Annotated in this window: 46 protein-coding genes, 5 tRNA genes and 3 pseudogenes; 22 read left to right on the plus strand and 32 right to left on the minus strand. The window is 70.0% G+C overall.

All coding sequences use genetic code 11. The features are described from left to right. Positions 1–103: 103 nt before the first annotated feature. From ACFWTE_RS16560 to ACFWTE_RS16585, 6 genes are all read right to left on the minus strand, one after another. Positions 104–1,174: an LLM class flavin-dependent oxidoreductase gene (locus ACFWTE_RS16560; protein ID WP_378780304.1), complete on the minus strand. Its 1,071-nt coding sequence runs from the start codon at positions 1,172–1,174 to the stop codon at positions 104–106. A 143-nt stretch (positions 1,175–1,317) separates the two neighbouring features. Beyond that, on the minus strand, positions 1,318–2,436 hold the full coding sequence (locus ACFWTE_RS16565) for an ABC transporter substrate-binding protein (RefSeq protein ID WP_378780305.1): 1,119 nt from the start codon (positions 2,434–2,436) through the stop codon (positions 1,318–1,320). Positions 2,437–2,459: 23 nt separating this feature from the next. Continuing rightward, a complete protein-coding gene (locus ACFWTE_RS16570; protein ID WP_378780306.1) occupies positions 2,460–3,293 on the minus strand; it encodes an ABC transporter permease in 834 nt (277 codons plus the stop codon). 26 nt (positions 3,294–3,319) lie between these two features. Beyond that, positions 3,320–4,123, minus strand: coding sequence for an ABC transporter ATP-binding protein (locus ACFWTE_RS16575; protein WP_378780307.1), 804 nt, complete (start codon positions 4,121–4,123; stop codon positions 3,320–3,322). Further along, the gene (locus ACFWTE_RS16580) at positions 4,120–4,266 is read right to left on the minus strand and encodes a hypothetical protein (protein WP_378780308.1); all 147 of its coding nucleotides are present in this window, start codon (positions 4,264–4,266) and stop codon (positions 4,120–4,122) included. Before ACFWTE_RS16580 ends, ACFWTE_RS16575 begins: the two co-directional genes overlap by 4 nt. Before the next feature lie 430 nt (positions 4,267–4,696). Further along, complete coding sequence (locus ACFWTE_RS16585) at positions 4,697–5,140, minus strand: hypothetical protein (protein WP_378780309.1); 444 nt, start codon at positions 5,138–5,140, stop codon at positions 4,697–4,699. A 636-nt stretch (positions 5,141–5,776) separates the two neighbouring features. Between ACFWTE_RS16585 and ACFWTE_RS16590 the strand changes: the two genes are divergently transcribed. Both ACFWTE_RS16590 and ACFWTE_RS16595 read left to right on the plus strand, forming a co-directional pair. Further along, positions 5,777–6,559 (plus strand): ABC transporter ATP-binding protein, encoded by a 783-nt coding sequence (locus ACFWTE_RS16590; RefSeq protein WP_378780311.1) that lies wholly within the window; start codon positions 5,777–5,779, stop codon positions 6,557–6,559. Continuing rightward, entirely contained in the window at positions 6,556–9,171 is a 2,616-nt protein-coding gene (locus ACFWTE_RS16595; RefSeq protein ID WP_378780312.1) for an FtsX-like permease family protein, read from the plus strand. Before ACFWTE_RS16590 ends, ACFWTE_RS16595 begins: the two co-directional genes overlap by 4 nt. A gap of 136 nt (positions 9,172–9,307) precedes the next feature. Here the strand turns inward: ACFWTE_RS16595 and ACFWTE_RS16600 are convergent, their stop codons facing one another. Beyond that, positions 9,308–10,168 (minus strand): alpha/beta fold hydrolase, encoded by an 861-nt coding sequence (locus tag ACFWTE_RS16600; RefSeq protein ID WP_378780313.1) that lies wholly within the window; start codon positions 10,166–10,168, stop codon positions 9,308–9,310. 221 nt (positions 10,169–10,389) lie between these two features. On the opposite strand from ACFWTE_RS16600, the gene ACFWTE_RS16605 reads away from it, so the two are divergent. Further along, positions 10,390–11,955 carry a serine hydrolase domain-containing protein gene (locus ACFWTE_RS16605; protein ID WP_378780314.1) on the plus strand — a complete coding sequence of 522 codons (1,566 nt, stop codon included), beginning with the start codon at positions 10,390–10,392 and terminating at the stop codon, positions 11,953–11,955. A gap of 106 nt (positions 11,956–12,061) precedes the next feature. Here the strand turns inward: ACFWTE_RS16605 and ACFWTE_RS16610 are convergent, their stop codons facing one another. Continuing rightward, positions 12,062–12,664 (minus strand): DNA-binding response regulator, encoded by a 603-nt coding sequence (locus ACFWTE_RS16610; protein ID WP_378780315.1) that lies wholly within the window; start codon positions 12,662–12,664, stop codon positions 12,062–12,064. Between the two features lie 660 nt (positions 12,665–13,324). On the opposite strand from ACFWTE_RS16610, the gene ACFWTE_RS16615 reads away from it, so the two are divergent. From ACFWTE_RS16615 to ACFWTE_RS16645, 7 genes are all read left to right on the plus strand, one after another. Beyond that, positions 13,325–15,223 carry a S9 family peptidase gene (locus ACFWTE_RS16615; protein WP_378780316.1) on the plus strand — a complete coding sequence of 633 codons (1,899 nt, stop codon included), beginning with the start codon at positions 13,325–13,327 and terminating at the stop codon, positions 15,221–15,223. Continuing rightward, entirely contained in the window at positions 15,216–15,929 is a 714-nt protein-coding gene (locus ACFWTE_RS16620) for a DUF3159 domain-containing protein (RefSeq protein WP_378780317.1), read from the plus strand. The genes ACFWTE_RS16615 and ACFWTE_RS16620 overlap by 8 nt, the downstream gene beginning before the upstream one ends. Positions 15,930–16,190: 261 nt before the next feature. After that, positions 16,191–17,420 (plus strand): peptide synthetase, encoded by a 1,230-nt coding sequence (locus ACFWTE_RS16625; RefSeq protein ID WP_378780318.1) that lies wholly within the window; start codon positions 16,191–16,193, stop codon positions 17,418–17,420. A gap of 163 nt (positions 17,421–17,583) precedes the next feature. Further along, the gene (locus ACFWTE_RS16630; RefSeq protein ID WP_378780319.1) at positions 17,584–18,501 is read left to right on the plus strand and encodes an ABC transporter ATP-binding protein; all 918 of its coding nucleotides are present in this window, start codon (positions 17,584–17,586) and stop codon (positions 18,499–18,501) included. A gap of 62 nt (positions 18,502–18,563) precedes the next feature. Further along, entirely contained in the window at positions 18,564–19,265 is a 702-nt protein-coding gene (locus tag ACFWTE_RS16635) for an ABC transporter permease (protein ID WP_378780320.1), read from the plus strand. 2 nt (positions 19,266–19,267) lie between these two features. Next, on the plus strand, positions 19,268–20,611 hold the full coding sequence (locus ACFWTE_RS16640; RefSeq protein ID WP_378780322.1) for a sensor histidine kinase: 1,344 nt from the start codon (positions 19,268–19,270) through the stop codon (positions 20,609–20,611). Further along, the gene (locus ACFWTE_RS16645; RefSeq protein ID WP_378780323.1) at positions 20,604–21,245 is read left to right on the plus strand and encodes a response regulator; all 642 of its coding nucleotides are present in this window, start codon (positions 20,604–20,606) and stop codon (positions 21,243–21,245) included. Before ACFWTE_RS16640 ends, ACFWTE_RS16645 begins: the two co-directional genes overlap by 8 nt. 127 nt (positions 21,246–21,372) lie before the next feature. Here ACFWTE_RS16645 and ACFWTE_RS16650 read toward each other — a convergent pair whose 3' ends face one another. Beyond that, entirely contained in the window at positions 21,373–21,930 is a 558-nt protein-coding gene (locus ACFWTE_RS16650; protein WP_378780324.1) for a nuclear transport factor 2 family protein, read from the minus strand. Between the two features lie 41 nt (positions 21,931–21,971). After that, positions 21,972–22,307, minus strand: a complete 336-nt coding sequence (locus ACFWTE_RS16655) for a hypothetical protein (RefSeq protein ID WP_378780326.1) — start codon at positions 22,305–22,307, stop codon at positions 21,972–21,974. A 176-nt stretch (positions 22,308–22,483) separates the two neighbouring features. On the opposite strand from ACFWTE_RS16655, the gene ACFWTE_RS16660 reads away from it, so the two are divergent. Beyond that, positions 22,484–23,281, plus strand: coding sequence for a helix-turn-helix transcriptional regulator (locus ACFWTE_RS16660; protein ID WP_378780327.1), 798 nt, complete (start codon positions 22,484–22,486; stop codon positions 23,279–23,281). A 179-nt stretch (positions 23,282–23,460) separates the two neighbouring features. Here ACFWTE_RS16660 and ACFWTE_RS16665 read toward each other — a convergent pair. From ACFWTE_RS16665 to ACFWTE_RS16690, 6 genes are all read right to left on the minus strand, one after another. After that, a tRNA-Lys gene (locus ACFWTE_RS16665) sits at positions 23,461–23,532 on the minus strand. 266 nt (positions 23,533–23,798) lie between these two features. Next, entirely contained in the window at positions 23,799–24,449 is a 651-nt protein-coding gene (locus ACFWTE_RS16670) for a hypothetical protein (RefSeq protein WP_378780328.1), read from the minus strand. A 9-nt stretch (positions 24,450–24,458) separates the two neighbouring features. Next, on the minus strand, positions 24,459–27,086 hold the full coding sequence (locus ACFWTE_RS16675) for a hypothetical protein (RefSeq protein ID WP_378780330.1): 2,628 nt from the start codon (positions 27,084–27,086) through the stop codon (positions 24,459–24,461). Beyond that, the gene (locus ACFWTE_RS16680) at positions 27,083–27,454 is read right to left on the minus strand and encodes a DUF6507 family protein (protein ID WP_378780331.1); all 372 of its coding nucleotides are present in this window, start codon (positions 27,452–27,454) and stop codon (positions 27,083–27,085) included. Before ACFWTE_RS16680 ends, ACFWTE_RS16675 begins: the two co-directional genes overlap by 4 nt. Beyond that, a complete protein-coding gene (locus ACFWTE_RS16685; RefSeq protein WP_378780332.1) occupies positions 27,451–27,774 on the minus strand; it encodes a cell envelope biogenesis protein TolA in 324 nt (107 codons plus the stop codon). Before ACFWTE_RS16685 ends, ACFWTE_RS16680 begins: the two co-directional genes overlap by 4 nt. Before the next feature lie 366 nt (positions 27,775–28,140). Further along, positions 28,141–29,556, minus strand: a complete 1,416-nt coding sequence (locus ACFWTE_RS16690; protein WP_378780333.1) for a DUF6177 family protein — start codon at positions 29,554–29,556, stop codon at positions 28,141–28,143. A 499-nt stretch (positions 29,557–30,055) separates the two neighbouring features. Here ACFWTE_RS16690 and ACFWTE_RS16695 point away from each other — a divergent pair. Next, positions 30,056–30,145, plus strand: a pseudogene (locus ACFWTE_RS16695) (hypothetical protein); the annotation flags it as partial. An 8-nt stretch (positions 30,146–30,153) separates the two neighbouring features. On the opposite strand, the gene ACFWTE_RS16700 reads toward ACFWTE_RS16695, so the two are convergent. The 5 genes from ACFWTE_RS16700 to ACFWTE_RS16720 all read right to left on the minus strand — a co-directional run bounded on the left by ACFWTE_RS16700 (position 30,154) and on the right by ACFWTE_RS16720 (position 34,365). After that, positions 30,154–30,576, minus strand: coding sequence for a hypothetical protein (locus ACFWTE_RS16700; protein ID WP_378780355.1), 423 nt, complete (start codon positions 30,574–30,576; stop codon positions 30,154–30,156). Between the two features lie 137 nt (positions 30,577–30,713). Further along, positions 30,714–31,322 carry a phosphotransferase gene (locus ACFWTE_RS16705; RefSeq protein ID WP_378780334.1) on the minus strand — a complete coding sequence of 203 codons (609 nt, stop codon included), beginning with the start codon at positions 31,320–31,322 and terminating at the stop codon, positions 30,714–30,716. A gap of 250 nt (positions 31,323–31,572) precedes the next feature. Further along, positions 31,573–32,868: a histidine--tRNA ligase gene (hisS, locus tag ACFWTE_RS16710; protein ID WP_378780335.1), complete on the minus strand. Its 1,296-nt coding sequence runs from the start codon at positions 32,866–32,868 to the stop codon at positions 31,573–31,575. Between the two features lie 49 nt (positions 32,869–32,917). Further along, positions 32,918–34,153: a hypothetical protein gene (locus ACFWTE_RS16715; RefSeq protein WP_378780336.1), complete on the minus strand. Its 1,236-nt coding sequence runs from the start codon at positions 34,151–34,153 to the stop codon at positions 32,918–32,920. A gap of 41 nt (positions 34,154–34,194) precedes the next feature. Next, a complete protein-coding gene (locus ACFWTE_RS16720) occupies positions 34,195–34,365 on the minus strand; it encodes a hypothetical protein (RefSeq protein ID WP_378780337.1) in 171 nt (56 codons plus the stop codon). A gap of 293 nt (positions 34,366–34,658) precedes the next feature. Between ACFWTE_RS16720 and ACFWTE_RS16725 the strand changes: the two genes are divergently transcribed. After that, entirely contained in the window at positions 34,659–35,306 is a 648-nt protein-coding gene (locus ACFWTE_RS16725) for an HAD family hydrolase (RefSeq protein ID WP_378780338.1), read from the plus strand. Here ACFWTE_RS16725 and ACFWTE_RS16730 read toward each other — a convergent pair. Then, a complete protein-coding gene (locus ACFWTE_RS16730; protein WP_378780339.1) occupies positions 35,290–36,522 on the minus strand; it encodes a helix-turn-helix domain-containing protein in 1,233 nt (410 codons plus the stop codon). The genes ACFWTE_RS16725 and ACFWTE_RS16730 overlap by 17 nt on opposite strands. Before the next feature lie 302 nt (positions 36,523–36,824). Between ACFWTE_RS16730 and ACFWTE_RS16735 the strand changes: the two genes are divergently transcribed. After that, the gene (locus tag ACFWTE_RS16735; RefSeq protein WP_378780340.1) at positions 36,825–37,142 is read left to right on the plus strand and encodes a hypothetical protein; all 318 of its coding nucleotides are present in this window, start codon (positions 36,825–36,827) and stop codon (positions 37,140–37,142) included. A gap of 205 nt (positions 37,143–37,347) precedes the next feature. Continuing rightward, positions 37,348–37,554: pseudogene (locus tag ACFWTE_RS16740) on the plus strand (tyrosine-type recombinase/integrase); the annotation flags it as partial. A gap of 182 nt (positions 37,555–37,736) precedes the next feature. On the opposite strand, the gene ACFWTE_RS16745 reads toward ACFWTE_RS16740, so the two are convergent. Beyond that, positions 37,737–37,812: transfer RNA gene (locus tag ACFWTE_RS16745), tRNA-Lys, on the minus strand. Between the two features lie 411 nt (positions 37,813–38,223). On the opposite strand from ACFWTE_RS16745, the gene ACFWTE_RS16750 reads away from it, so the two are divergent. From ACFWTE_RS16750 to ACFWTE_RS16760, 3 genes are all read left to right on the plus strand, one after another. After that, the gene (locus tag ACFWTE_RS16750) at positions 38,224–38,838 is read left to right on the plus strand and encodes a TetR/AcrR family transcriptional regulator (RefSeq protein ID WP_378780341.1); all 615 of its coding nucleotides are present in this window, start codon (positions 38,224–38,226) and stop codon (positions 38,836–38,838) included. A gap of 55 nt (positions 38,839–38,893) precedes the next feature. After that, on the plus strand, positions 38,894–40,489 hold the full coding sequence (locus ACFWTE_RS16755; RefSeq protein WP_378780342.1) for an MDR family MFS transporter: 1,596 nt from the start codon (positions 38,894–38,896) through the stop codon (positions 40,487–40,489). A 537-nt stretch (positions 40,490–41,026) separates the two neighbouring features. Further along, positions 41,027–41,287 carry a PspC domain-containing protein gene (locus ACFWTE_RS16760; RefSeq protein WP_378780343.1) on the plus strand — a complete coding sequence of 87 codons (261 nt, stop codon included), beginning with the start codon at positions 41,027–41,029 and terminating at the stop codon, positions 41,285–41,287. Between the two features lie 112 nt (positions 41,288–41,399). Here the strand turns inward: ACFWTE_RS16760 and ACFWTE_RS16765 are convergent, their stop codons facing one another. Together ACFWTE_RS16765 and ACFWTE_RS16770 are read right to left on the minus strand one after the other, a co-directional pair. Then, positions 41,400–42,725: an MFS transporter gene (locus tag ACFWTE_RS16765; protein ID WP_378780345.1), complete on the minus strand. Its 1,326-nt coding sequence runs from the start codon at positions 42,723–42,725 to the stop codon at positions 41,400–41,402. 330 nt (positions 42,726–43,055) lie between these two features. Further along, positions 43,056–43,406, minus strand: coding sequence for a metallopeptidase family protein (locus ACFWTE_RS16770; RefSeq protein ID WP_378780346.1), 351 nt, complete (start codon positions 43,404–43,406; stop codon positions 43,056–43,058). A gap of 96 nt (positions 43,407–43,502) precedes the next feature. On the opposite strand from ACFWTE_RS16770, the gene ACFWTE_RS16775 reads away from it, so the two are divergent. The 4 genes from ACFWTE_RS16775 (at position 43,503) to ACFWTE_RS16790 (ending at position 45,489) form a co-directional block, all read left to right on the plus strand. Continuing rightward, a complete protein-coding gene (locus ACFWTE_RS16775) occupies positions 43,503–45,047 on the plus strand; it encodes a metallophosphoesterase (RefSeq protein WP_378780353.1) in 1,545 nt (514 codons plus the stop codon). 107 nt (positions 45,048–45,154) lie between these two features. Then, positions 45,155–45,227, plus strand: a tRNA-Glu gene (locus ACFWTE_RS16780). 88 nt (positions 45,228–45,315) lie between these two features. Next, positions 45,316–45,390: transfer RNA gene (locus ACFWTE_RS16785), tRNA-Asp, on the plus strand. A gap of 25 nt (positions 45,391–45,415) precedes the next feature. Further along, positions 45,416–45,489: transfer RNA gene (locus ACFWTE_RS16790), tRNA-Phe, on the plus strand. A 76-nt stretch (positions 45,490–45,565) separates the two neighbouring features. Here ACFWTE_RS16790 and ACFWTE_RS16795 read toward each other — a convergent pair. The 7 genes and pseudogenes from ACFWTE_RS16795 to ACFWTE_RS16825 all read right to left on the minus strand — a co-directional run. Continuing rightward, complete coding sequence (locus ACFWTE_RS16795; RefSeq protein ID WP_378780348.1) at positions 45,566–46,813, minus strand: tyrosine-type recombinase/integrase; 1,248 nt, start codon at positions 46,811–46,813, stop codon at positions 45,566–45,568. Then, positions 46,810–46,986, minus strand: coding sequence for a helix-turn-helix domain-containing protein (locus ACFWTE_RS16800; RefSeq protein ID WP_378780354.1), 177 nt, complete (start codon positions 46,984–46,986; stop codon positions 46,810–46,812). The genes ACFWTE_RS16795 and ACFWTE_RS16800 overlap by 4 nt, the downstream gene beginning before the upstream one ends. Before the next feature lie 2 nt (positions 46,987–46,988). After that, a complete protein-coding gene (locus tag ACFWTE_RS16805; RefSeq protein WP_378780349.1) occupies positions 46,989–48,677 on the minus strand; it encodes a replication initiator in 1,689 nt (562 codons plus the stop codon). Beyond that, on the minus strand, positions 48,677–48,907 hold the full coding sequence (locus ACFWTE_RS16810; protein WP_378780350.1) for a hypothetical protein: 231 nt from the start codon (positions 48,905–48,907) through the stop codon (positions 48,677–48,679). Before ACFWTE_RS16810 ends, ACFWTE_RS16805 begins: the two co-directional genes overlap by 1 nt. After that, positions 48,907–50,337 carry a cell division protein FtsK gene (locus ACFWTE_RS16815; RefSeq protein ID WP_378780351.1) on the minus strand — a complete coding sequence of 477 codons (1,431 nt, stop codon included), beginning with the start codon at positions 50,335–50,337 and terminating at the stop codon, positions 48,907–48,909. The genes ACFWTE_RS16810 and ACFWTE_RS16815 overlap by 1 nt, the downstream gene beginning before the upstream one ends. Next, entirely contained in the window at positions 50,334–50,585 is a 252-nt protein-coding gene (locus tag ACFWTE_RS16820) for a hypothetical protein (protein WP_378780352.1), read from the minus strand. The genes ACFWTE_RS16815 and ACFWTE_RS16820 overlap by 4 nt, the downstream gene beginning before the upstream one ends. A 98-nt stretch (positions 50,586–50,683) precedes the next feature. After that, positions 50,684–50,944 (minus strand): annotated as a pseudogene (locus tag ACFWTE_RS16825) (plasmid replication, integration and excision activator); the annotation flags it as partial.

The following is a 50,944-nucleotide window of genomic DNA, read 5'->3' on the forward strand; positions in this document are numbered from 1 at the left end:
GCCGGGAGGCGGACGCGGTCGGACCCGCGAAGACACGTAGTGGTGACTACCCGGTCACCGAGCGTCCCAACCGCGGGGTCGGTGCCCGTGGGGCAAGGACACCCTAGGCCTGGCGGAGCCGGGGCATGACCTGCTCGCCGAACGCCGCCAGATCGGCGTGGTAGTCCGGGAAGATCAGCATGAGGCCGTCCAACTCGGCGTACTCGACCATCTCGCGGATCCGGCCGGTCACCGTCTCCGGCGATCCGGTGACGAACGGCGTCTGGAACGCCTCGTCCTCGGGGCGCTCGGAGGTCAGGGACAGGGCCTTGTCCAGGGGCAGGCCCCAGGAGAGCTTCATGTTGACGATGGCGTCCACGTCCGCGCCGCGGCCGTACCTCAGCCGCCGCTCCTCGGCGGCGGCGTCGGTCTCGTCCATGATGACGGTGAGCATCGAGTAGGTCCGGATGCTCCGGCCCTGCTTCTCCGCCCTCGCCTTCACGCCCAGGCTGGCCTCGCGCAGGCCGGGCAGGTCCTGAGCGGTCAGGAACGAGCCGTCGCAGTGCCGCGCCTGGAAGTCGAGCCCCGTCTCGGAGCGCCCGGCGCTGATGAGGGTGGGCGCCGGGTCGGGGTGCGGCCGGGACCGGCAGTCGTCGAGCTGGAAGAACTCGCCGTCATGGGTGACCGAGTCCTCCGCCCACAGGCGTCTGAGGACGCTGGTCCACTCCTCCGTGTACCGGTACCGGTCGGCGTGACCCAGGTCCTCCCGCCACAGGCCCATCTGCGCGAACTCGTCGGCGTAGGAACCCACGACGATGTTCATCCCGGCCCGGCCCCCGCTGACCTGCTGGAGGGTGGTGAACATCTTCGCGGCGAGGGCCGGGTGGAACAGGTTGGTGTGGACGGTCGCCCACACCTTGACGCGCTCGGTCGCCTCGGCGAGCCCCGACATCATCGTCATGGACTCCAGGGTGCGCCCCCAGTGGTCGGTCGCACCGTCGTACCCGCGCCACTTGCCCATGGACATGACGAAGTCGAGTCCGTGGGCCTCGGCGAGGATCGCGGCCTTCTTGTTGTAGTCGTACGTGGCCTGCGGATGCGGTGCCGTCTCCGACACGATCCAGCCACCGTTGCCGATGGGCAGGAAGATCCCGTACTCGGTGTCGGCGGTCGGGGCGCCGCCTGGTGCTGCCATGCTGTGGGCTCCTCGGTCTTCTGGCGGCGCGTCGTCGCGCCGCCGCTCTCTGGTTGTGCGTGTGCCGCCCGCGCGGTCGGCGCCGCCCGTCCGGGGAGGGGGCGCCGACCGCCGGTGCGTGCGGCGGGTCCTGCTGGCGGGCCCTACTCGGCCGGCCAGGACACCTCGGTGGCGACGTGCACGGCCTCGAGGTAGCGCGGGTCGAACAGGGGCTCCAGGTTGGGGAGCGAGTCCAGCTGGCCGTTGTCCACCAGCGTCTCCCCCTCGGCCTCGGTGAGGTTGAGGTCGATGTACCCGGGAGACGCGTCGTCGGGGGTGGACGAGGTCACGAGCTCCTGCTCGGCGTTCCACACGCGCAGGTTGTGGTCGGTGTCGTACCCGGACTCGGCCAGCTCCGCGGCGTACCCGACACACTCCTCACCGTTCTCCTGGCAGTACGCGAACGCCTGGGCGATCGCCCGCAGGTAGTCCTCGACCACCGTCGGGTTCTCCTCGGCCCATTCGGGGTGCGTGGCCATCACGCCGAACGAGCCGACGACCCCGTAGTCCTCGGGCAGCCACTCGTTGTACTCCTCCTCCATGTCGGCGAGCAGGAACGGTTCGTTGGACCGGAACCCGGTCAGGGACTGCACCTGGTCGCGGGGCAGGACGCTGGGGTCGTAACCGACCTCCACGATCTCGATGGAGTCGAGGTCGACGCCGTCGGCGACGAGCATCGCCTCCACCGGCGCGGGCATCATGCCCTTGTGGCCGAGGGTGGTGCCCTCCAGGTCGCCGAGCTCCTCGATGTCGGTGCCCGTCAGCAGGGTGGCGATGGGGACGTGCCCGTACGTGGAGATGCCGATGACGTCGTGGCCGGCGTCGTTGGCCTGGAGGACCTCGGCCTCGTTGCCGAGGGAGGTGAAGTGCGCCGTCCCGGCCGAGACCAGCTGGGAGTTGCCGATCGTGTCGCCGGTGCCCGGCTGGATCTCGACGTCGAGGCAGACGGCGTCGAAGAAGCCGAGCTCGTCGGCGGCGATGGCCTCCAGGATGCTCACGGAGGCCTGGTACTGGTAGCCGGTGATGTAGGTGACGGTCCCGACGGCACGGTTGGTCTCGCACCGCTCCTCGTCGATCACGGTGGTCACCCCGGTCGGCTCCTCGGTTGCCTCCTCGCCCGCGCACGCGGTGGCGAGGAGGACGGCCGAGGTGAGGGTCGCGGCAGCCAGGGGGCGTAGGCGTCGGATCCGGGGGAGGGGGAGGGAGGTGGAGGGGAGTGCCACGGGGGCTCCTTCGGGTGTGTGGGTCACTGTTGTGACTCGTGCCAGAACAGCAGTCTTCGTTCGAGGACGGTGATGAGTGCGAGCATCAGCACGCCCATGGCGGCCAGACAAGCGATGGCCGCGTAGACGTACTCCAACCGGGCGGTCGCGGCCGAGGTGCGGATCATCGTGCCGAGGCCAGTGGAGGACCCGGCCGCGACGAACTCCGCGACCACGGCGCCCACGATGGACAGGGGGAACACCACTCGCAGTGCGGCGAGGGCGTAGGGGAGGCTGCTGGGGACGCGCAGCCGGAGCAGTACCTCCAGGCGGGAGGCGTGCAGGGTCGAGAACACGTGCAGGACGGGCACGGGCACCGACCGCAGACCGGTCGTCATGTTGATGAGCACCGGGAAGAAGGTGATGATCGCCGTCACGATCACCTTGGGCGCCATACCGAACCCGAACGCGACCACCAGGGCGGGCGCGAGAGCGACGACGGGGGTCACGTTGAGCACCACGGCCAGCGGCATGATCGCGCGCCGCACCACCGGTACCTCTGACATCACCAGGGCGAGGACGAACGCCGTCCCCGCACCGAAGCCCACGCCGAGGAGGGCGATCTGGAGCGTGGCCCAGGCGTTGCTGAGGAACAGGGCGGGGTCGCCCACCAGGACCGCGCCCACCTCCGAGAGCGGGGGGAGCAGGTAGGGCTGGTCCTCGGCGACCGCTGCCCAGGCGAAGCCGCAGAGCAGCACGGCCACGGTGGCGGGCAGCCACAGCCCGACGCCGAGCAGGCTGCGGCGGGCCCGTGCGGCGGGGCGGCCCGGGCCCCCCTTGCGGTTGGGACGGGGACGGGCAGGGGTTTCTGTGGCCATGGCCGTTCCTCCTCTCAGGGCGGTGCTCACAGGGGGATGACGTCGTCGGGGGCGGCTCCGGACTCCCAGGCGGTCTGGAGGGACGCGCGCACCCTGTCCTCCAGGACGTGCATGTGCGGTCCGGTCACCACCTCCCGGTCGCGTGGACGCGGCAGGTCCACGTGCAGCACCTCGTGCACGCGGCCGGGTCGGGCGGACATCACCACGACCGTGTCGGAGAGGGTGACCGCCTCGCGCACCGAGTGGGTGACGAACAGGACCGTCGTGGACATGCGCTCCCACAGGCCGAGGAGCTGGAGCTGGAGTGCCTCGCGGGTGAACTCGTCCAGGGCGGAGAAGGGCTCGTCCATCAGCAGCAGGTCGGGTCGGATGCCGAAGGCGCGGGCGATGGCGACGCGCTGCCTCATCCCGCCGGAGAGCTCGTGGGGGTACTTGCGGGCGGAGTCGTCCAGGCCCACCATGCGCAGCAGGTGGTCGGGGTCCTCGCTGCCCCGGCCGGCCCGCCGGTTGACGCGGGAGGGCAGGGACACGTTGCGCCGCACGTTCTGCCAGGGGAGCAGCGCCGGGGTCTGGGGCACGAGTCCGACGGCCTTGGCGGCCGCCATCTTCTGCGGGGTGGAGCCGAACACGGAGACGGTGCCGGTGTCGTGCTCCTCCAGCCCGGCGACCACCCGCAGCAGGGTGGACTTGCCGCAGCCGCTGGGGCCGATGAGGCTGACGAAGCGGCCCCGGGGGAGCACCAGGTCGACGTTCTGGAGCGCGGGTCGGAGCGGGTCGGCGCCCTCGTAGGTCTTGCTGAGGCCGCGCACCTCGATACGGTCGTCGGTCACGCCGCGTCCACGTGCCGGAACGGCCGCTCCCCGGAGGGGGACGGCCAAGGGGCGCGGTGGCCGTTCCCGGGCAGGCCCGGGAACGCTGTGGGCGTGCGCGGAACGGTGCTGTGCGCGGACCGGTCGGTCGGAGGCGGTGCCATACCTACTCCTTGTGGTGCGTGATCGGATGATCGCACACAGTGGCTTCGCGGTGAACGGTTCTTCCCGGAGAGGGAAGGGGTACACCGATCGGAGGAACTCGGAACGGGGAGCGGGGAGGCGGACACGACGGTGCCGCACGCGGGGAGAAGCGGGCCGGAGTGTCCCGGGGTACGGGAGGTCCCGTGCGTCGGAGGTACGCCGACGTCGGGAGGGCAAGTTGTGCGTGCGTGCGGCGCTCGACGGCGCAAGGGCACGACGGCAGGGAAGACATCCATGAAACACCCTCCAGGGATGGCGGCCGTCGGACATGGCGAAGCCTGGTCCGAAGACGTTCGTTGGAGAGCGGGTGGGAGCACGGAATGCGGCGGCCCGCGGGGGTTGACGCGTGGAACGTTAGGGTTGGTCGATTAACACGTTATGAAGTCTTCATCACGTACTGATATCGAGTGTGCGGATCCTGTGACGATCGTCGACCAGGGCGACGGTGATCCGGTAGGAGGCGAAGGCAGCGGGTAGCCAGGCACCCCGTCCGAACAGCCGGGCGAGTGGTTCGCCGAGCACCAGGAGGACGTGCGCGTCCGGAAAATGATGGTCGCGCAGCCAGACGAGCTTGAAGGCGTCGGCGATGACCTTGTTGCGCTGGGTCGACTTCACCGGCCCCTGGTGGGGGGAGAACTGCACCAGAAGGGTCGGCCGACCCTCGTTGGCACAGTCGACGCCGATCCTCGTCCCGTCGGCCAGGGTGAACTCGCGGGGCGCGAGTGCGATGCCCAGGTGCGCCGACAGCGCCTCGACCAGGGTGGTGTCACCCTGGCGGGCTGGTCGGGCCGTGGTCACCGTCACCGACGACGGGCTTCTCGCTGAATACGCCATGGTAAGAAGACTTTAGTGCACAGAAGCCCCATAGTCATCGCGGCGGCAACCCTGCGGGCAGGCAAGCCGTGTTTCTCTCCGGTTCCCACCTGCGATTTCAGGGAAGGGGCTCGTGTCGCTTGTCACAGGCGCCGCCCTCTTTCCGGCAGGGCATCGCAGCCCCCTCGTGGCGGGGATTTCGGACGCTTCGCAGGTCGGACGGCATAGGTCGAAAGCCGGGGCTCCCGGTGTGCTCGCAGGTGAAGGCAAGGGCTCCTTCTATTGCGACTTCCCATGGTTCCCGGAAAAGGCCAGTTCAGGGCGCGTTTCGACCTGACCGGTGCAATATCGGACCGCCGGTTGTTATCGAATCGGAGATAACGAATTCATTGCGCGGGTGCTCCGCGGGTGCTCCGCGGGTGCTCCGCAGGTGCTCGCGTCTCCTACCGCCGGAGTGCGAGCAGATCCCGGGGCCGTCGGACCCTTCCCCTCCACCCGCGCCCACGGCTCGTGCCCCACCCGATCTGGGCCCACGGCGTGCCCGGGAACCTGAACCCGGCGGGGTCGTACTTCCTCTACCCGAAGCCTCCCACCAGTACCAGTGACGTGCGAGGACGTCCCTGATTGGCTTTTCCCGAGGCAGAGGGGAGCAACAGCATGGGCGAACGGGAACGGGAACGGGCGGCCGCGGCGCGGGACGAGGTTGCGGAGGCGGACCAGGCGGCGGTACGGGCGGTGGGGCTGACCAGGAGCTACGGCCGGGCCGCCCCGGTCCGCGCCCTGCGCGGCGTCGACGCGGAGTTCGCCCGCGGCGGCTTCACCGCCGTCATGGGGCCCTCGGGCTCGGGCAAGAGCACCCTCCTGCACTGCCTGGCCGGGCTGGAACGCCCCGACGGGGGGCGGGTGTTCCTGGGAGGACGGGAGCTGGGAGGGCTGTCCGAGCGGGAACTGACCCGGCTGCGGGCACGGGCGCTCGGGTTCGTGTTCCAGGAGTTCCACCTGCTCCCGTCACTGGACGTCCAGGAGAACATCACCCTGGGCCGCCGTCTGGCGGGACTGCCGCCGGACCCCGCGTGGCTGGACGATCTGACCGCCTCCCTGGGGCTGGCCGGGCGCCTCCGTCACCGACCCGGCGAACTGTCCGGCGGGCAGCGGCAACGGGTCGCGGTGGCCCGCGCGCTGGCTCACCGCCCGGACGTGGTGTTCGCGGACGAGCCGACCGGGAACCTCGACTCCCGTTCCGGGGCCGGGGTCCTCGGTGCGCTCCGCGACGCCGCCGCCGAGCACGGCCGCACCGTCGTCATGGTCACCCACGACCCCGTGGCCGCGGCCTTCGCCGACCGGGTGCTCCTGCTGCGCGACGGCCGTGTCGCCGGGGAGTTGGCCGACCCCACGCCGGACACGGTGCTGGCGCGGATCGTCCGCCTGGAGTCCTCGTGAAGCGGGGCCGACCGCGCGGCGGGGGCCGGGGGCCCGCGACGGTCCTTGCCGGGGCCGGTGGCCGTGCGTGGGTCCGCGTCGCCACGGCCGCCGTGCTGATCCTGCGCACGGCCGTCCCCCGGGCGCGCCCACTCGTCCTGTCGGCACTCTCTCTCGCGCTCGGCGCGGGCCTGGTCGTGGCAGCCCTCTCCCTCCAGGAGGCCGCCGAGCGCACCTCGGGAGGGGCGTCCTGGCTGCTGACGAGGGCTCCCGTCGTCGTGGTGGCCGAGGACACGGGGTCTGCGCTCCCCGCGACACCGTCGGGGGAACCCGCGAGGCTCCCCCCGGACGCGGTGGCGGCGCTGTCCGGGGTGCCCGGTGTCCACAGGGTGGGGACGGAGGCCCCCTTCCCCGCCCACGTCGTCACGGGGGAGCGCACACTCGGCGGTCGGACCGACCGGTCGTGGGGCCATTCGTGGACGCTCGCCGAGGCGGAGTCCCTGGCCCTCGTGGAGGGACGCGCCCCGCGTGCTCCGGGCGAGGCGGCTCTGGACGCGCGGACCGCGCGTGAGGCGGGCGTGCGTGCGGGCGGTCGGACCCGGGTCCTCACCTCGGAGGGGATCTCCCCGGTACTGGTCACCGGGGTCGTCGCGGTCTCCGACGGTCCGCCCCGGGACCGTGCCGTGTTCCTCGCCCCGGCGGAGGCCGCCGGGCACGGCGGCGACCCGGTGCTCGCGCTGGTCCGGACGGAGGAGGACGCCGACCCCGAGCACGTCGCCGAGGCGATCCGGGCGCAGGTCCCCGGGGTCCGCGCACTCACAGGGCACGACCGCGCCGGAGCGCTCGCGCCGGACCACACAGACCGCGAGCTGTCCTCGGGAATGGGACGCTACCTCGGTGTCGTGGCAGGTGTGGCACTGGCGGTGGCGGGGGTGATGGCGGCGAGCCTGTTCTCCCTCGCCGTGCACACACGGGCCCGCGAGTTCGCGCTGCTGCGGCTGGTCGGGGCAGGCCCCGGTCTGGTGCGCCGCCTCGTGGTCGGAGAGGCGCTCCTGGTGGGCGGTGTCGCCGCCGCCCTGTCCTGGCTGTTCGGAACGGTGCTGGTGTTCGCTCTGGCACGGCTCTTCGCCGAGCGGGGGATGCTGCCGCACGGGTTCGCGCCCACCGTGGACTGGTCCGCCCTGGCCACGGGCGCGGCCCTGGCGTTCGCCGTCCCCCTCGCGGCCTGTCTGCGGCCCGCGCTCGCGGCGGGGCGGATCGCACCCGCGGAGGCACTGCGCTCCGCCGAGGCCGGTGCGGACACCTCCCTCCGGCCCCGTACGCGGCCGGTCCTGGGCGGGGTGGCCCTGGGCGGTGCCGGAGGACTGTTCCTCGCCGCGTGGTCCGGGTCGGGGACCGAGGCCGGTGCCGCGGCGGCCCTCTCCGCGTCCGCTGTCCTCGTCCTCGCCCTGGCCCTGCTGTCTCCCCTCCTCGTTTACGGGACGCTCCTGCTCCTTCGCCCCCTCACGCGAGAACACGCGCTCGCCTCCGTGGCCTCCTCCGACGCGTGGACCGACCCGCGCGGTGCCGCGGGCGTGCTGACGCCCCTGCTGGTCACGACCGCGGTCGCGTGCCTGCTGCTCTTCCAGGGGCCGACCACCACCGAGGCCCGTCTGCACGCCTACGGCGAACGGCTCGCGGCGGACCTGGTCGTGTCGGGCCCGCCCGGTGTCGGCCTGCCCCGCACCGCCAGGGAGGCCGCCGCGCGCGTGCCCGGGGTGGCGGCCGTCGGAGGGTTCCGGCAGACGGTCACCTCCGCCCCGGGCGGCCCCGGTATGACCACCCACCTGGTCGACCCGGAGGCTGTGGGCCGCGTCCACCGGCTCGCGGTGCAGGAGGGGGACTGGTCCGTACTGGGGGCGGACGGCGTCGCGCTGCGGGCCGACCTCGCCCGTGACAACGGGTGGGCGGCCGGCGACACCGCCGCCCTCGTGGGCCCCGACGGGACCGGGTTCGACGCCCGCGTGGCGGTCGTGTACCGGGCGGGCCTGGACTTCCCGGGGGTCCTGCTGCCCCGGGAGACCCTCGCCCCGAGGATGCTGGACGCCATGGACAGCGGCCTGTACGTGGTGCTCGACCACGGGGCCGACCCCGGGGCGACCGCGTCCCTGCTGGAGGAGGCGGTCGACGCCGGACCGGAGACCAGCGTGGTCGACCGCGCCTCCCACCTCGACCAGCAGGCGGAGCTGAGCGAGGGAGACGACTGGATCCTCTGGCTGACCCTGGTGCCGGTGGCGGCCCTCGCCGGGATCAGCGCGGTCGTCTCCCTCGTGGTCTCCGTCTCCGCGCGGTCCCGCCGGTTCGCCCTGCTGCGCCTGGTCGGGGCCACCCGGAACCAGGTCGTCGGGATGGTCGTGGCCCAGACCCTCGCGGCCGTGGCGGTGGCCGTGACCGTCGGGAGCGCCGCCGCTCTGGCCGGACTCGCGTCGCTCGGCCGGGCCCTCACCGGCGGTTCCGCGGTGCTCGCCGTCCCTCCCGGCCAGTACGCCGTCATCGTCGGATGCGTCCTGGCCCTCGGCCTCCTGGCGAGCGCGGTTCCGGCCGCCGCCGCCCTGCGTGCGCGTCCGGTGCACGCCGCCGAAGGGCAGTTGTGAGCTGCCGGCGCTCCGGGGCCCACCGTGGCGCACCGGTTGACCTTGTCCTCGCAGCGCCTCCGGGCGCCCCCTTCGGCCTCTGGCGGTTCGCCTCGACGGACACCGAGATCGCCGGGGAGGCGCGCCCTCCCGCAGGTCACCCCGGTGTCCTCGCCGAGTCCTCACCCTCGGCCAGGAATTCCGTGAGCGCGGGCGCGAGCCGTTTCGGCGCCATCATCACCGCGCCGTGGTTCAGCCCGGGCAGGGTGCGGTGCTCGGCGGAGGGGAGCATCCCGGCCAGGCTCTCCGCCGCGCGGTGGAACCCGGCCGGGCTCCCGCCCCCCGTCAGCACCAGTGTCCGCACCCCGGCCGACCACGCGTCCGCGTCCAGCGGCGCCCCCCGCTGGGTGTCGCCCATCACCGCGATGTCGTAGGGCAGGGTGTGTGCCATCGCGGTCAGGTTCGCCCACTCCCGCGGCATCAGCCTCATCATGCGCACCATGAACCCGGGCATGCCCTGCGCCCCGGTCATGAACTCCCGTACCGCGTCCGACCGCCGCCCCTCGGAGAGCAGCGCGTCGATGCGCGCCGGGAACCCCGCGGGAGGACCGAAACCGTCCGGCGCGACCACGAAGGGCGGTTCGTAGAGGGCGAGCCGGTCGATGCCCAGCCCGGCCACGGCGGCGCGCAGCGCGAGCACCGCCCCGGACGAGCTGCCGAACACCGAAGCCGAGCCGCCGACGTGCTCGATCAGCGCGGCGATGTCCTCGACCTCGCGCTCCACCGCGTAGGACGCCGCGTCGCCGCTCGCCCCCCGGCCGCGCCGGTCGTAGTTGACCACGGTGAATCGCCGGGCGAGCAGCCCGGCGAGTTTGCGGGCGTCCCTGCGGTCGGCCAGCGCCGAGGAGACCAGCACGAGCGGGCTCCCCTCGCCGAGGCACTCGAAGGCGATCCGTGTTCCGTCCCGGGAGACGACCGCCGGATCCGCCGCTGCTTTCCTCTTGCCGGTCGAGGTCATGGGTCCTGCTCCGATCCTGGTGTTCCGCCGTTGCGTTCGACCGTGTGACGGGGGTCCGCCGGAAAAGGAATCGCTCCCGCGTAGGCGGGTCCGGGCACGCCTGCCCGCGCCGTGCCCCCGGCGGTCCGATGCCGTGCGGGCCGCCCGGGGCCTTGATAACCGTATGCGTATATGGTTAAAGTAATACGACCATACGGTTATCAAGGCCCCGTGGAGACCCCATGCCTCGCCGCCCAGCCCGCCCGACCCTGCGGTGGCCCGCCGCCCTCTGCGCGGCACTGCTCCTCGCCCCCGTCTGCGGCGTACCGGCCGCGGCAGCCGAACCACCCGACGGCACCTACGCCGCCATCGACGCCTACGTGCAAAGGCGCATGCAGGAGACCGGGACCCCCGGGCTGTCCTACGCGGTGGTGGGACCCGACGGGCCCCTCCACCGGGCGGCGTGGGGCACGGACGGCGACGGCGCCCCCGTCACACCGGCGACACCGTTCCTGTGGGGGTCGGTGGCCAAGCCCGTCGCGGCGACCGCCGTCCTGGCCCTGGCCGAGGACGGCGAACTCGGACTGGACGACCCGGTCGTCGACCACCTGCCCCGGTTCGGGTTCGGAGGAGAGCACGCTCGCGAGACCACCGTGCGCCACCTGCTCGCCCAGACCTCCGGGCTGCCCCCGTCGGCGACACCCGCGGTCTCCGACTGCCGGGGAGAGGACTGCCCCCGCCCCGCCGACCGCCTCGGGGCACTGGACCGGATCGACCCCCTCGCACCGCCAGGCGAGGAGTACGCCTACACCAGCGCCAACTACCTGGTCCTCGCCGCCGTGGTCGAGTCCGTCACCGGCACGTCCTTCGCCGACCACCTGCGCGGCGCCGTGCTGGAACCGGCCGGCGCGGGCGGGTCGGTCACCGACCCCGCCTCGGCCCGCGACCGCGCCCTGCCCCCGGGCCACCTCCCGCTCTGGGGGGTCACCGCACCGGTCGCGACCGGCCTGGACCCCCACGGCGCGGCCTACGGCTACCTCGGCGGCGACCTCGACGACCTGGCGGCACTCGCCTCCCTGTACCTGCGGGAAGGAGGGGACGTCCTGTCGGCGGACTCCTTCGCGCTGATGAGCCGCGAGCAGACCACGAACGGCGGTGCGGGGACCGGTTACGGGCTGGGGTGGCGCGTCGGCGGGCTCGACGCCCCTCTGGACGGAGCCGTGTGGCACAGCGGAGCCGCCCCGGGCTACTCCGCCATGCTGCTCCTGCTGCCCGAGGACGGCCTCGCCCTCGTCATGCAGCAGAACAACCACGGGCTGCTGCACGACGCGGCGAGCATGGACGTCCTCTTCGGCGCCTCCGCCATGCTGGCGGGCGCCCCCGAACCCGGGGACGCCCCCTCCCGCGCCGTGTACCTGCTGGCCGTCGCGGTCACCACCGGTCTGGCCGTGTGGCTGCTGGCGGCGGTCGTCGCGGCGACCGCGGCGTTGCGGCGCCCGCGTGCCGGAGCCGTGGCGCCACCACCGGCGGCCACCGCGTTCCGGGTGGTCCTGGGCCTGCTCCCCGTCGCGGCCGGAGCGGCACTCCTCTCGGTGACGGGTGTCGACGGCGCCCTGGCCTGGCTGCCCGACATCGCCCTCTCCCTCGCCGCCGCCGCGGCGGCAGGTGCCGCCTCCGCCGTGCTGTGGGCATGGGTCGCCGTCCGCACCAGGCGCGGCGTTCCCGCGGGGGACCCTTCCCGGGGCCGGGCCGCTACGGCCGCTCGGGCGCCCGAGGGCGGCGTAGCACGCCCCGCCCGGCAGGACTGAGCCCACGAAGGGGGAGGGGCATCCGCCGCACGGACCCTCCGGAGCGCCCGGGTCCCCCGGCGCCGGACCGCCGACCGTGGTGCACGCCCGTGCCGGGCCCCGCCCCTCACAGCCAGTCGTGTTCGCGCGCGTACCGGGCGGCCTCGTGGCGGGTCCGGGTCTGGGTCTTCTGCATCGCGTTGGAGAGGTAGTTGCGCACCGTGCCCTCCGCCAGGTGGAGTTGGGCGGCGATGTCGGCCACCGAATACCCTCCGCTGGTCGCCCGCAGGACATCGACCTCCCTGTCGGTGAGCGGGCAGTCGTCGACGAGGGCGAGCGCGGAGACGTCGGGGTCGACCCATCGCCTGCCCCCGTGCAGGGTCCTGATGACCGAGGTGATGTGCGCGGGTTCCGCCGACTTGCTGACGAACCCCTGGACCCCGAGCTTGAGGGCCTTGCGGAGAACCCCGGGCCTGGCGTGGCGGGTCAGCATGAGGATCACCTGTTCCGGCCGCTCGCGGCGGATCCGGGCGACGGCGCCGAGACCGTCCACGCCGGGCATCTCCAGGTCGATGACGAGCACATCCGGCTCGTGCAGCAGTGTGGCCCGCACGGCCGCCTCACCGTCCTCCGCTTCGGCGAGCACGGTGATCTCCCCTTCGAGGGGGAGAAGTGAGGCGAGGGCCTTGCGGAGCAGGGCCTCGTCGTCGGCGAGCACCACGGTGGTCATCTGTCGTCCTTCCGGGTTGACGGGGGTGGTGTCGGAGCGCGGGGCCGGGAGCGTCGCGGCGGTCCGGAACCGTCCGTCCCCGGGTCCACCGTCAGCTCGCCGCCCTCTCCCTCCACGCGCTCCCGTGTCTACTCCAGCTCGGCTGCGAGGCCGCAGACCAGCTGGTGGAAAGCGGTGAGGGCGACCGCCGGGAGGACGCGCGGGGGGCGGGTGTCCATGTTCGGTCCTTCGGGGTCGAACGGCAGAGTCCGCCCCAGTATTCATCCTGCTCCGCGGCGCCACCAGTGACACCGCGTCATGGCCTCGCCCGGGGAAACGCCACGGCGCGGTGATGACACGGCCCCACTGCCGGGTCGGCGCGGCGACGGCTGGGATGGACGGCATGTGCGCGGCGCCGACCACCGGCGTCGAACACCCGGTCCCCGGACTCGGTGCCGGCTCCCCGGGGCCCGGCGCGGACTCCGTGGCGGAGCGCCGCCGACAGGGACCCGGCCGTCCACGCACCCGCCCGAGCACGGGGCCGCATCGCCGCCCCGCCATGACATTTTTCGGGACGAAGGCATGACGCGGTGTCACTGGTGGCTCCCCGGAGCGGAAGGAACACTGAGAGCCGATCCCGCGGTTCGCCGCACGTCACCGAACACGAACGAGAGGAACGACATGGCACTGCCGCATCTGTACACGGTCGAGGACCTCTTCGGCCCGCCGGAGCGGGCCGGGGCGTCGATCTCGCCGGACGGTACCCGGCTCGCCTTCCTGGCGCCGTGGAGGAACCGGCTCAACGTCTGGATCCAGGACCTGGACTCCGACCCCGCTACCGGCGGCGAGCCCCGGTGCGTGACCGCCGACCAGACCCGCAGCGTGCTGAGCTTCGAGTGGACCGACGACCCGCGGTGGCTGCTCTACACCCAGGACAGCGGCGGTGACGAGAACTGGCACCTGTTCCGGGTCGACCTGGACACCCCGGGTTCCGAGGCGGTGGACATGACCCCCTTCCCCGGGGCCAGGGTCCTGAACCTGGAGCCCTCCCCGGGCAGGCCCGGCAGGATGACCCTGCTGCTCAACGCCCGCACGCCCGCCGAGTTCGACGTCCACGAGCTCGACGTGGCCACCGGGGAGCTGACGCTGCTGGCCCCCAGCCCCGGCCCCGGACAGGGGCTGTTCCGGGTCGGCCAGGAGTGGTTCGCCACCGGGACGACCGTCGAGGGCGACCTGGAGTTCTCCCGCAAGGACCCTGAGACGGGCGCGAAGCACCCCCTCCTGGTGCGTGCGGGCGTCGACCATCCTCTGAGCGTGTTCCCGTTCCAGCCCACCCCGGACGGGACCGGGATCTGGATCGGCTCCAACCGGGGCAGCGACCGGACCCGGCTGGTGCGGGTCGACCTGGCCACAGGCGAGGAGACCGAGGTCGACAGCCACCCGGTCCACGACATCGACACGCGCGCCCAGGTTTTCCCCACCCTGCCCCCACCCCTGATCCGGGACCGGCGCGGCGAGCTGCTCGGCGTGCGCTACCTCGGCGAACGCCAGGTCATCCACGCCCTGGACCCGCACTTCGCCGAGGTCCTGGCGAACCTGGAGAAGCTGTCCGAGGGCGACATCGGGGCACTGTCCTGCGACGACAGCGGGCGGCGGTGGGTCGTCAGCTTCGTGCACGACCGCGACCCGGGTGCGACCTGGTTCTACGACCACGCCACGGGGGAGCACCGGCTGCTGTTCCGGCCCCGCCCGCACCTGGACCCGGAGTCGATGGCCCCGATGCTGCCGGTCACGATCCCCGCCCGGGACGGGCTGGAGCTGCCCTCCTACCTGACGCTCCCGGTCGGCGTCGAGCCCTCCGGGCTGCCGATGGTGTTGCTGGTGCACGGCGGCCCCTGGGCCCGCGACGCCTGGGGATACAACGCGGCCGTGCAGCTGCTGGCCAACCGCGGGTACGCGGTGCTCCAGGTCAACTTCCGTGGCTCGACCGGCTACGGCAAGGCCCACATGAAGGCCGCCATCGGTGAGTTCGCCGGCAAGATGCACGACGACCTCGTCGACGCCGTGGACTGGGCGGTGGCCCGGGGCTACGCCGACCCCGACCGGGTCGCGATCTTCGGCGCATCCTACGGCGGCTACGCCGCGCTGGTCGGCGCCGCCTTCACGCCGGACCGCTTCGCCGCGGCCGTCGACGTCGTCGGCATCTCCAACATGGCCACCTTCATGCGGTCCCAGCCGGAGTTCGTCCGCCCCGGTCTGGTCAACAGCTGGTACCGCTACGTCGGCGACCCCGACATCCCCGAGCAGGAGGCGGACATGCTGGCCCGCTCCCCGATCAGCCGCGTGGACGACATCACCGCCCCGCTCATGGTGGTCCAGGGCGCCAACGACGCCCGCGTCGTGCAGGCCGAGTCCGACCAGATCGTCGACGCGCTCCGCGCACGCGGTGTGGACGTCGAGTACCTGGTCTTCGACGACGAGGGACACGCCCTCGTGAACCCGGAGAACCTGATCGCCACGTTCGGCGCCGCCGAGCGCTTCTTCACGCAGCACCTGGGAGGACGGAAGGACCATGGCTGACCACGACACCGTTCCGAACGTCGCCCGCCACACCGCCTCGGAGGCCACCGGCGACACCGCCCGACCCGAGCCGCCCGTGGAGGTGAAGCAGGCCATGATGGACAGCATGGGCGGTCCGTCCGGGATGCTCTATTCGGCACTCCCGGTCGTCGTCTTCGCCACGGTCGTGGCCTTCGTCCCGCTGCCGATCGCCATCGGAGTCTCGATCGCCGTCGCCCTGGCGCTCGCCGTGTTCCGGATGTGGCGGGGTGAGCAGTTCATGGCCGCGATAGGGGGCGTGTTCGGCGTCGCGGTGGCCGGGGGCGTGGCGGCCTGGACCGGGTCGGCCAACGACTTCTTCCTGATCGGCATCTGGGCCGCCCTCGTCGCGGCCGTCGTCACGCTCGCCTCGCTCGTCGTGCGCCGCCCGCTGACCGGCGTCATCTGGAACGCCTTCCACGGCGGCACCCACCCCTGGCGCCAGGACAAGACCTCGCTGCGCGCGCACGACGTGGCCACCCTCACCGTCACCGCTGTCTTCGCCGCCCGTTTCGTCGCGAGCCAGTGGTTCTACCTCACCGACTCCACCACCGGACTCGCCGTAGCAGACACCGTCACCGGCTTCCCCCTGACGGCCCTGGCCGCGGTCGTCGTCATCTGGGCCTTCCGACGCTCCACCAAGAGCCTCGTCCAGGACACGGACGCGAACAACACCACCGAGGCCTGACCGGCCGTGGCCCTCCGCCACGGGCCGGGGCCCCGACCGGTCCCGGTCCCGCGGGCCGCCGCATCCGCCACCGACGTGTTCTGCCACACATTCCGCGGCAGGGGGTTGAGTGTGCCGCTACGGCATGGATTCCACTGGTCGCACCGGCTCCGCGGCACGGAAGCGGTACGGCACACCAGGGGACGAGCGTGACCCGGCGGCCCGTACCGTCCTCCGTGCCCGGAACATCATCGGGAACATGCGAGAAGGGTGACCGCCACCATGGACACGGTTCAAGGCCGCATCGTTCGACCGCTGGGCGCGTTCGAGCGGACCATCGACTACTACATGCACCGCAACCCGGTCCAGTTCTCCCTGGTCGCCGAGGTGGACCGCCACGTCTCAGCGGAAGCGCTGGTCTCGGCGCTCGCGCGGATCCAGGACCGCCATCCGCTGCTCGGCGTCGCGGTCGACCGCACCGCGCCGGAGGCCGTGTTCCGGGTGTCGGAAGGCGCGATCCCCCTCCAGGTGGCCGCCGAGGGCACTCCGTGGCGATCCGTCCTCGCCGACGAGCAGACGCGGCCGATCCCCCCGACCCCCGGGCCCCTCACGCGTGCCGTCCTGGTCCCACGGGAGGCCGGCTGCGACATCGTGCTCACGTTCGCCCACCAGGTCGCCGACGGTGTCGGCGGTCTCCGGGCCCTGCTGGACCTGGTGGCGGCCCTGGACGGTGAGGAAGCGGTGCCGGGCGGCGTTCCGGAGGCGCAGGAGGACCTTCTCGCCAGGGCCGGCGACGCGGCGGACACCGGCGGCGCCGGGGCCGGCACGGCCCGGGAGGACGACGAGCGCATGAACCTTCCCGGCGAGCTCACGCCGTTCTCCGGGCGCAGGCCGCACATCGAGGCTCTCGCCCTGGACCCGGGGCTGACCACACGGCTCGCCCGCCGCTGCCGCCAGGAGGAAACCTCCGTGCACGCCGCGCTCTGCGCCGCCGCCGCGGTGGTACTCCACCGTCGGGGGCGCGAGTTCGTGCGGGTCCTCAGCCCGATGGACCTGCGCCGCGCGGCCGACCTGCCCGACGAGGTGGTGGTCCGGTTCGCGGGCGCGCGCACGGGCAGCGTCACGGCCGACGCGAACGACTTCTGGGCGCTCGCTCGCCGCACCCGCCGGTCGCTCTCCCACCAGCGCACCCCGAACGCGCTCAAGGCCGGTTCCGCGGCTCTCGCGGGACAGCCCCCCGCGAGCGGTGGCGACGCCGAGGCGATGATGGCCGCGGCCACCGCGGCCGACATCCAGATCACCAACCTCGGGGTCGCCGACCGGGACGGGCAGGCCGCGGGCATGCTCTCCGCGCTGTGGGGCCCCGCGCAGATCACCCAGTTGAGGGGCGAGCACGTCCTCGGTGTCGTGACCGCCGGCGGGCGGCTGCGGATGACGGAACTGACCCACGACCCCGTCGCCGGACTCGTTCCGGAGATGGGAGCCGTCCTGGCCGAGGCCTGCGCCGAGTGACTCCGAGGACGGGGGAACACCCCTCCTGACCCGTGGGGCTCGCGAGGTGTCCCGCAGGGGCGGCATCCACCGTTCGGTGGATGCCGCGGGTCGGCCGGATCCGCGGGGGATCGGAGCCGGACGGGCGATCCGCCCCGGGCCCCGGACGGCCAGGCTTACGGGTATGGCGATCATTGAGGTCACGGACCTCAGCAAGCGGTACGACGACCGGGTGGTCCTGGACCGGGTCTCCTTCTCCGTGGAGGAGGGCGAGGTGTTCGGGATCCTCGGTCCCAACGGGGCGGGCAAGACCACCGCCGTCGAGTGTGTGGAGGGGCTGCGGCGTCCCGACTCCGGGTCGGTGCGGGTACTCGGCTTCGACCCGCTCCGGCAGGGGCCGGAGCTTCGGGAGCACGTGGGCGTCCAGCTCCAGCACACGCAGCTCCCCGAGAACATCAAGGTGTGGGAGGCGCTCGACCTCTACGCCTCGTTCTACGCCGAGCCCCGCGACTGGCGGGAGCTGCTGGAGCGGTGGGGCCTCGCGGACAAGCGGAACGCGCGGTTCGCCAAGCTGTCCGGCGGGCAGAAGCAGCGCCTGTTCATCGCCCTGGCCCTGGTCGGGGACCCGAAGGTCGCGTTCCTGGACGAGCTCACCACCGGACTCGACCCCCAGGCACGCCGGGCCACCTGGGAACTGGTCGGGCGGGTCCGCGCCGAGGGCGTGACCGTGGTCCTGGTCAGCCACTTCATGGACGAGGTCGAGGAGCTGTGCGACCGGGTCGCGGTTCTCGACCGGGGCGTCGTCGTCGCCCTCGACAGCCCCGGGGGCCTGATCGACGGTGTCGACGCCGAGTACCGGATGAGCTTCCGGCTCATGGACGGGGACGCCCCCGACCCGGGCGGCCTGCTGGGGAACCTCGACGGGGTGGCCTCGGTGTCCCGCACCGGTGACCTGGTCGTCGTGGCCGGGCGCGGCGACTTCGCCACCGCTGTCACCGCCTCCCTGGCCCGGGAGCACGTGCTCGTCGGCGACCTGCGCATCGACAGGCGCACCCTGGACGACGCCTTCATCGCCCTGACCGGCCGCTCCCTCCAGGTCTGACCGCCCCGGACCGGGACCTGTCCCGAACGGCCCGGCCCGCCCCCACGAACGGAAGAACCTCCGTGAAGATCCTCGCCAAGCTCACCACCGTCGAGACCAAGCTGCTCGTCCGCGAGCCCGGAGCCGTGTTCTCCCTGCTCATCCCCCTCTTCATCCTCCTCGTCTTCGGCGGCGGGATCACGGAGGGCGACACCGTCATCCTGCCGACAGCGGTGACGCTGGCCATCGGCATGGTGGGCCTCTACCTGCTCCCCACCACCCTGGCCACCTACCGGGAGAGGGGCGTCCTGCGCAGGCTCTCGGTGACCCCGGTCCGCCCCGGCAGCCTGCTCACCGTCCAGCTCCTGCTCCAGCTGGTCCTCACCGTGCTCGCGGTCTCCCTGCTGCTCGTCGCGGGGATCGGTTTCCTCGGTGCCCGCGCGCCCGGGCCCCTGGGGTTCCTGACCGTCTTCGTGCTCGGCACGGCCGCGATGTTCTCCGTGGGCCTGCTCATCGCCGCGCTCGCCCCCAACGGGCGGTCCGCCAACGGCTTCGGTGTGCTGCTCTTCTTCCCGCTCGCCTACCTGGGAGGACTCATGCAGCCCGTCGAGTACATGCCCGATATCCTGGCGACCGCCGGCGGGTACACGCCGATGGGTGCCCTGCGGCAGAGCCTCCACGATGTCTGGAACGGCGGAGCCCCCGCCCCGCTGCCCCTGGTCACCATGGCCGTGTACGCCGCGGTGATCAGCCTCGTCGCGGCCAGGTCCTTCCGCTGGGAGTGAGCATGGAGACGGTGTCGGAACGCGACCTCGACCTGCGGGAGGAGCGGCTGCTCCGCCTCACGGGCTTCGTGCCCTACGTCCTCCTGGCGGCCTCCACCGTCCTGACCCTGGTCACCCGCGACCTTCCGCGGGCGGGGCTCCTGGAGACGCTCGGCCTCGTGGCCCTCACGGCGGCCCTCATGTGGACGATGACCCGCCTGATCCCCGACCGGGCCTCCCGCCCGGTGCTGACGGCCGCCTTCGTCGCCGCCCTGGTCGTGATGATCGCGGTGCTCAGCACCCGCAGTGTCTGGTTCGCGGGCTTCTTCGGCTTCGCCGGCTACGTGTACTCCTGGCAGTTCCTCCGGGGACGGTGGAGGTTCGTGGGGGTGGCCGCCACCGCTGCCGCCACCATCACCGCCTACATGGGCGGGCTCCCCGAGCCCACCCCCTCCTCGGTCCTCCTGTACCTGGTCTTCGTCGCCTCCATCGTCGTCCTGGTCGCCGCGTTCAGCCACCTCGGAGAGGTCACCGCGCAGCGCGGTGACGAGTACAAGCGGATGGTGGAGCGGTTGCGGGAGACCATCCGGGAGAACGAGGGCCTCCACGCCCAGCTTCTGGTCCAGGCCCGCGAGGCCGGGGTACACGACGAACGCGAACGCCTCGCCCGGGAGATCCACGACACCCTCGCCCAGGGGTTCGTCGGCATCATCACCCAGCTCCAGGCGGCCGAACGGGCCGGGGGAGGGGCCGGGAGCACCACGGAGGGCGCCACGGCCTCCGGGACCGGCGCCGAGTGGCGGCTCCGGGTCGCCAACGCCACCCGTCTGGCCAGGGAGAACCTGGCGGAGGCTCGCCGGTCCGTGCACGCCCTGGGCCCGGCACCCCTGGAGGCCGCTCCGCTGCCCGACGCCCTGGCCGACCTCACGGCCGAGTGGTCCCGGCTCAACGGGGTACGCGCCGACTTCACCGCGACCGGCCCGGTCCGGCCCCTGCACGGGGAGGTCGAGGCCGCCCTGCTCCGCACCGTCCAGGAGTCCCTGGCCAACGTGGCCAGGCACGCCGGGGCCACCCGGGTCGGGGTGACCCTGTCGTACATGGAGGATGTGGTCGTCCTGGACGTGCGCGACGACGGTGTGGGCTTCGAACCGCCCCCGGGCCCCGCGTCGGCCCCGGAGCCGGCACAGGTCCGCGAGCCGGGACGCGCACCCGGTGACGACGGTGCGAACGGCGGGTTCGGCCTGACGTCGATGCGGCAGCGGGTGGCCCGCCTGGCGGGCACCCTGGAGATCGAGTCCGAACCCGGTGCCGGGACGGCGGTCTCCGCCGCCGTTCCGGCCGTTCCGAGGGAGCCCCCCGGTGAGTGAAGCACCCGTCCGCGTTCTGATCGCCGACGACCACCCCGTCGTCCGGGACGGCATCCGGGGCATGCTCGCCGGAGCCCCGGGGTTCGAGGTCGTCGGGGAGGCCGGTGACGGCGCTCGTGCGGTCGAGCTCGCGCGGTCCCTGGAGCCCGACGTCGTCCTCATGGACCTGCGGATGCCGGGGGCGGGGGGCGTGGACGCCATCCGCGAGCTGGCCCGTCTGGGGATCCCGGCCCGCGTCCTGGTCCTGACCACCTACGCGACCGACGGTGATGTCGGTCCCGCCATCGAGGCCGGGGCCACCGGGTACCTCCTCAAGGACGTCCTTCCCGAGGAGCTGGCGCGCGCCGTCCGCGCGGCCGCCCGCGGCGAGACCGTGCTCTCCCCCCTGGTGGCGACCCGGTTGGTCGGCAGGGTCCGGGCCCCCGCCGTGCCCCTGAGCGACCGGGAAACGGAGATTCTGCGGCTGATCGCCGGCGGCTCCACCAACCGGGATGCGGCAGCCCGCCTGTTCATCAGTGAGGCCACGGTCAAGACTCACGTCCTGCACATCTACGGCAAGCTCGGCGTCAACGACCGGGCCGCCGCCGTCGCGGCGGGTTTCCGGCGGGGCCTGCTGGACCTGGGCGAGGGGTGAACCCGGTGGTGCCGGGGGCCTCGCGGTCCGGGCACCGGCACCTGGGGCAACGGCGCCGGTCCCGGCCCCCGGCACGGGAGAACCCCGGGTCCGAACGGTCGGTAACACGCTCTGGACCGGGGCAGGGTCATCGGCCCGACCGGGAGGAGAGCCGTGGCGAGAGCATGCGTCCGACCGCGCGCAGCAGGGCCCGGAACTCGGCCCCGTTCGGGCGGACGCCCAGGCCGGCGTACATGAGCGCGTTCCCGTACTCGGCCATGAGAACGATCCGGCCGTTCTCGATGTCGAACCGTGTCACATAGGTGTTGCGGTAGGGCCTGCCCGTGCGCGCGACGACCATGTCGCCGACGCCGTGGAAGAAGATCTCGCCGCTGTCGGGTGAGACGCTCCACGCGTGGTCGCGCCAGAGCAGCGGGGTGAACTTGTCGAACAGGGCGCCCGTGTAGGCGAGAACCTCGCTCCTGCCCTTCACGTCTGCGACGCAGAAGCCCCGCCTGCGACCCGCGATGATGTCCGCGACGCCGTCGGGGGCCGTGGCACCTCGGGCGTGCATGAACAACTGTCGTGCGTCGTCGGACAGGGTCCGGGCCACGGCTTCGATGTCCTTGGCCTCGACGGCGCGGATGAACTCCTGGGCGACGTCGAGCCCGGTGCGGGTGGTGGGTGCCGGTTCCTGGTCATTCATGAGGTTTTCCGTTCGTTGCGTTCTGTGTGTGCAGATCCGGTTCATGCGTCCCACGACAGCAAGGGCTCACCGAATGACCCGGGGAGCCCGAAGGACCCGAAGCGGGGCGTCCACCAACGCGTGAACCCGGACTCGTAGGCGAGGAGCCGCTCGGAGAAGGTGGCCAGGTCGACGCCTTCGTCGAATTCGAGGTAGACGATGAACTCCGCACCGCCGTCGTCATCGGGCTGGAGCCACATCCGTTCCCGGTGGTAACCGACCTCCCGGGCTCTGGTGCCGAGGCCGGAGAGGTGGTCCCTGTTCAGGGCAGCGAGGAGGTCCCGGAACTCCTGGACGCGGTTCTCGGGGATCGGGAAGGTCCACGCCGTACTGGTCATGCCGTCTCCTTGGCACTGAGCGATCCGCCGCGCGTTCCGGGCGGTCCCGACGAACCGGGTGCGTCTTCGATGATCCGGGACGCCGTGCGGGGGAGGAAGGCCGCGTCGAGGCTGGTACTGGCAAGGCCACGCTGCACCCGCTGATGCGGGTTGGGACGGCGGGGACAATGAGTGGTATGTCGAGCAGCGATCGGACCGAGTTCGGGGAGTACCTGAGGCGGCGCAGGGCCACGATGCGTCCTCCACACCCGCGGGGCGGAGTGCGGGCGTCCCGCCGGCGGGTTCCGGGGCTCCGCCGCCAGGAGGTCTCCGATATCGCGGGTATCTCGGTGGAGTACTACACACGCCTCGAACAGGGCAGAGCGCCCCGCCCCTCGCGCGAGATCCTCACCTCGCTGGCACAGGCGTTCGGGCTCTCGGGCGCCGAACGCGATCACCTCTTCCGGCTGGGTGGTGAGTCCCCGCCGGAACCGGCCTCTCCCGCCTCTGTCATCCGGCCCGGGTTGCTGCGTCTGCTGCGGGGCCTGGACGACACGATGCCGGTCACCGTGCATGACGGGCGGCTCGACCTCCTCGCGCGCAACAAGGCAGCGGAGGAGTTGCTCGGGACCTTCACGGGCGACGGTCCGTTCGAGCGCAACATCGCCCACCAGGCCTTCACGACCGACGCGCTGCCACACCTGCTCGGAGGCGACGGTTCGGAGCGGTTCCTACGGGTCGCGGCGGCTGAACTCCGTATCGCGCTCAGCCGGTACCCCGACGACGCCTACCTCCGCTCCTTGCTCGCCGAGCTCGCCGCGACCAGCCAGAGCTTCCGCGACCACTGGGAGGAGGGGGAGGTCAGTGCTTCGAGATCCGCGATCAAACAGATGCACCATCCGACCCACGGATGGGCCCGCTTCGAGATCGAGGTGCTCCACGACCCTGAGCGGGACCACTGGATCATGCTCTACACGCCCCATGACGACGAGTAGTCCTCCGCGCCGGACAGGAGATCCGGCTACGGCGCGGTGCGAGGTGCTCATCCCCGGCAGGGCCGCGATGTCCTCCGGGTGGAGCCGAAGAGCGCACACGGAGCATCTGCGAGGTCCCGGGCACGCGAAAACCCCAGGTCGGGAGCGGTCGGTAAGACGCTCTGACCTGGGGTTCTCCCTGGTGGGGCCCCAGGGGATCGAACCCTGAACCCACGGATTAAAAGTCCACGGGAGATCCGCTGTACTGCCCCATATGCACGACTTCGTTCCTATCTGCCCGGGCGGCATCGTGCTACCGGAGACCACGCAGGACTACCCCGTGTTGTGGGATCACGGAGCTGCGGAGCACTAACGGAGGAATTCCGGCCGTCAGCGAAGGTGCGGATTCCAGTCCGCTGGCGACTCGAGGTGGTCTCCATCACACCCGGCACGAAACGCTCCAAGCCGCCATCCGCGAGGCCCGTGCCACGCCGAGGTTCTGGCGTTCCGCCCAACAGGGAACGGGTTCCGCAGGGAATCACAACCTGTCGGTGGCGTCCATGGCTAGGCCGTCCACAAGGTCTTCGGGGTCCGGGCGCTTGATCCAGAAGCCCTCCGAGGTCCCGAAGTACGTACCCTCTCCGTTCTCAGTTTCGGCCTCGAGCATCGTCTCTACCTCTTCCAGGGCCGCGGCCAGGCGTGGTGCGTTCTGGTCGTAGATCTCGGGGTGAGGGTGACCCGAGAAGTTGTACCAGGACCAGATGTCGTGGTGAACACTGATTTCCACCTGGATCTCATTGGGATCGGGAGAGACCATCAGGTTGACGAGTTGAAGTTCCTGGTGCCTTTTGCCGCTCGCGTCGATCCATGCGCCAGTGCTCACCGTTTCGATATGAGCGGCATGTGCTTTGGGGAATCCAGAAGGTCGGCCCTGCTGCACGAATGTCGCATATCGGGGATCGGCGAAAGGAATACCTGGTGCCGCCTTGGTCCAGATTCCAATTTTGCCCTTCCCATACTCACTCCAGCAGATCTCTATGACATCTGACTTGAGAAGATCGTGTTTTTCCAGGACACTCGCTACCCTGGCGACGACAACGAGGCTGTCACTGATGTCGGGGTTCTCGGGCGCCTCGACGTACCACAGCCACGAACCGACTTCACTGGGCGCCCGCAGGAGGTTTGACATCATTTCTCCCTAGTTAGTCGGGTAGAGGGGGGTGCCGGGAGGGAAGTCGAGAGTTCCGTCCTGGAAGTGGATATGGAAGGAGATGTTCTCCGCCTTGGCCGAATCGTGGAGGGCTTTCAGGTCCCTGTCCAAGAGTGCGCTCATCTCAAAATTGGCCTCAATGATTCCACCCCGATGGGTTGCCTCGGTCGTCATTGGGAATTGTTTCTTGATCTTCTTGAGTGCGCTCTTGATCCCTTCCGGGTTTTCGACCACCTTCGCCTGGTACCCGTACTCAATCCTGCCGTCTTCCCCTCTTACGGCCACGTCAAGGTCTTCCTTGGTAATCTGGTTCTTTCCGGGGAAAGCAACCCTGTCCGGCGGGAATCCAGAATCCAACAGGTCTGTGGCGATTCTCATTTCCTGGTTCCTCGCTGGGAGGTCGTTCCTGTTTTTGAGGGAGGCAATTATGTCACTGAATCCCTCAACGTTGGTCAGGCGCCCCTGCAGAATCATATCGGCGGTTTGCGCACCGACGGTGGACCTCTTGTTCTCTAGGGAGTTGAAGAGGCTCGCGTAGTCTCTATCGTCGAAGCTGAGCTGCCGGAAACCAGGTACCTGCTGGATCGTGTCCCGGAGTTCGGGCCGGAGCTCGGGGGACATTGGTCCGCTGTGGTCTGGCTTCTGGTTGTCTGGGTTCGTAGGCTCAGGGCGCTCCGGGACGGGGTCGTCGCTGCCATCGCGGTCGTTGGCGGCGCTGTCACCATCATCGCCACCAGTCCCAGGGCGGTCCCTGGGGGGCTGGTCACCGCCGCCCTCGCCGCCACCGGGAGCGGGTTCCGGATGCTCCGGCTCCTCACGCGGCCCGCCCCGGCCTTCCTGGTCGTCGTCACCACGCTGGGGACGATCATTGCCCTGACCGTTGGACTCGTCATTGTTGCGGCCCGTGGGACGGTGCTCTGGGCGTTCCTCAGCTCGTGGCGGGTCGGTGTCGCCACTCTGAGCTTCGGTGTCCGGGTGCGTGGTTGGAGCGGGGACATCGGCTTCCTGGCCGGATCTCCTCGGCGCGTCCGCGTCCGCGTCACGTGGGTGGGGTGCGAGCTGGTCGTCCTCGCCGGGTTGGCGCGGGGTGTCCTCGTTGCGGGGACGGTTGGGTAGTGTGCCGTCGCCCTGGGGGGTGGGGCTGTCGCCGCGCTGCGGCGCGGTCGGGGTTTGGGGGGTCCGATCGCCGCCGTCACCAGGCTCGGGGCTGTGCGGGATGGGCGAAGGCGTGTTCGGCTGAGGGGTGGGTGTGGGGGTGTTGCCGTACTGGTCGGGGTCCAGAAGTGACTCCCGCAGCACGGTGAGGTCGAGCTCGAAGCGCTCGCCGACCGGGGTGTTGCCCTCCTCCAGGTCTCGGGGCAACGGGCTGCTCGGACCCGCCGGGGGCCGCCCGCCCTGCGTGGAGGTCTGGTCTGCGCTTTCGGAGTAGGAACCATCCCGCGACGTGGGAACGCTGGCATCGCCGCCTGGGCCTAGCGTCAGCACGGTCTTGACCAGCTTGATCGGGAGCCCACCGGTCCACAACGCGGTGTTGATGACGGTCGTGGTGTTGGAGTACCCCGGGCCCTCGTCCCGCGTGGACCAGGCGGTGTGCCCCTCCACCGCTTCGTCCCAGCTGACGCCGATGTTGGTCTTCCACCGGTCCCACCTGGAACCTTCACCGCCCTGCCCCCCGCTGTCGGAGGAGAACAGCCACCCCTGGTCGTCATGGACGCCGACAAAGGTGGCCGCGTCCATCCACCCCTCGCTGACCGTGCTCTTGATGTTGTTCCAGCGGCCCGGCAGGCCGTACTGCCACCCGTGGTCGGGGTGCCACGTACCGCCCAGCGCCGCCAGCCCCACCACTGAGCCCCACAGCGTGTCGACCACGATGGTGTCCCAGGCGGCCTGGCCGGTGCTGTTGCCCCAGGTCGCCATGGAGGGGTGGAACTCGCTGCCCACCCACGCCGTGAAGTCGTTGGCCGGGCCATAGAAGTCGTCGAAACCGATAGGTTCGCGCTCGCCGGCGTCGGTGGGCAACCCGTACACCCGCACGTCGTCCCCGCCGGCCTGGTCGGGAGAGGCGTAGGCGGGGCCGCCGGACAGGGCGGAGATCGTGGTGGCGCACGCGTTCTCGGCCTCGTTGAACGCGGACCAGGCCGCGTTGACCCCGTCCTTGAGGCGGATGTTCTCGAGGATGGCCCAGTCGTCGGTTTCGTCGTCCTTGGTCAGCCACCACACCTTCTTGTGGTGGTGCTCGTTCCAAAAACCCTGCGCCTCGATTTTGAGGGTGTTGAGCGAGCTCTGTGCCGTCTTGGCCGCCTCGGCCAGGTCCTCCAACGCGCCGGCGACGGCGACCAGATCGCTCTCGATGTCCTCACCGCGGGTCACGACCGGGTTCATCGCGGCGAAGAGGGTCTCGCTCTCCGGCGCAACGTAGTGGGCCTGCAGGCCGTTCCAGGCCGATTGCATGTCCTGGGCCCCGCCGGAGAGCTCCTCCCCTCCGGTGCGCAGGGTCTCGGCAGCGAAGTTCAACGACCAGATGTCGGTCAGGGGGTAGGGGATGGCCTCGGGGTCGATGAGGATCCACGGGTTGGGGTCGACGCCCTCCTGGGCCTGGGTGGGCTCGAAGGTCACCGGGAGACTCCTGGAGGAAGCTGAGCATCGGATCCGAGGTCGAGGTTGGTGCCGGTGCCCGCCTGGCTCTGGGCAGTGGCCGCCATGTCCTGCTGTCCTTGGTCGTAGGCCAAGGTGGCGTCGTTGGCGCCTTGGAGGCAGGACAGGCTGCGGGTGAACATGGCGTTGGTCTCGCTGGTGAAGTGGCTCAGGAAATCACCCAGGGCCGACTCCACCGGAGGGCTCTTGGCGTTAGTCAGGGCCATGTCGATCCCGTCCGCGGTGGTGTCGATGGTCGAGGAGAACCCGTCACCGTCGATGCCGAGCTGGGTGCTGAAGTCGGTCAGGGTCAGCGCGACTCCGTGGACGTCGATATCCCACGCACTCATCGCTCACCCCTGTGCGTGGGGGCGGCGAACCGGTGCGGGTGGAACTCACGCCCGGAATCGCTCTCCGAGGCTGGAGGCACGACGGCGGGCTGGGTCATGCTCTGCTCGGCCACGCGGGCTCTGAGCAGGTCCAGCGAGGCACGCACACCCTCGACCGTCCCGGCCATGCGTTCCCTGACGGGCTTGAGGAGGCTCTCATCCCGGTCCTGGGCAGACAGGGGCGCGGTCTGCTCCTGCTCGGGCTCGCCTGCGAGTGCGGGGTAGGGGAGTTCGTCGGTGGTGGCGCTTTCCTCTGGGGGCTCTACCAGCTCGAACTTCATCCGACCCCGGCCTTTCTTCTTTTCGTTGGTTCTGCACCTGACTGAGGGGAGATTCCAGTAGCAGTATGCCTACATATGGTGACTTTTTCTGATAGCACCATTTCCACACGAGGGCTGGCCGCACGGCAGGCAGAGGCGCGCTGGCCAGTGCGAACAACCACTCACCGGCAGACCGCACGAACTAAAAGTGACATGCCTCACTTCCGATGATTCATCCGGGGAAAGTGAGTACCTCGAAAGTGTCTTCGGGTTCTTCCCTTTGCTGCACGGTCCACCACGCACGGGCGGAAAAGGTCGTCACTGGCCTTGATCTTCAGGACGTGTCGGAACCTGAGAGGCAAGCTCGGGAGGTGGCAGCGGTCCGCCTCAGCTCCGACCAGCGGAGGCCAGATAACTCGTCTGCCGCTGCACCAACCCCAGACTCTTCAAGGGTGAGGCGGCGCTGCCCAGCACCGGGTACCAGACCGCCTGAGCCTCTCCCTGACCGAGGAGCGTGCCCTTGATCGGCCCTGCCTGCGCCCGGCTGATCCCGATCGTCTGGAGGCGCTCGGGTCCGATCGCGATCCCGACCGGGACGGCCGGTCCCGCCCACACCGGACCGTAGGTGACATCGCTACGGCCCGGGGTGCGGCGCACCCGTAGCCCGTCCATCAGCCCTTCGGCGGCGAGGGCCTCGACCACCGTCGGGAGTGATTCGAAGGGCACGGTGTGCTCGTCTCCGAAGCCGATCACCACCGACACTCTCTCCAGCACCCCTTCGGTGCGCCAGGTCAGGCGCATCTGACCGGAGAACGGGTGGCCCACACCCAAAGGCCCGGCGACGTAGCAGATGGACGGCTTGGGTGCGCGCTGGCGGGCGAACGCGCTCAACTCTTCGGGGTCCCACATCCGCAGCACCGGTTCGTGCGGGCCCCACCCGGCGGGCTCAGGCCCGGCCAGGTGCTCGGCCAGAACCTCCACCACACGCCCCAGACGCGGGGTGTGTGGGTCGTGGTGCAGCACGGACACCTCCACCACGAGCTGCGTCCCCGCGCTCTCGGCGAAGTTCGCCAAAAACCCCGCCACCGGCTGGGCGCCCGGTTCCTTCGCCGCCCAGTCCAGTCCAGCCGGTTCCTTGTCCGCGCAGAACCCGTAGGTGTCGTCCCAGTGCACCGCCAACCCGGTGAGACCGTCGTAGTGGCCGCCGTCTTCACCGCGCACCACCCATCGGCCCAGCGGCCCGGCCAGGAAGGTGCGCGCCCCATAGGTCAGGCGCGCGGTGGGCGGGGTGAGCACCTGAAGCGCTTTCTGACCGGCGTGGGTGGCCACCGCGTCGCTGAGCCAGGACGAGAAACCCACCACCGCCCGGTCCTGGGCGACCAGCAGCGCCCGGGTCGCGGTGCGCTCCACGGCGGGGTGTTCGGGCTCGCGCCACAGGCCGAAGTCGGCTTCGCCAGAGGTCCACACCGCACCCCCCAAACGCAGAGCGAGCCCGTCAGAGAACCGGTGCGCCACCTGTCGGCCAGCCTGGTCGGGGCGGGCACGTGTCTCCACCCACCAACAGGAGTCGGGGAGCCCTGCGGCGACCTCCGGTCCCAGCAACCGGTCGACCTCACCCCGGCACTCCACCTGCTGTCCGGGTTCGAGGGTGGCCAACAGATGGCCGTCCTGGTCCCGGATCTGCAGCACGCTGGTGTCCTTGTGCTGGTGCAGGCGCAACTCCGGATCGACGTCTTGCAGGGCGCGGGCGATCGCCTGATCGTCGGGCTTGTGGGCGACCAGGGCCACCACGTCATAGCTCAACGGTTCTCCCGACTGCGATGGGGCGCGAGGGGCTGGTGCCGCTCCGTCCAACCCCGGAACGGGTCACCATTGGTAGGGGAGCATAGCCAGTGCGTCATTTCCGGAAGTGCCTCGGGTGACCGGGCCTGGGGCTCTCGCAGGTCGAGGCCGAGCCTGCGAGGTCTGGCGCACGGTTGCTCAGCACGACCCAGCAGTAGGTATGCCCAGGCCACACGGGCATGTGTGGGGTGGAGGTGGCGGCGATGATGTCGGGTAACGGGACGTCGGTGTACAAGCGGTGCGGGTGCCGGGACGAACAGAGGAAGCCGCTGGGGCGTACCTGTCCGCGCCTCAAGGTCCGTGGGCACGGGGCCTGGTACTTCTCGTGGACCTGCCGCGTCGCGAGGGGGTTCGGCGGCGGGTACGTCGTGGCGGGTTCGCTTCGCGGGATGCGGCCAGCGCTGCTGCGTACCGGCTGGTGAATCCGCGAGCCGAGCAGCGTACTTCGTCGCCACTCCCAGTGGGGCAATGGCTGGACTACTGGCTGGGCTCCTGCACGGGCATCCGTCCGTTGACGGTACGCAGCTACGAAGCCCACATCCGCCTGCACCTGCGCCCCTACCTCGGCCATGTCCTCCTGGCTGAGCTGAGTCGCTCCCAGGTGCACGACGCGTTCACGTTGATCTCTCGGCACGCCTGCGCGATGGGGGAGAGGTTGTCGCCCGCGAGCCTGACACAGAGGGAGCTTCCCCCAGGGCGGTGACGTACTCGCCGTTGCGGCGCATCTGGTCCACGTAAACCTGGGCGGCGCAGACTGGGCGGGGGTGTTTTCTCGGCGAGGTCGTAGATGGTGAACTTCAGCTGTCGGTCGCTGCTGTTCTCGTAGCTGTCGTAGAAGAGCCTGCCGATCTCGAAGGGCTGTGGGGTCTGGCGGTTGTAGCCCACGATGGTCGGGATCGTGTTCTCCCAGCACCAGTACGACTCCTTCAGATCCGCGCGCAACGGGCCGATCCCAGCGGTGTTTCCGCTCAGCCAGATCACAGGAGTCCCAGATAGAGGGTTCCTTGCGTGGTTTCGTGAACGTGCTTGGTGTCAGGCGGTTCGGATGTCCTGCCATGTGAAGGTTGACGCGAAGTCGAACCCGGGTGTCGTCGCAGGCAGGCAACGTCGTCCATCGCTCACGACAGCTCTGCCAGTAGAACCTCGCCCGCTCGCTGCGCGTGCCTGGTCTGGTCCGTTTCCTGGTTGCGGCGCCTGGCACCGAGGGCCCTGTTCGCGCAGACCCAGAGCTGACTTAGCTTGCCGTCACGGCAGGCGAGGTCGGGGGCCAGCCGCTCTGTGATCTCCTCTGCGAAGCCGGGGACCCGGAACGCCGACTCCCACAGCTTCGCCGCGTCCAGACCTCGGGGCATCAGCCCCCAGTTGTCCCAGTCCAGAAGGAACAGACAGGGCGCGGTGAGGTTGGCCCAGTGCAGATCCCCGTGGCCGATCACCCAGTGGGAGACAGTTGTGTCGGGTGATGTGCCGAATGCTTCGCGGACGGAGCGGTCGATGTCCTCCTGGACGAGGGAGACACGATCGGTGTCCGTAATGGCCAGATGCTCCAGAGCGGTGGATAGCTCCTCCCACCACTGGTCGCTCAGCTCGGGTGCCTTGTCCAGGGTGTATGCGGTGGAGACCACGGGTTCGGAAACGAGCGTCATCTCCTCAGCGCGGCAGATGAGGCCGACGTTCATCCAGTGCACCGTCTGGATGAACGACGGCTTGGGCACGCCATGCACGGCCATCGACGCCTCCAACCCGCTGAACTCGCGGGCGAAGCCCCTTGATGGCGGGCGCCAGCTGATCCGCACCCAGGTCCCGCGCGTTGTCGGCGCCCCCACCGACGGGCGCGATCCACGCACCACCAAGCGGTCCTCAACGAGACGAACGCCAAGTCTGTCTGCCGCCTCCTCAAGCAGTCTCGGCGGTCTCACCTGGTCTTGGAAGTGAAAGGTCGTTGGAGCGGCGTGTTCGGGGGTGGGGGCGCTCAACCGGTCACCTTTCGAGGCGTTCCCGAAGATCGGCGCCGGCCTGTGCCAAGGGGACGCGGCTCTGGTCGCCCGAGACCATGTCGCGGACGGTGACCTCGCCGGACTCCTGTTCTTCGGAACCGAAGATCACCGTGAACCGCGCGTTCTGCGCGTTCGCCCACTGCAACTGCTTGCCGAGCTTGCCGGAGGACCCCAGGTAGGTGCCCACCCGCAGCCCCTGCGCGCGCAGCTCGCTCGCCAGCTCCATCAGCTCGGCCTGGCCGCCCAGCACCGTGATCGCCACGTCGAGGCCCGCTGCGGGAGCGTCGCTGGTGTCCTGAAGGGCCAGGATGCGCTCGATGCCGATGGAACCGCCGCAGGCAGGCATGTCCGGGCCGCCGAGCGAGGCGACCAGGCCGTCGTAGCGCCCGCCCGCCGCGATCGACCCGGGGAAGCCCTCGGCCTCGACCTCGTAGATCGCACCGGTGTAGTAGTCCAGGCCGCGCACCATGCGCGGGGCGAACACGGCCCGGTCGCCCAGACTCGCAGTCAGCTCCAGCAGGCTGTCGATCTGGGCGAGGCCGCGCTGGCCGCGCTCGTTGGTGGCGAGCTTGGACCGGATCAGGTCCTGGTCGTCGGAGGCGACGTCCTCGGCCAGGCGCTCGGCACCCGTCACGTCCAGCCCGCGCTCATCGACCAGCTCCTTGGCCACGGCACTGGCACCCACTTTGTCGAGCTTGTCCAGCGTCGCCAGGACCCCGTCACCGTTCTCCTCGGCGACGCCGTAGACCTCCAGCAGGCCGCGGAGAGCTTCACGACTGTTGACGAGGAAGCGGAACCGGTTCACCCCCAAGGCGTCCAGGCTCTCGGCCAGGGCCAGGACGACCTCGGCGTCAGCCAGCGGGGAGGACGAACCCACCGTGTCGATGTCGCACTGCACGAACTCCCGGAACCGGCCCTCCTGGGGGCGGTCGGCCCGCCACACCGGGCCGATGGCGTAGCGCTTGTAGGGGTTGGGCAGCTTCGCCCCGTGGGTGCCGATGACCCGGGCCAGGGGAACCGTGTGGTCGTAGCGCAGGGCCAGGTCGGGCTTGCCGGAGGCCTCGTGCACCCCGCGACGCAGGATCTTGAACAGGAGCTGGGAGGCCTCTTCGCCGTACTTTCCGGTCAGCACCTCCAGCCGCTCGAACGCGGGAGTCTCCAGCGGATCGAACCCGTAGCGCTCGAAGATGTCGCTGACGGTGGCGAACGCCGCCCTGCGGCGGCGCAGGTCGTCGGCGAGGAAGTCCCTCGTTCCGGAGGGAGCTGCTGACTTGGCCATGTGAACGCTACTCCTGCTGTGACTTCAGGGTTCCCGGGACGGCGTCAGACTACTGTGGGTCAGGCTCGCTGACCGACCAGTCAGGGAAGTGCCGGGCTAGGAGCGAGACCAGTGAGTCGCGGTCCTCGGGGCTGCCGTGACCGGTGTGCAGCAGCGGTGTTCCGTCAACGGTTTCCAACTCCTCCCAGCCGTTGAGCGAGTCCATGAGCGTGCGAACCCCCGTCATCAGTGACAGGGACATCTGCGGCACGATCGCGTCCAGGGCGTGTGCCTGGTAGTAGATCGAGGAGCGCCGGGGTGCGGTGGAGTCGATGCGTTCGGCGTAGTTGACCTCGCTCACCTGCGGGTAGCACGAGTCCAGCAGCACCTTGGGCACGTCCCACACCGGCATGAAGCAGTCCACCTCTCCGGTCCGGCGCTTGGGGTAGGGGAGCGGGCGGCGCCCGTTCATCAGGCAGAACAGCAGTTCGGCCATGACGTCCTCGCGGTTGTAGCCCATCAGGAGGTTGGAGCCGCCGATCTCCTTGTTGAGGGCGCGGCCCACGAGGTTGAGCAGCCAGGTACCGAAGAAGTGTGAGGAGTCCGGCCCGTAGGTGGACCTGATCTCGGTCCACAGGGCCTGGGGTGTGGTGCTCATCTCCAGCAGGGCCGCGATGTCCTCCGGGTAGAGGACGCGGTGGCCGAACCCGTTGCCCTCACAGAGCTCTCGCGCCCTGTCGGCGGCGGTCCCCCTCCAGAGGGGGTCAAGGACCACGGTGAAGCACAGCACCTGGTCGGCTGGCAGATCTCGCGCCGTGGCGTAGCGGCGCAGTCCTTGGACGATGCTGCTGGAGTCGCCACCGCCGGAGATCCCGGCGACCAGCGGAAGCTCCACGCGGTGTTCGTGGAGGAAGTCCGCGATCTTGTCGAAGACCATCTCGCGGAGCTGTTCGTCGTCCACGAGATGGACGCCGTGGAGGGAGTCCTTCTCCGCGTACTTCAGGTCGTACATGGCCGCGACCGGACGGTCCGTGTGCGCGTACGTGCTGAGGGCGGGCGGAACCAGTTCAGCGTCGGTGTTGCGCATGCACTGCAGGATGACGTTGCTCGTCTCCGGGATCTCCTCCAGCGTGTGAGAGATGGGAACGGGCCGCAGGCTCCCGTCGCCGGGTACTTCGTAGGCCTGGAACATGGACGGCGGAAAGCGGTTCGCGCGCAGCAGATCGGCGAACGACAGTGCGTCCTTCTGCGCCAGGGGCCTCGCCCCGTTGGCGAAGAGCAGTGTGACCCGTTCCCAGTTACTCACTCATGGCTCCTTCGTACTCTCAGGCGGACGGACTCGTCGGTCTAGAAGTGAGCGGTCAGGGCGGAGCAGGCCAGGGTCTCCTCCACCCGGGGCGCGGTCATCCTGTCCATGCCGACCTGGGGCAGGGTGAGCGTCATGATCCTGCTGAGGTCGGCGGTGGTGAGCTGCATCGTGCGGTCAGTGGACGTCGTGAGGCTGGTCTTGTTGCTCATGTGCGCCTTTCCCGTGGGGTGGTCACCATCGCGATGATCGGAACCGGTCAACCGTCCAGCGGGGTTCGTGCTGCCAACGGCGACCGGAGTCAGAAGTGTCGCGCGGCCCGGGAGATCGACCTATGCGCAGACGCATAATTTCACCGTTCGATTTATGCGCTGTGTTCGAAATGCCCGGTTTGAACAGCACTGAGGAGCTCAGGATGTCGGGTGCGCATGCCTCGACTCGTCGCTGGTCCTACGCTGAACGCCGAGAGTGCGACGCACGACATGTCTGGAAAGAGCAGGAGAGCATGATTCGCTCAGTGGTGTTCGACGTCGGAGAGACCCTCATCGACGACACTCGGGAATGGGCGCGATGGGCCGATTGGCTCAACGTCCCCCTGCACACCTTCTCCGCCGTGCTGGGGGCTGTTACGGCTGAGGGGCGCAACAACGCGGAGACCTTCGACTACTTCCGTCCGGGCTTCGACCTGGCTGAGGAGCGCCAACGGCGTGAGGACGCGGGCCGCGGAGAGCTCATCGAGGAAGTGGACCTGTACTCCGACGTTCGGCCCGGACTACAGGCCCTGCGGGACGCCGGACTCTGGGTGGGGATCGCCGGAAACCAGACCGCCCGTGCCGGAGAGCTCCTCCAACAGTTGAACCTTCCGGTCGAGGCCATCGCCACGTCCGGGGAGTGGGGGGTGGCCAAACCCGACCCCGGTTTCTTCGACCGCGTCATCGCCATGGCGCCCGGGGAGCCGCAGGAGATCGTGTACGTGGGCGACCACCGTGACAACGACGTTCTTCCCGCCCGCGAAGCGGGCTTGCGGCCGGCGCTGATCCGTCGCGGCCCGTGGGGGTACCTGTGGGCGGATCAACCCCAGGTGCGCACTCACGCGGACTGGGTCATCGACTCGATCAAGGAACTGCCGGGCCTGCTCACCACAAAGGGCTGACCCCGGCCTGAGCGACGAAATTCCGAGCTTGGACCTGGGTCGGCCCGGACGACAGGAAGAGACCTGACAGCGCCCGCACGTGAGGGTTGAGCCGCGTGTGCTCCGGGGCCTTCTGCCACGCGGCCCGGAGGTTGGCCAGAGCCACCTCCTGGCGCCCCAGGAGGTGGTGGGCGCGGGCTACGTCGATGAAGTAGTGCGAAGCGCGCTCGGCGGGAAGTTCCCGGGGCGGAGTCCAACCCGCAGCCACGTGCAGCGCCTGGTCGGGGTCCTCACACTCCAGGGCCAGGGTGACCTGGTGGACGCGCACCGAAGCGCTACCGAAGGCGGTTCCGGTGTAGACCGCCTCCCGGGTGTGCTCAGCGGCGAGGCGCGCTTGCGCCAGGTGAGGCGCGGCCTGCCGGGGTTGGCGGTTCCGCGCGGCGAACACGGCGGCACGCATGTGCAGGGATCCGTAGGCCGCCCACGAGCGCGCGTCCGAGGGCACCAGATTCTCCGCTGCCCGTTCGAGCAGGCGGCGTCCTGCTTCGTGTTCGCCTGAGCAGAAGAAGGTCTCCCCGCGCACGTAGGTGGCGGCGGCCCGCGTCACCTCGTCTCCGGTCTGGTCGGCTGCCCACAGGAGCACTTGGATGGTACGGGCGGAGAGGTGGTGGAGGCCGAACTTGTCCGCGATCGCGTCAGCGGCCCGGTATGCCTGGACCAGCAGCCGGGCCGTGTGGGCACGGTCCTGCCCCTGGCTGCTCAAGAGGGCACGGCTCAGCTCAGGGAGAAGCTCGGGGAGACGTGCCATCAGGCAGCTGTAGTGGGAGTTCAGGCGGCAACGGATGATGCCACTGACCTCGCGCTGGAGCTGACCGAGAGTGCGCACCCGGCCGTCTTCGGGAAGGTCGTACCGGTTGACGAGGGATTCCAACAGCGCGACGCCGCGATCCCAGTCGACATCGCCGCTCCAGCCCGCTGAGGCTAGTTTCTCGGGCTCGGGTTCCGTGAGGACTCGGTGTGCGTCGTCGGGCGGGTGCTGGTCCAGAGCTCCGAGCCCTTGGAGGGCTTCGTGGATCTTGCGTCGGTCGCTGAGTCCCTTGCCTGCCTCAGCGCGGGTGATGGTGCTCTGGGCGACCCCGCACATCCTGGCCAGAGCTTCCTGGGACAGGTTCTTGACCCGTCGGCGCAGAAAACGGATCACCCGCTGGGCGTCGCGCTCCCGGACGGCGTCGACCATTTCCGGGTCCCGCCATACCCACGAGGGGATGCACTCACAGGAGCCGTGCAGGGCGCCGCGGTCTCGTCCGCAGTTTCCACAACGCATCGAGGGGTTCCTCCGTCACCTGGGGGTGTAACGAGATCACTCCACAGTAACCAGGGTTCCCTCTCCGCGTTCAGGTTCGTGCCAAAGCGGAAAGGTTCTCCTCGGAGCCTTCGCGCCTGTCAGGGAGGAGAAATCGAACAGCCCGCATAGTTCGAACATCGTGCTTATCCGAGTGCACATAGGTTCCTGACACATGCGCTCAGAGACTGCTGCGCATGTTGATCACAACACCGGAGCCGCCGCGTCTGATGAACACTGACTCGCCTGATCCTGAACACCACGGCCAGCTCCAGGACCTGTTGGATGGGCTGGTCCGCGACACCGCCACCTCCTACGGGGTGGTGTTCGGCACTCACGGCCTGCACCTGTTGCGGTCCGGGAATCTGGGCCAGGTCGGAGTCAAGGCCCCCGGTTACACCAAGGATTGGTACAGCGAACTGGTCTCTACGGGTCTCATCGCACGGCCCGATACTCTCCCCGTGTTCAGCCCCGGGACGAGCGACGGCCAGACAGAGTCGGGCGTTAAGCGGTGACGGGCTCGACGTACAAGCGGTGCCTCTGCCGCGACGAGGACGGCAAGGAAGTCGGTCAGTCCTGCCCGAAGCTCCGACGCACCGACGGCACATGGAACCCGCGGCACGGTACCTGGTACTTCAAGTGGAAGCCCTGCGGGCGCACCGGGCACGCCAGAACGAGGCACGACTCGCCTGAGGTGATGCCTGGGAGGGGGTCGGGCATGTGTTCGCTCGGGAGAACGGGGCGCCGCTGCATCCGGCGACGCTGACCGAGGAGTTCGAGCGCGTGGCGTTCGCGGCCGGCCTGCCACCGACGCGGCTTCATGACCTTCGCCACAGGGCGGCAACGATCGCGCTTGCGGGCGGGGTCGACATGAAGACCGTTCAGGCGATGTTGTGGCACTCGTCGATCACGATCACGGCTGACACGTATTCGACCGTGCTGCCGGAGGTCGCGCACGAGGCCGCGGAAGCAGCCGCCCGCGTGGTCCCCCGGGCTGCTGTGGGGACCGGTTCCGGTCCGGCCGGTCCCCCAACGGTCCCCCAAGAGGCGGGGAACGACGAAGGGCGTTCTCTCCGAAGAGGGAACGCCCAGGTGAAGCGGTTGAAAAGTGGTAGGGCCCCAGGGGATCGAACCCTGAACCCGCGGATTAAAAGTCCGCTGCTCTGCCAGTTGAGCTAAGGCCCCACGACGCGGCCGGGCCATGGGCACCGGGCATCGCCGGGACAACTGTACCGCAGGGCCGCGGCGAGCGCGGAGTAGCGGTTTCGGCCCGTTTGGTCGCACCGCTGTGGAGCCGGTCCCGGCAGGACACGGCCCATCGGCAGAGCCGGTCGGTGCTTCCTGGGGCCCGCACACCCGGTGAGCGCCGGGGCCTGGGCGGCACCCCCTGCCCCTGGGGAGACCCCGCAGGGAAACGTGTCATTGTCTACGTTCGGCCCTCACGCTTCGTGGGCCGGTAGGGAAGTCGGCAGGACACGGGCGCGGCTCCGCTCCGGCGGAGTCGCGTGCTCCCCGGCGCGGGCGCCGCCGCGGAGCACACTCGTTGAGGCATACTGCATGGTCGGCCGAGGTCGGCAGTGTACGGGGAGGACCACCATGGGGCTTCGGGAACGGAAGAAGAAGGCGACCCGCCGCGCCCTCCAGGAGGCTGGCATACGCCTCACCCTGGAACGCGGCCTGGAGAACGTGACGGTCGAGGAGATCGCCGTTGAGGCGGACGTCTCGACGCGGACCTTCTTCAACTACTTCGCCACCAAGGAGGAAGCCCTCCTCGGTGATATCCCCGCGACCCCCGACGAGCAGGTGCGGCAGGAGTTCGTCGACGGCGGCCCCACCGGCGACTTCGTCGAGGACCTCATCACCGTGCTGATCACGTTCCTGGGCAGCACCGAGGACCTCGCCACCCAGCGGGCCGACATACTCCTGCGCAAGAAACTCACCGAACGCGAGCCCCAGCTCGTGCGCGGCATGCTCGCCCGTTTCCACAACGTGGAGCTGGAACTGGCCGGGGCCATCGCCGAGCGGACCGGCGCCGCAACCGAGGACGACCGCCCGCAGTTGCTCGCCGCGGCGAGCATGGCGGTGATGCGCCACACCATGAAGCGTCTGCACTACTCGGAGGCCGAGGAGCCGGCGGACGTCCGCGCCAGGATCCGTGAGGCGTTCCGCCACCTCGGCGAGACCTTCGCGCCACCTTCGGGCAAGGACTGACCACCCGGGAACCACTGCCCGTCCGAGGTCTGCCAGAAGACGAACGGAACCCTCTATGCCCACCACCGGTCCCACCCGGCTGCGCTGGATCCTCCTGGCCATCCTCCTGACGATGCTGCTGGCCTCGCTCGACCAGACCATCGTCGCCACCGCCCTGCCCACGATCGTCGGCGAACTCAACGGCCTGGAGCATTTGTCCTGGGTCGTCACCGCCTACATGCTCGCGGCCACGGTCGGCATGCCCGTCTACGGCAAGGCCGGGGACGTCTTCGGCCGCCGCCACGTGTACATCTTCGCGATCGCGGTGTTCCTGCTGGGGTCGGTCCTGTCCGGCCTGGCCCAGAACATGACCCAGCTCATCGTCTTCCGCGCCGTGCAGGGCGTCGGCGGCGGTGGCCTGATGATCAGCGCCCAGGCGATCATCGGCGACGTGGTCCCGCCTCGCGAGCGCGGCAAGTACATGGGGGTCATGGGTGCCGTGTTCGGTGTCTCCGCCATCACGGGGCCGCTGCTCGGCGGGTTCTTCACCGACCAGTTGGACTGGCGCTGGATCTTCTACATCAACCTGCCGCTGGGAGCGGTCGCGCTGGTCACGGCGCTGGCGGTGATCCACCTGCCCAAGCCCGCCGGCCCCCGGCCCCGGCTGGACTACGCGGGCACGGCACTGCTCGCCGCCGCGAGCGTCTGCCTGGTGCTGGTGACGAGCCTGGTCGGCCACACCTACGACTGGGGCAGCCCGCAGATCCTCGGGCTGGTCGGGGGCGCCGTCGTCGCGGGCCTGCTGTTCGTACTGGTGGAACGGCGTGCGACCGATCCCGTCGTCCCGCTGCGCCTCTTCCGGGACCGGGACTTCGTCCTGACGGCCCTGGTGGGTGTCACCGTCGGCATCGCCATGTTCTCGACGGTCGCCTACCTGCCCACGTTCCTCCAGATGGTCGGCGGGGCGTCCGCCACTGAGTCCGGCCTGCTCATGCTGCCCATGGTGGCCGGGATGCTCACCAGCACCATCACCACGGGGCGACTCATCTCCGCCACCGGCCGCTACAAGCACTGGCCGATCATCGGTACGGCCCTCATCACGGTGGGCCTGGTCCTGCTGTCCCGGATGACCGCCGACACCCCCTACGCCTACAACGGGACGGCGATGCTGGTCCTGGGCCTGGGTGTGGGCATGGTGATGCAGAACCTCGTGCTGATCGTGCAGAACACGGCGCCCCGCCGCGACCTGGGGGCCGCCACGTCGGCGAACAACTACTTCCGCCAGATCGGCGCGTCCTTCGGTATCGCCGTATTCGGATCGCTCTTCGTGTCCCGTCTGAACCAGCGGATGGAGGACGCGCCCGGCGGTGGGGTGGAGTTCGGGGGCGGGGAGGCGGGGATCAGCTCCATGACCCCGCAGATGCTCCAGGGACTGCCCGCGCCGCAGCGCGAGTTCATCGTCGACGCCTTCGCGGGCGCCCTGCCGCCGATCTTCCTGTACGCGGTCCCCGTCGCCCTGGCCGGCTTCGCGCTCTCCTGGTTCATCACGGAGAAGCCCCTGGCGACCAGCGTCCCCGACCACGAGCAGGACGTGGACTCCGCTCGCCCCGGCGAGCCCGGTGAACTCGGCGGCCCGGACGGCCCCGGCGGATGCGTGGACCGCAGGGGGTGAGAACCGTCACATCCTCACATTGCCGACTGCTGCGGGCGGGTGGGGTCGAGGGGCGTGGGGGTCGGCCGGTGGAGGGCGGTTATTGCCGGCGGGGGCACCGCCGGAGACGGGCAGCTCAGGCGTCCGAGTGCCGACGGATCATCGGCCCCCTGGGGGTTCGAGCCCGTGGGGCCACCTCGACGTGTCGACGTCGGACCGTGGGAGAGGACCCCGTCGGCCTGGGTGCCCGATGTGCCGGCGCAACCGACCCGCCTCTTCCGTGCGGTATGCGCCTGAATGCGCCGATTTGGGGTGCTAATCACAGGGGTGGGGGTTGAGGTGGCGCTCTCGGGGGAGAAGGTGCGGAGACGGTCGCGCATCCCTGCTTCGGAATGTGCCCCACGCCTCAGGAACGCCGTGGGTCTGCGTTCCGTCGAACCCTTCGGGGGGTGCCCGGACGCCTCCGATCGGCCCCTCCAGGGGGGTCGGGGGGATGTCAGGGAAGGGCCAGGGCTGTCCCCGATGGGAATCGTCGTGGGGAACGGGCATGGTGGAGACATGAACGAGAACTACCAGAGCAAGCGCTTCCGGCGCAGCGGGACCGACCGCTACCTCGCCGGCGTCTGCGGCGGCATCGCCGAGTTCCTCAAGGTCGACTCCACCCTCGTCCGACTGGTCCTCGTGGTCCTGACGTTCTTCGGGTTCAGCGGTGTCTTCGTCTACATCCTGGCCTGGCTGGTCATGCCGGCCGCGAACGAGCAGCGCTCCCTGCTGGAGCAGATCATCCGCAACTTCCAAGGAAAGCCGAGCGACAACTGATGTGGACCCTCAGAGCACACCCGGACTGGAAGCGTCGCGAACTTCGCACCCCCCGGGAGGAACGCGAGGCCGAGGAGGCCCGCGAACCCTCCGCGGAGTGCCGGGGCGAGCGCTAGGGACTCTCGGTCGCGTCCATCCGGGCGATGGTCTCGCCCGAAAGGCGTGACCAGGGGATCGCCAGGAGCCCGGCGAGACCCACCCCGAGCACCCCGGCCGTCACGATGACCACGCCGGTGCCGAAGAACTCGGCGAAGAAACCGGCGATCAGGATGCCGATGCCCTGTGCGGCCTGGAGCCCGGAGGCGACCAGTCCGAAGGCCAGCCCCCGGCCCTCCTTGGGCACGCACAGCACGAACGCGGCGTTGGCCACGAACTGGTAGGAGCCCGCGACGCCGCAGAGGGCGAGGGCGGTCACCATCAGCCACAGCGGTGGTTCGAACAGCCACAGCAGCAGCGGTACCGACGTGAGCACCGCCAGGGGGCCGAGCAGGCGCATACGGGTCGGCGGCGGGACCAGGCGGGTGAGGACGAACCCGCCGAGGAACGCGCCGATCGACGAGCCCGCCATGATGAACCCCGCGGCGGCGGCTCCCGCGCCGATCTCGGCGGCCATGGGGTTGGCCAGCCCGTAGGGGATCATGTAGAGCCCGGCCAGCCAGGCGAGCAGGGCCAGGGTGCGCAGACGCGGGTCGCCGAAGACGAGTTTGGCACCGTCCCGTGTCATGGCCAGGAACCCGGGCCGCTCCTCCTTCTCAGCGCGGGGTGAGGGGCGTGCGCGCACCCCGATCAGCACGACGGTCGCGGACAGCACGAAGAGGATCCCGGTCGACATCACGGTGATGTTGGGGCCGACGTGCGCGACGATCACCCCGCCCGCCACGAGTCCGGCGAGCATGCCCAGTTGCGAGGTCAGCTGGATGATGGCGGTACTCGCGACGTAGCGCTCGCCCTGGATGATCTCCGCCATCATGGCGGCGCGGGCCGCGGCGAACGGGATGGACGGAAGAACCGAGCAGAACAGCAGAAGCCAGATCGCCCAGATCGGCATGCCCGGAATACCGATGAGCACGATGACGGCGGCGCGGGAGAGATCGCAGGCGATCATCACCCTGCGCCTCGGGAAAAGGTCGGCGAGCCCCGCGATCAGGGGGCTGATGATCGGGGGCAGGAAGGTGAGGGCCAGGGTGACGCCGGCGGCGAGGGCTGATCCGGTCACCTGGAAGACGAGGATGCTGGTCGCGATGTTCAGCAGGTTGGTGCCGATCATCGAGAGTGCGTGGGCGAGCCAGACCGCGCGGAACTCACCGATCGCCATGACGTCGCGGTAGCTGCTACGCCAGTCGTCCTTGCCCGGTTCGCCGGATTTGGCGTTGTCGGGGGCGCTCGAAGACTCGTGGTCCCCGTTGTCAGACGTGTTGTCGAGGCGCGGTTCGGCCACCCGGCACTCCCTTACTGTTACAGGGTTGAAATCACGCTGTGTTGTGTCTCAATGACCAACCGTTCCGGAAGGCGGGCTTCCCCGCAAGCCACTTGGGCAAATTCGTGTCTGATTCGTTGCTGCGGGTAATGGATGGCGGGTGGATTCGGCAATGTGGAATCCGCCTCGCACACGGAATGTTTTCGCTGGTGACAATGTGTACACGCGCGATCCCCGTGGCGTCACGAGGTTCCGGGATCATGGGATCGGTTCCCGGATGTGTACGCAGAGCATTGAAAATGGAACCGCGTACCGAAAAATGAGGGCGTGATTCGGCGCCCCCGGCCGGGTTCAGCCCCACCCGAGTTCGGTCAGCCGCGCGTCGTCGATCCCGAAGTGGTGCGCGATCTCGTGCACCACGGTGACCAGGACTTCCGCCACCACCTGCTCGGGCGTCTCGCAGATCGCGCAGATGTTCCGACGGTAGATGGAGATCTGGTCGGGGAGGACACCGAAGTAGGAGTCGCCGCGCTCGGTCAGCGGGATGCCCTCGTACAGTCCGAGCAGGCCGTCCGGGGACTCGTCCTCCACGGTGATCACCACGTTGTCCATCAGCCGGGACAACTCGGACGGGATCTCGTCCAGGGCGTCGACGACCAGTTCCTCGAAGGCCCTGCGTGTCAGTTCAACCACGCCTGCCATTGTGCTGCCTCCCGGGGCGGTGCGGAAGCGCACCCCAAGCGACATAACACTCTGGAAAGGGAGGAAATATTGGGAACGGACCCTGTCGGCGGCATGATGGGGGGTGTGTTGTCTTGGGAAGCTATCCGCGGTCACAACCTTCGTGGGGCCTTCGCGCGGCTCCGCGTCTCCCTCGACCGGATGCGCGCCGGGCGCGCGTGGCGGTGGGGGTGTGTCGTCGTCGCCGGTCTGGTCGGGGGCTGGCTCGGCCTTGCCCTGGGCGGGCAGGTGGTCACCCCGATCGGCCCCGCCGACGTCACCCTGGGGCTGACGCCCCAGTGGCGGGGCGAGACGGTCGTCGACGTGGCCCCGCTGGGCCAACTCGCCTTCGACACGCACAGTGCGCCCCTCAAGCTGGAGGCGACGATCTCCGACATCCGGCTGTCGGCCGCCCAGGAGATGTTCGCCGACCCGGACGCCATCAACAGGATGGCCGCGGGCATCGGATCGGACCTGCGCGACGGCGTGGTCGCACTGCTGGTCCGCGCGGTCCTCGCGGCGACCCTGGGCGCCGCCCTGATGGGGTTCCTGCTCTTCAGGAGCGCCCGCCGGGCCGCGGGCAGCGCGGCGGTCTCCCTCGCCGTCCTGGTGGCCTCGGGCGCCGCAGCAGCGGGCACCTTCAACCCGAGCGCCATCGCCGAGCCCCGCTACACCGGCCTGATCGCGGGCGCCCCGCAGGTGGTGGGCAGCGCCGAGGAGGTGGTGGGCCGGTTCAGCCAGTACCAGGAGCAGCTCGCGGGCCTGGTCGGCAACGTCGCGATGCTCTACGAGGCCACCTCGACCCTCCCCGTGTACGAGGAGGACGAGTCGGTGATCCGTGTGCTGCACGTGTCCGACATCCAGCTCAACCCCGCCTCGTGGAGCATCATCCGCACCCTCCAGGAGCAGTACGGGGCGGACATGGTCGTGGACTCGGGGGACCTCACCGACCGGGGCAGCGCCACCGAGGACGTGTTCGCCGACGAGATCGGCAAGCTCGACGTGCCGTACGTGTGGGTGCGCGGCCGGCACGACTCCATGGGCACGCAGCGCGCGGTCGAGGCCCAGGAGAACGCGGTGGTCCTCGACGGCGGCATCGAGGAGGTGGGCGGGCTCACCTTCTACGGTTCGGGCGACCCCCGGTTCACACCCGACGCCACCCGCCTCAACCCCGACAGTGCCGGGGTGGCCGCCCAGGGCGAGGAGGAGGCCGGCGAGGTGATCGGCTCACGCGAGGGCGTGGACGTGGTCCTCATGCACACGCGCACGCAAGCGGAGGCGTTCGACGGAGTGGTGCCCCTCGTGCTGACGGGCGGGGACCACCTGAGGTCCACCGAGCTGACCGACCTCGGTACCCGGTTCCTCGTCCAGGGCTCCACCGGCGGCGCGGGTCTTCGTGGCCTTGATCACGGCCCGGACCGTCCGACCCCCTACCAGGCCTCGCTGTTGTACTTCGGCGCCGAGAGCGGGCGCCTCCAGGCGCGTGACGACATCGACCTGGGCGGCATCGGACTCACGTCGGCCCAGGTCGAGCGGCACATCGAAGCCGACCCGGACCGCCCGGTCGGCGACCCCCCGGAGGATGCGGAGTCGGAGGGCGACGAAGACGGCCGTACACCGTAGTGCACGTGTTCGCGCGAGCGTTCCCACAGGTGGCGGAGGTGGGCGACGGCGGCGGCAATCGCTTTGGTGTTGGTGGGAATCTCCCCTATGCTTGACCTGTCACACGGGCCCCCATCGTCTAGCGGCCCAGGACGCCGCCCTTTCAAGGCGGTAGCGCGGGTTCGAATCCCGTTGGGGGTACGACGCGGTTCGAGCACTGTCGGGCGTCTGGCAGAATAAGAACCGCAACAACGCGCCAGGTCGAGTACCGGGTGCGACAACAGAACAAGGTCCTGTGGAGCAGTTAGGAGTGCTCGCCACCCTGTCAAGGTGGAGGCCGCGGGTTCAAATCCCGTCAGGACCGCCGTCGCCGAGTGATCGGCGAGTGCGGCTAGGTAGCTCAGTTGGTACGAGCGTCCGCCTGAAAAGCGGAAGGTCGGCGGTTCGACCCCGCCCCTAGCCACCCAGCGTGAGCAGCATCAAAGCCCGGTAGCCCTTTGGCTCCGGGCTTTTTTGACAGCAACGTGACAGCAACCGGATCATCCGAGCGCGTCCCCGAGCTTCCCCAGTGCCCGCCGCTTGTCAGCGAGCGAGGCGTGCGCGTAGATCGTCATCGTGACGCCGATGTCGCTGTGCCCCACGATCTCCCGGACCACCTGCGGCGGCACCTCCAGGTTCAGCAGCAGCGTCACGCACGTGTGCCGCAGGTCGTGGAAGCGCATCCCCTCCAGGCCCGCCGCACGGCGCAGCGGCTGCCAGCTCCGGCGCAGGTTGTCCGGCTCCAGGGGCGTACCCCTGCGGGAGGGGAAGACCAGCCCGTGTTCCTCCCAGTCGGGGAAGGCGTCCGAGCGTTCCGAGAACTGGCGCCGGCGGTGGCCCCTGAGCGCCTCCGCGCAGATGCCGGGGAGCGGCACGGTCCGCGCCGAGTCCTCCGTCTTGGGCGGCACCAGGGAGAGCTTCCCGCCCACCCGTTGAAGCGTGTGGACCACCTCCAGGCGCCCCGCCTCCAGGTCCACGTCACACCAGCGAAGCCCGAGCAGTTCGCCCCGCCGCAGGCCCAGGCACAGCGCCAGGACGTACAGGGCATGGAACCGGTCGTGCTCCGACGCCTTGAGCAGACGCCGGGACTGGGCCACGTCCAGGCCCCGGTTCACCGCGTAGCGCGGCGGCGAGACCTTGACCAGGGACGCCACGTTGCGTGGGATCACCTCCTCCCGCATGGCCGTCTGGAGGGCGTTGCGCAGGACGGCGTGGATCGACTGCACCATGCGCGCCGACAGCCGGTGCCCACAGCATTGCGGCCGGGGGAGCGCGCAGCACCGGGGCCGTTCCCGGGCGGCGTCGGTGCCGTTGCGGCAGCACTGGCACAGTTGCCGAACGTTCGTGACGAAGGTGCGCACGTCCCGGGCGGTGAGCTTGGCCAGCCGCTTCTTCCCCAGGTGCGGGACGAGGTAGCGCCGGATGACGCTCTCGTACCCCTGCACGGTCTTGGGGCGGCGTTCGGCGCGCACGACGTGTTCGAGCCAGTAGTCCAGGTACTCGGCCACCGTCCAGTTCTCCGAGGCGACGGGGATGCCCCGGTCGGAGTCGGCCAGGAGCCTGTTCAGCTTGGCCCGCGCGTCCGCCTGGTCGCGGCCGTAGCCCTGCACGCGCTTGTGCGTGCCGTCCGTGGCCAGCACGTATCCGGCGAAGGCCCAGCGGCCGTCCTTGCGCTTCCAGACGCTCCCTTCGCCGTTGGCACGCCTGCGACCCCTGGGACGGCTGGTGTTGCCCTCAGGAGCGCTCACGCGACGTCCTCCAGGGCTTCCAGGCACTCGGGGAGCGCGGCGACGGGGACCAGGCGGCGGCGCCCGATCTTGACCGTGCGCAGCGTGCGGGAGCGGATGAGGTTGTAGACCATCCAGCGGCTCACACGCAGGCGTTCGGCTGCCTCTTCGACGGTCAGGAGGAGTTCGGTCATGGTCACGCTGCTTTCTTCCCGGGGGTTGCCGAAAGATCGTTCTGGCATGCGGCGGCGAGTTGGGCCCGGCGTCTGAGGGCTTCACCGACCGCCCGGAGCAGTCGCCGTTCCCGGGGTGCCACGTCGGGATCGGTGGGTCTGGCGAGTTCCCACTCGAAGGAGCCGGAGGCCAACGACAGGGGTGGGGGAGTCGGGTTGTCCTCGTCGCCCTGGTCCTCGTTGGCGGGGTCGATGCCCAGGGTGTCCAGGACCCAGGCAAGGCGATCCGCCTTGTGGTCGGCCAGGGTCTTGCCGGACCACTTGCGCGAGACCAGGACGCGGCGGCCCGCGTAGCCCAGGTGTTCGCGTCGGTGGGCTTTGGAGCGGCAGAACCCGGGGCGAAGACCGGCCTTGGGCTGGTCGGGTTGGATGCCGTACCGGAGCCAGTTGGCGCACCGTGGCGAGCAGGGCTCGTACCGCAGGGTTTCCATGAGCCGGTCCACGTGCTGTTCCTGCCGCACGGTCTCGGCCGCGTGGCAGTCCGCGATGTCCTTGGTCAGGTACTTGGCCAGGTAGCGCACGCACCGGGCGGCGTCCTCGGTCCCGGCAACGACCCCCTTGGCGTCCACCTGCTTGCCGAAGCGGACCACGTGGAAGGGTGCGGCGTCCGGGTCGTCATCGAGGGCGTCCAACGCCTCGTCCCACGTGGGCAGAACTTCCCCGGTAGTGGGGTCGAGGTAGGTTCCGGCGTCGGTGTCCCAGAGGGGGATGTGGTCGCCCTCGTAGCGGATCGTGTCTGCGGCCGGCCACCAGACCTGGTGGTAGGTCGCGGCGGCGATCTGGCGCAGTTCGGCCCGGGGCAGGGTGCCGCGGGTGGCCATGTGCAGGTGCGGGGCGAGGCGTCGTTGGGGTTCGACGGCGGCGAAGTACTGGACGTCGAATCCGGCGACCCTTCGCAGGTTCTGCACGAACCGGTCCACGAGCTTGGAGAAGTGCAGGGTGTCCCGGGCGGCCCGCCGGTAGTCGTACGTGGTCGGGTCGACGGGGGTTCCGTCCGAGCGGACCCGACCGTAGGAGTCGAGTGTGAGGGTGATGAACAGGGAGGGTCGGAACACCTTCCCGGAGTCGGGGTCGGTGAAGGCCCGCCCGACCGTCTTCCTCGTCATGGGTCGCTTGGGCAGGTCCGGGGCGTCTTGGCGGCGCTTGGTCGAGCGGACCCGGCGTGAGCCCGAGGAGGCCGGGGAGTCTGCGGAGCGGGTGACCGATCCGCGTAGTCCGGATGCGGTGATGTCCTCGTCCAGTCCCGCTATCGCCGCGTCCAGGGCTGCGAGCTGTTCAGGGTTGGCCGCCCCCGTGGCCGCGAGTTGGTCCCGTTCGGCGGTGACCATGGCCCGCTGTTCCACCCAGGTCCGTTGCTGTTCGGTGGGCGGGTCGGTTTCCACGACGGGTTCGGCGGCCAGGTGCCAGCCCTCTTCGCACTGGGTCCGGCGCAGCGACCTCTTGCGTTTGGCGCAGGCGGGGCAGCGGGATTCCAGGGTGGACCCGCATGGAACGTCGATGATCTCGGTTGTGCCGGTGGTGATGTCGGTGCGTCGGAGGGAGACGGGTCGGATGCATACGCCGTGGTCGGCGGCGACCTGTTCGGCCACCTCACGGGCCAGGGGTTGCGCGAGCCGTTCGGCCCTCGTTGACTTACCGGTAGGCGTCGGCATCAGCCCACCCCCACAACCACAGAGCGGGAGTCCCCGACCGCATGCAACCCAAGCGTCCGAAAGTTCGGTTCCTGCTTCTTGGCATCGGCCTGATCATGTGGGGGATCGCCGGGGGTGTGTTCGACTTCCTGGTCCCTGTCACCGTTTTCACGGCGCTCTTCCACGGACTGCTGATTCTGGGAGGCGCCATCGTCGTTTACCGGTTTGATCGCGCTCAGCACCGCTCCCATCAGGCCACCTCTCCCACCGAGGAGGAGTCCGCCCCATAGCCATTGACCATGGCGGTGATGTCTGCGTCCGAGACGTAGGCTGCGCGGACACGGACCGGGGCGGGAGAGGTCTCCATCCGGACGTAGGCGACGCCGGGAAGGGTGGGGTCGATCAGGTGAGCGTTGCCGCCCCGGTCCCGCGCACCCTCCCCCAAGATCATGTCCACCTGCGAAGCCTCGTCCAGCCGCAGCGCGACCTTGTCGGGGAAGAGGTTGCGCAGGTTCATGACCTCCTTGCGCGGGTCCTGCAACGCGGCCAGCACCCCGAAGCCGACCGAACGCCCCTGTGAGGTCAGGGTGGCAATGGCGTTCTCCGCGCGCTTTCGAACGTCGCGGTCCGGATGGTAGGCGGTCAGAAACGCCACCTCGTCAATGACCACCAGGACGAAGGGGTCCTTCCTACTCGGCGCGTGGGAACGCCGCTTGCCCGAGTAGCGCCGAGCCCGTTCCTGCATGTCGGCTACCGCCAGCTCCAGCACCGCCACCGCTGATTCGCCGTCATCGGCGTACTGGGCGAACAGGTCCCGGCCGTAGGACAGCTCCATGCGCTTGGGGTCCAGCGCCCACACCTGCGCCGTGCGGTCAGCGATGGCGGGGAGCATCGCACGCACCGCTGACCAGATCACCGAGCCCTTCCCGGAGCCGGTCACTCCGGCCGCGAGCACGTGGGTTCCGTGCAGGCGCAGCAGCCAGGGTGAGCCGTCCTCGCACTGGCCGATGGGCAACGCGGTCAGGTCCACCACGTCAGGGACGGGAAGGGCTTCCAGGGGTTCGTCCAGGGTGTCGTGTCGGGGGAACTCCAGCGTGATCCTGCGCGGCCCGTCCACCACCACCCGGCAGGACGGAGCCTGGAAGCCGTGCGCCAGTTCGGCCACCCTGGTCTCGAAGTCCGCCGGAGATGTGCCAGCCACCAGGGTGACGCGGACGCGGTCGGCCCACTCCGAGCAGACCACGCGCCGGATACGGGGCAGGTAGCGGCGTTCCTGGTAGGACTCGGCCAGCCCGGAGATGACCAGGACCGGTTGCCAGTGACGCCGGTACACGAACACGTGCCGCCACCAGGCCAGCAGACGCAGCGTGACCCAGGTCCGGTAGGAGTCCGGCCAAGCGCGCCACCACACCAGGGACACGGCCGAGGCCAGACTCCACAGGGTGGCCAAGCCGGGCCAGTCGAACCACCACCAGGCCCCCGCAGAGACGGCCAGGCAGGCGACCATGACGGGGAACCGGAACGGCAGCGTGACCAGGAACCGGACCAGCCGCCAGATCCAGGAGCCCAGGACGACGATCCCGGGGGTTTCCACGATCGGGGTCGTCCACCGCACCCCGTGGGCGGGCGTGGGCAGGGTCGGAGAGGACTGGGCGGAACCCACCTTGGACTGAGCCATCACCGACCACCACCGTTCTGGTCCTCGATGCGAGCCAGGAGCCGGTCACGGTCGGAGCGAGCACGGGAGGCGAATGCCTCGGCGGTGGGGTTCTCGTCCCGATGGGCCAGGGTCGCGAACACGCGCGCCTTGAAGTCGAAGAAGTTCGCGCGTTCGGCGTCGGTGGCGGGCGGGGGGTTGGTGGCGTCCAGGAGCAGGCGGACCAGTTCCGGGCCGCTCAGCCCGGACAGGTCCCTCGGGTAGTCAGACATACTGAAGACACCTCTTCTGAGATTTCGCAGTCCAGCGGGGGTTGTAGGGGCGGCTAGGTGTTGGAGCACCAGGCCGCCCCGCTTTCATGTGGTGAGACTCAGGCAGCTTCCTTGGCCGGAGCCCGACGAGCACCCGCACCACCGGGAGCCTTCACACCGCGCGCCCGCAGCGAGTACGCCACCCGGGGACGACGCCCGTTGTCATCGACGTAGGGCATGACCGCCATGGACTCGAACTCGATCGGGCGAAACGGCAGCCCCTGGACCTCGTCCGGCAGGGTCGGGCACACCTGGGCGGCGACCTTGACCTTCACGCTCTTGGCCTTGCCGCGCGCTTCGGGGTCGGCGTCGATCACGTC

It is taken from the genome of Nocardiopsis sp. NPDC058631, assembly GCF_042716955.1.
Classification (GTDB): domain Bacteria; phylum Actinomycetota; class Actinomycetes; order Streptosporangiales; family Streptosporangiaceae; genus Nocardiopsis.

Coding starts and splice junctions, on each gene's coding strand:
- ACFWTE_RS16580 (WP_378780308.1), bottom strand. CDS start 4,266: ATGGCACCGCCTCCGACCGACCGGTCCGCGCACAGCACCGTTCCGCGC.
- ACFWTE_RS16770 (WP_378780346.1), bottom strand. CDS start 43,406: ATGGCAGGCGTGGTTGAACTGACACGCAGGGCCTTCGAGGAACTGGTC.
- ACFWTE_RS16630 (WP_378780319.1), top strand. CDS start 17,584: ATGGCGATCATTGAGGTCACGGACCTCAGCAAGCGGTACGACGACCGG.
- ACFWTE_RS16800 (WP_378780354.1), bottom strand. CDS start 46,986: ATGACCGAACTCCTCCTGACCGTCGAAGAGGCAGCCGAACGCCTGCGT.
- ACFWTE_RS16620 (WP_378780317.1), top strand. CDS start 15,216: ATGGCTGACCACGACACCGTTCCGAACGTCGCCCGCCACACCGCCTCG.
- ACFWTE_RS16805 (WP_378780349.1), bottom strand. CDS start 48,677: ATGCCGACGCCTACCGGTAAGTCAACGAGGGCCGAACGGCTCGCGCAA.
- ACFWTE_RS16640 (WP_378780322.1), top strand. CDS start 19,268: ATGGAGACGGTGTCGGAACGCGACCTCGACCTGCGGGAGGAGCGGCTG.
- ACFWTE_RS16820 (WP_378780352.1), bottom strand. CDS start 50,585: ATGTCTGACTACCCGAGGGACCTGTCCGGGCTGAGCGGCCCGGAACTG.
- ACFWTE_RS16750 (WP_378780341.1), top strand. CDS start 38,224: ATGGGGCTTCGGGAACGGAAGAAGAAGGCGACCCGCCGCGCCCTCCAG.
- ACFWTE_RS16720 (WP_378780337.1), bottom strand. CDS start 34,365: ATGAGCAACAAGACCAGCCTCACGACGTCCACTGACCGCACGATGCAG.
- ACFWTE_RS16680 (WP_378780331.1), bottom strand. CDS start 27,454: ATGAGTGCGTGGGATATCGACGTCCACGGAGTCGCGCTGACCCTGACC.
- ACFWTE_RS16650 (WP_378780324.1), bottom strand. CDS start 21,930: ATGAATGACCAGGAACCGGCACCCACCACCCGCACCGGGCTCGACGTC.
- ACFWTE_RS16590 (WP_378780311.1), top strand. CDS start 5,777: ATGGGCGAACGGGAACGGGAACGGGCGGCCGCGGCGCGGGACGAGGTT.
- ACFWTE_RS16600 (WP_378780313.1), bottom strand. CDS start 10,168: ATGACCTCGACCGGCAAGAGGAAAGCAGCGGCGGATCCGGCGGTCGTC.
- ACFWTE_RS16775 (WP_378780353.1), top strand. CDS start 43,503: ATGGGGGGTGTGTTGTCTTGGGAAGCTATCCGCGGTCACAACCTTCGT.
- ACFWTE_RS16585 (WP_378780309.1), bottom strand. CDS start 5,140: ATGGCGTATTCAGCGAGAAGCCCGTCGTCGGTGACGGTGACCACGGCC.
- ACFWTE_RS16730 (WP_378780339.1), bottom strand. CDS start 36,522: ATGGTCGACGCCGTCCGGGAGCGCGACGCCCAGCGGGTGATCCGTTTT.
- ACFWTE_RS16570 (WP_378780306.1), bottom strand. CDS start 3,293: ATGGCCACAGAAACCCCTGCCCGTCCCCGTCCCAACCGCAAGGGGGGC.
- ACFWTE_RS16735 (WP_378780340.1), top strand. CDS start 36,825: ATGTTGATCACAACACCGGAGCCGCCGCGTCTGATGAACACTGACTCG.
- ACFWTE_RS16685 (WP_378780332.1), bottom strand. CDS start 27,774: ATGAAGTTCGAGCTGGTAGAGCCCCCAGAGGAAAGCGCCACCACCGAC.
- ACFWTE_RS16660 (WP_378780327.1), top strand. CDS start 22,484: ATGTCGAGCAGCGATCGGACCGAGTTCGGGGAGTACCTGAGGCGGCGC.
- ACFWTE_RS16615 (WP_378780316.1), top strand. CDS start 13,325: ATGGCACTGCCGCATCTGTACACGGTCGAGGACCTCTTCGGCCCGCCG.
- ACFWTE_RS16625 (WP_378780318.1), top strand. CDS start 16,191: ATGGACACGGTTCAAGGCCGCATCGTTCGACCGCTGGGCGCGTTCGAG.
- ACFWTE_RS16610 (WP_378780315.1), bottom strand. CDS start 12,664: ATGACCACCGTGGTGCTCGCCGACGACGAGGCCCTGCTCCGCAAGGCC.
- ACFWTE_RS16560 (WP_378780304.1), bottom strand. CDS start 1,174: ATGGCAGCACCAGGCGGCGCCCCGACCGCCGACACCGAGTACGGGATC.
- ACFWTE_RS16655 (WP_378780326.1), bottom strand. CDS start 22,307: ATGACCAGTACGGCGTGGACCTTCCCGATCCCCGAGAACCGCGTCCAG.
- ACFWTE_RS16810 (WP_378780350.1), bottom strand. CDS start 48,907: ATGGGAGCGGTGCTGAGCGCGATCAAACCGGTAAACGACGATGGCGCC.
- ACFWTE_RS16725 (WP_378780338.1), top strand. CDS start 34,659: ATGATTCGCTCAGTGGTGTTCGACGTCGGAGAGACCCTCATCGACGAC.
- ACFWTE_RS16705 (WP_378780334.1), bottom strand. CDS start 31,322: ATGGCCGTGCATGGCGTGCCCAAGCCGTCGTTCATCCAGACGGTGCAC.
- ACFWTE_RS16670 (WP_378780328.1), bottom strand. CDS start 24,449: ATGTCAAACCTCCTGCGGGCGCCCAGTGAAGTCGGTTCGTGGCTGTGG.
- ACFWTE_RS16605 (WP_378780314.1), top strand. CDS start 10,390: ATGCCTCGCCGCCCAGCCCGCCCGACCCTGCGGTGGCCCGCCGCCCTC.
- ACFWTE_RS16760 (WP_378780343.1), top strand. CDS start 41,027: ATGAACGAGAACTACCAGAGCAAGCGCTTCCGGCGCAGCGGGACCGAC.
- ACFWTE_RS16755 (WP_378780342.1), top strand. CDS start 38,894: ATGCCCACCACCGGTCCCACCCGGCTGCGCTGGATCCTCCTGGCCATC.
- hisS (WP_378780335.1), bottom strand. CDS start 32,868: ATGGCCAAGTCAGCAGCTCCCTCCGGAACGAGGGACTTCCTCGCCGAC.